The organism is Chitinophaga sp. YR573, from assembly GCF_900110995.1.
Lineage (GTDB): Bacteria > Bacteroidota > Bacteroidia > Chitinophagales > Chitinophagaceae > Chitinophaga.
Genome location: NZ_FOJF01000001.1, coordinates 4,529,574 through 4,587,244, shown reverse-complemented (window position 1 = coordinate 4,587,244; position 57,671 = coordinate 4,529,574). Strand labels below are relative to the sequence as shown.

Annotated in this window: 51 protein-coding genes (2 of these 51 cut by a window edge); 25 read left to right on the top strand and 26 right to left on the bottom strand. The window is 41.9% G+C overall.

All coding sequences use genetic code 11. From position 1 onward, the window contains the following. The 4 genes from BMW86_RS19165 to BMW86_RS19150 all read left to right on the top strand — a co-directional run. Nucleotides 1–735, top strand: partial view of a chromate resistance protein ChrB domain-containing protein gene (locus BMW86_RS19165; RefSeq protein ID WP_089783319.1) — the 3' portion only. The gene continues 108 nt to the left of window position 1, outside the view; the window shows 735 of its 843 coding nt (coding positions 109–843); its start codon lies off the left edge, out of view; it ends in the stop codon at nt 733–735. Between the two features lie 78 nt (nt 736–813). Continuing rightward, on the top strand, nt 814–1,962 hold the full coding sequence (locus tag BMW86_RS19160; protein ID WP_089783318.1) for a chromate transporter: 1,149 nt from the start codon (nt 814–816) through the stop codon (nt 1,960–1,962). Between the two features lie 8 nt (nt 1,963–1,970). Beyond that, entirely contained in the window at nt 1,971–2,687 is a 717-nt protein-coding gene (locus tag BMW86_RS19155; RefSeq protein WP_089783317.1) for a superoxide dismutase, read from the top strand. A gap of 4 nt (nt 2,688–2,691) precedes the next feature. Next, nucleotides 2,692–3,075: a hypothetical protein gene (locus tag BMW86_RS19150; protein ID WP_089783316.1), complete on the top strand. Its 384-nt coding sequence runs from the start codon at nt 2,692–2,694 to the stop codon at nt 3,073–3,075. Nucleotides 3,076–3,080: 5 nt separating this feature from the next. Here BMW86_RS19150 and BMW86_RS19145 read toward each other — a convergent pair whose 3' ends face one another. From BMW86_RS19145 to BMW86_RS19120, 6 genes are all read right to left on the bottom strand, one after another. Continuing rightward, entirely contained in the window at nt 3,081–3,419 is a 339-nt protein-coding gene (locus BMW86_RS19145; RefSeq protein ID WP_089783315.1) for a DUF6122 family protein, read from the bottom strand. An 87-nt stretch (nt 3,420–3,506) separates the two neighbouring features. After that, nucleotides 3,507–4,667: a TlpA family protein disulfide reductase gene (locus tag BMW86_RS19140; RefSeq protein WP_177189309.1), complete on the bottom strand. Its 1,161-nt coding sequence runs from the start codon at nt 4,665–4,667 to the stop codon at nt 3,507–3,509. Then, nucleotides 4,657–6,090, bottom strand: coding sequence for a RagB/SusD family nutrient uptake outer membrane protein (locus BMW86_RS19135; protein WP_089783313.1), 1,434 nt, complete (start codon nt 6,088–6,090; stop codon nt 4,657–4,659). Before BMW86_RS19135 ends, BMW86_RS19140 begins: the two co-directional genes overlap by 11 nt. 29 nt (nt 6,091–6,119) lie before the next feature. Beyond that, a complete protein-coding gene (locus BMW86_RS19130) occupies nt 6,120–9,614 on the bottom strand; it encodes a TonB-dependent receptor (RefSeq protein WP_089783734.1) in 3,495 nt (1,164 codons plus the stop codon). Between the two features lie 261 nt (nt 9,615–9,875). After that, complete coding sequence (locus BMW86_RS19125; RefSeq protein ID WP_177189308.1) at nt 9,876–11,003, bottom strand: FecR family protein; 1,128 nt, start codon at nt 11,001–11,003, stop codon at nt 9,876–9,878. Between the two features lie 83 nt (nt 11,004–11,086). Continuing rightward, entirely contained in the window at nt 11,087–11,662 is a 576-nt protein-coding gene (locus BMW86_RS19120) for an RNA polymerase sigma-70 factor (protein ID WP_089783311.1), read from the bottom strand. Between the two features lie 293 nt (nt 11,663–11,955). Here BMW86_RS19120 and BMW86_RS19115 point away from each other — a divergent pair, with 293 nt between their 5' ends. From BMW86_RS19115 to BMW86_RS19105, 3 genes are read left to right on the top strand one after another with little or no spacing between them, the layout of a single operon-like run. Next, on the top strand, nt 11,956–12,864 hold the full coding sequence (locus tag BMW86_RS19115; protein ID WP_089783310.1) for an SDR family oxidoreductase: 909 nt from the start codon (nt 11,956–11,958) through the stop codon (nt 12,862–12,864). A gap of 6 nt (nt 12,865–12,870) precedes the next feature. Beyond that, nucleotides 12,871–13,608 carry an SDR family oxidoreductase gene (locus tag BMW86_RS19110; protein ID WP_089783309.1) on the top strand — a complete coding sequence of 246 codons (738 nt, stop codon included), beginning with the start codon at nt 12,871–12,873 and terminating at the stop codon, nt 13,606–13,608. A 24-nt stretch (nt 13,609–13,632) separates the two neighbouring features. Further along, nucleotides 13,633–14,547, top strand: a complete 915-nt coding sequence (locus tag BMW86_RS19105) for a helix-turn-helix domain-containing protein (RefSeq protein ID WP_089783308.1) — start codon at nt 13,633–13,635, stop codon at nt 14,545–14,547. A 50-nt stretch (nt 14,548–14,597) separates the two neighbouring features. On the opposite strand, the gene BMW86_RS19100 is transcribed toward BMW86_RS19105, so the two are convergent. Then, nucleotides 14,598–15,122, bottom strand: a complete 525-nt coding sequence (locus BMW86_RS19100) for a GNAT family N-acetyltransferase (RefSeq protein ID WP_089783307.1) — start codon at nt 15,120–15,122, stop codon at nt 14,598–14,600. Nucleotides 15,123–15,281: 159 nt separating this feature from the next. On the opposite strand from BMW86_RS19100, the gene BMW86_RS19095 reads away from it, so the two are divergent. From BMW86_RS19095 to BMW86_RS19065, 7 genes are all read left to right on the top strand, one after another. Beyond that, nucleotides 15,282–15,872, top strand: coding sequence for a TetR/AcrR family transcriptional regulator (locus tag BMW86_RS19095; protein WP_089783306.1), 591 nt, complete (start codon nt 15,282–15,284; stop codon nt 15,870–15,872). Between the two features lie 76 nt (nt 15,873–15,948). Continuing rightward, nucleotides 15,949–16,413 carry a hypothetical protein gene (locus BMW86_RS19090; RefSeq protein WP_089783305.1) on the top strand — a complete coding sequence of 155 codons (465 nt, stop codon included), beginning with the start codon at nt 15,949–15,951 and terminating at the stop codon, nt 16,411–16,413. 26 nt (nt 16,414–16,439) lie between these two features. Beyond that, nucleotides 16,440–16,961: a DUF420 domain-containing protein gene (locus tag BMW86_RS19085; RefSeq protein ID WP_089783304.1), complete on the top strand. Its 522-nt coding sequence runs from the start codon at nt 16,440–16,442 to the stop codon at nt 16,959–16,961. A 34-nt stretch (nt 16,962–16,995) separates the two neighbouring features. Further along, entirely contained in the window at nt 16,996–17,895 is a 900-nt protein-coding gene (locus BMW86_RS19080; RefSeq protein ID WP_089783303.1) for an AraC family transcriptional regulator, read from the top strand. Between the two features lie 83 nt (nt 17,896–17,978). Then, complete coding sequence (locus BMW86_RS19075) at nt 17,979–18,815, top strand: oxidoreductase (protein WP_089783302.1); 837 nt, start codon at nt 17,979–17,981, stop codon at nt 18,813–18,815. 21 nt (nt 18,816–18,836) lie between these two features. Continuing rightward, complete coding sequence (locus BMW86_RS19070) at nt 18,837–19,703, top strand: NmrA family NAD(P)-binding protein (RefSeq protein ID WP_089783301.1); 867 nt, start codon at nt 18,837–18,839, stop codon at nt 19,701–19,703. A 38-nt stretch (nt 19,704–19,741) separates the two neighbouring features. Beyond that, nucleotides 19,742–20,287, top strand: a complete 546-nt coding sequence (locus BMW86_RS19065) for a DUF1569 domain-containing protein (protein ID WP_089783300.1) — start codon at nt 19,742–19,744, stop codon at nt 20,285–20,287. Between the two features lie 10 nt (nt 20,288–20,297). Here BMW86_RS19065 and BMW86_RS19060 read toward each other — a convergent pair whose 3' ends face one another. After that, nucleotides 20,298–23,513: an AsmA family protein gene (locus BMW86_RS19060; RefSeq protein WP_089783299.1), complete on the bottom strand. Its 3,216-nt coding sequence runs from the start codon at nt 23,511–23,513 to the stop codon at nt 20,298–20,300. Nucleotides 23,514–23,646: 133 nt separating this feature from the next. On the opposite strand from BMW86_RS19060, the gene BMW86_RS19055 reads away from it, so the two are divergent. The 4 genes from BMW86_RS19055 to BMW86_RS19040 all read left to right on the top strand — a co-directional run bounded on the left by BMW86_RS19055 (nt 23,647) and on the right by BMW86_RS19040 (nt 27,959). Then, nucleotides 23,647–24,501: a helix-turn-helix domain-containing protein gene (locus BMW86_RS19055; protein WP_089783298.1), complete on the top strand. Its 855-nt coding sequence runs from the start codon at nt 23,647–23,649 to the stop codon at nt 24,499–24,501. A 12-nt stretch (nt 24,502–24,513) separates the two neighbouring features. Continuing rightward, nucleotides 24,514–24,921, top strand: coding sequence for a DUF983 domain-containing protein (locus BMW86_RS19050; protein ID WP_089783297.1), 408 nt, complete (start codon nt 24,514–24,516; stop codon nt 24,919–24,921). 408 nt (nt 24,922–25,329) lie between these two features. Next, entirely contained in the window at nt 25,330–27,339 is a 2,010-nt protein-coding gene (locus BMW86_RS19045; RefSeq protein WP_089783296.1) for a tetratricopeptide repeat-containing sensor histidine kinase, read from the top strand. Continuing rightward, nucleotides 27,336–27,959, top strand: a complete 624-nt coding sequence (locus tag BMW86_RS19040; protein WP_089783733.1) for a response regulator transcription factor — start codon at nt 27,336–27,338, stop codon at nt 27,957–27,959. Before BMW86_RS19045 ends, BMW86_RS19040 begins: the two co-directional genes overlap by 4 nt. Here the strand turns inward: BMW86_RS19040 and BMW86_RS19035 are convergent. After that, complete coding sequence (locus BMW86_RS19035) at nt 27,954–28,640, bottom strand: Crp/Fnr family transcriptional regulator (RefSeq protein ID WP_089783295.1); 687 nt, start codon at nt 28,638–28,640, stop codon at nt 27,954–27,956. The two genes, BMW86_RS19040 and BMW86_RS19035, sit on opposite strands and share 6 nt — an antisense overlap. Then, entirely contained in the window at nt 28,627–29,385 is a 759-nt protein-coding gene (gene cobA, locus BMW86_RS19030) for a uroporphyrinogen-III C-methyltransferase (RefSeq protein ID WP_089783294.1), read from the bottom strand. Before cobA ends, BMW86_RS19035 begins: the two co-directional genes overlap by 14 nt. Nucleotides 29,386–29,522: 137 nt before the next feature. Here cobA and nirB point away from each other — a divergent pair, with 137 nt between their 5' ends. The 7 genes from nirB (at nt 29,523) to BMW86_RS18995 (ending at nt 41,851) form a co-directional block, all read left to right on the top strand. Beyond that, nucleotides 29,523–32,021, top strand: coding sequence for a nitrite reductase large subunit NirB (nirB, locus tag BMW86_RS19025; protein WP_089783293.1), 2,499 nt, complete (start codon nt 29,523–29,525; stop codon nt 32,019–32,021). 20 nt (nt 32,022–32,041) lie between these two features. Further along, nucleotides 32,042–32,377 (top strand): nitrite reductase small subunit NirD, encoded by a 336-nt coding sequence (nirD, locus tag BMW86_RS19020; protein ID WP_255372951.1) that lies wholly within the window; start codon nt 32,042–32,044, stop codon nt 32,375–32,377. Nucleotides 32,378–32,477: 100 nt separating this feature from the next. Beyond that, nucleotides 32,478–33,836, top strand: a complete 1,359-nt coding sequence (locus tag BMW86_RS19015) for an alginate export family protein (RefSeq protein WP_255372950.1) — start codon at nt 32,478–32,480, stop codon at nt 33,834–33,836. A 20-nt stretch (nt 33,837–33,856) separates the two neighbouring features. Beyond that, nucleotides 33,857–35,161: an MFS transporter gene (locus BMW86_RS19010; RefSeq protein WP_089783291.1), complete on the top strand. Its 1,305-nt coding sequence runs from the start codon at nt 33,857–33,859 to the stop codon at nt 35,159–35,161. 9 nt (nt 35,162–35,170) lie between these two features. Beyond that, nucleotides 35,171–38,695, top strand: a complete 3,525-nt coding sequence (locus BMW86_RS19005) for a nitrate reductase (protein ID WP_089783290.1) — start codon at nt 35,171–35,173, stop codon at nt 38,693–38,695. 1 nt (nt 38,696) lies between these two features. Beyond that, a complete protein-coding gene (locus tag BMW86_RS19000; protein ID WP_089783289.1) occupies nt 38,697–40,145 on the top strand; it encodes a rubredoxin in 1,449 nt (482 codons plus the stop codon). A gap of 173 nt (nt 40,146–40,318) precedes the next feature. Further along, the gene (locus tag BMW86_RS18995; RefSeq protein WP_255372949.1) at nt 40,319–41,851 is read left to right on the top strand and encodes a malate:quinone oxidoreductase; all 1,533 of its coding nucleotides are present in this window, start codon (nt 40,319–40,321) and stop codon (nt 41,849–41,851) included. A gap of 58 nt (nt 41,852–41,909) precedes the next feature. Here BMW86_RS18995 and BMW86_RS18990 read toward each other — a convergent pair whose 3' ends face one another. The 16 genes from BMW86_RS18990 to BMW86_RS18915 all read right to left on the bottom strand — a co-directional run. Beyond that, complete coding sequence (locus BMW86_RS18990; protein ID WP_089783287.1) at nt 41,910–42,959, bottom strand: acyltransferase family protein; 1,050 nt, start codon at nt 42,957–42,959, stop codon at nt 41,910–41,912. Nucleotides 42,960–43,053: 94 nt separating this feature from the next. Further along, the gene (locus BMW86_RS18985) at nt 43,054–43,764 is read right to left on the bottom strand and encodes a hypothetical protein (RefSeq protein ID WP_143056621.1); all 711 of its coding nucleotides are present in this window, start codon (nt 43,762–43,764) and stop codon (nt 43,054–43,056) included. 135 nt (nt 43,765–43,899) lie between these two features. Next, on the bottom strand, nt 43,900–45,285 hold the full coding sequence (locus BMW86_RS18980) for an undecaprenyl-phosphate glucose phosphotransferase (protein WP_089783285.1): 1,386 nt from the start codon (nt 45,283–45,285) through the stop codon (nt 43,900–43,902). Nucleotides 45,286–45,295: 10 nt separating this feature from the next. Next, nucleotides 45,296–46,594: a WcaI family glycosyltransferase gene (locus BMW86_RS18975; protein WP_255372948.1), complete on the bottom strand. Its 1,299-nt coding sequence runs from the start codon at nt 46,592–46,594 to the stop codon at nt 45,296–45,298. Next, on the bottom strand, nt 46,545–47,117 hold the full coding sequence (locus BMW86_RS18970; protein WP_218149164.1) for a WcaF family extracellular polysaccharide biosynthesis acetyltransferase: 573 nt from the start codon (nt 47,115–47,117) through the stop codon (nt 46,545–46,547). Before BMW86_RS18970 ends, BMW86_RS18975 begins: the two co-directional genes overlap by 50 nt. Next, nucleotides 47,090–47,515, bottom strand: coding sequence for a VanZ family protein (locus tag BMW86_RS18965; RefSeq protein WP_089783283.1), 426 nt, complete (start codon nt 47,513–47,515; stop codon nt 47,090–47,092). The genes BMW86_RS18970 and BMW86_RS18965 overlap by 28 nt, the downstream gene beginning before the upstream one ends. Further along, the gene (locus BMW86_RS18960; protein ID WP_089783282.1) at nt 47,512–48,420 is read right to left on the bottom strand and encodes a glycosyltransferase family 2 protein; all 909 of its coding nucleotides are present in this window, start codon (nt 48,418–48,420) and stop codon (nt 47,512–47,514) included. The genes BMW86_RS18965 and BMW86_RS18960 overlap by 4 nt, the downstream gene beginning before the upstream one ends. Nucleotides 48,421–48,424: 4 nt before the next feature. After that, nucleotides 48,425–49,561, bottom strand: a complete 1,137-nt coding sequence (locus BMW86_RS18955) for an XrtY-associated glycosyltransferase XYAG1 (RefSeq protein ID WP_089783281.1) — start codon at nt 49,559–49,561, stop codon at nt 48,425–48,427. A gap of 2 nt (nt 49,562–49,563) precedes the next feature. Beyond that, entirely contained in the window at nt 49,564–50,640 is a 1,077-nt protein-coding gene (locus tag BMW86_RS18950; RefSeq protein ID WP_089783280.1) for an acyltransferase family protein, read from the bottom strand. After that, nucleotides 50,637–51,722, bottom strand: coding sequence for a glycosyltransferase (locus BMW86_RS18945; RefSeq protein ID WP_089783279.1), 1,086 nt, complete (start codon nt 51,720–51,722; stop codon nt 50,637–50,639). The genes BMW86_RS18950 and BMW86_RS18945 overlap by 4 nt, the downstream gene beginning before the upstream one ends. A gap of 9 nt (nt 51,723–51,731) precedes the next feature. Further along, nucleotides 51,732–52,715, bottom strand: a complete 984-nt coding sequence (locus BMW86_RS18940) for an acyltransferase (protein ID WP_089783278.1) — start codon at nt 52,713–52,715, stop codon at nt 51,732–51,734. Then, nucleotides 52,684–54,063: a hypothetical protein gene (locus BMW86_RS18935; RefSeq protein ID WP_089783277.1), complete on the bottom strand. Its 1,380-nt coding sequence runs from the start codon at nt 54,061–54,063 to the stop codon at nt 52,684–52,686. The genes BMW86_RS18940 and BMW86_RS18935 overlap by 32 nt, the downstream gene beginning before the upstream one ends. Continuing rightward, on the bottom strand, nt 54,056–55,195 hold the full coding sequence (locus tag BMW86_RS18930) for a glycosyltransferase (RefSeq protein WP_089783276.1): 1,140 nt from the start codon (nt 55,193–55,195) through the stop codon (nt 54,056–54,058). Before BMW86_RS18930 ends, BMW86_RS18935 begins: the two co-directional genes overlap by 8 nt. Further along, nucleotides 55,155–56,423 carry a hypothetical protein gene (locus tag BMW86_RS18925; protein WP_089783275.1) on the bottom strand — a complete coding sequence of 423 codons (1,269 nt, stop codon included), beginning with the start codon at nt 56,421–56,423 and terminating at the stop codon, nt 55,155–55,157. Before BMW86_RS18925 ends, BMW86_RS18930 begins: the two co-directional genes overlap by 41 nt. Continuing rightward, nucleotides 56,410–57,654: a glycosyltransferase gene (locus BMW86_RS18920; RefSeq protein ID WP_089783274.1), complete on the bottom strand. Its 1,245-nt coding sequence runs from the start codon at nt 57,652–57,654 to the stop codon at nt 56,410–56,412. Before BMW86_RS18920 ends, BMW86_RS18925 begins: the two co-directional genes overlap by 14 nt. A 5-nt stretch (nt 57,655–57,659) precedes the next feature. Then, nucleotides 57,660–57,671, bottom strand: partial view of an oligosaccharide flippase family protein gene (locus BMW86_RS18915; RefSeq protein ID WP_089783273.1) — the end only. The gene runs 1,479 nt beyond the window's last position; only the last 12 of its 1,491 coding nucleotides appear in the window; its start codon lies beyond the right edge, outside the window — the gene reads right to left on this strand; the stop codon is at nt 57,660–57,662.

Genomic DNA, 57,671 nt, shown 5'->3' with positions numbered 1-57,671 from the left:
GAGGTAATACAAAAGGCGGCTGAGTTAAACGCCACGCCATTTGATATAACAGGTGTTGAGTATACTCACTATGATGACCAATGTACTTTCGATTATTTTATTAAAAAACATAAAATTGAAGATCCGGCTATTCATATAATGGCACCAATAATACGGGGCGCTGATACTGACCGCCATGATCTGGCTGTACAGGCATCGGGATTATGGGCTATTTCCGCAGGACTCGCACATAATGAACCAGACGATCAGTTACTACTGGAAAAAGCGATGCTGTTGTATGATGGCCTTTATAGCTGGGCTAAATATCTTCAACACATAAAACATACTCAGCAGCCATTTGAGAACCAGTTACTCGATATCTTTAAAGCGTTCCTGCAAATGGGACAAGATGCCAAAAAAGTGCCCGAATGGGCCAAAGAACTGAAAGAGATCATACAAGACCAGATAGATACAAATCTAAACTTAAGCCTGAAAGGCATTTCAGAAACACTACAGGTACATCCTGCTTACCTCTCCCGTGAGTTCTCCAAATACTTTGATGATCTCTCATTTGGGGATTATATCCGGAAGTTACGGATTGATAAGGCTGTTCAGCTTTTAGATACTACTACACATTCCCTGACGGAGATTGCTTACCTGACCGGGTTCTCCGATCAGAGCCACTTTACGAGAATTTTTAAGAAGTATACCGGTAAAAGCCCTTCTGCTTATAAAAAAACTTTACCCAAAAAGTAAAATTTAGACTAAAGGTTAGTTTTCATTCTATTTATTGAAGACCACTAAGTGGAAATTGCGGCTAAATTCAGCTGCATAATGAAGGACTATAGCTTAAAAGATCTCATCATCTACTTCCTGAAACTGGGTACCTGGGGATTTGGCGGACCGGTTGCACTGGTGGGTTATATGCACCGGGACCTGGTAGAAACAAGGAAATGGATCAGTGAAGAAGATTATAAGGAAGGACTTGCTCTTGCCCAGCTTGCTCCAGGTCCGCTGGCTGCCCAATTGGGGATTTATATGGGCTATGTACATTATAAACTCATAGGTGCCACTCTGGTGGGATTGGCTTTTGTATTACCGTCTTTCCTGATGGTAGTTGGACTTGGTTTCGTTTATACTCACTGGCAGGGTATTCCCTGGATGCAGACTATATTTTACGGAGTAGGCGCTGCCGTCATTGGCATCATCGCTATGAGCGCCAATAAGCTCACCCGGAAAAGTATAGGCAATAACAGATTGCTATGGGCTATATACCTGGTGGCTGCTGCTTATACAATATGGCAGGAAGATGAAAATATATTTCTCTTTTTAGGTGCCGGCGTCTTATACTGGTTGATAAAATCTCCTCCTCAAAATATCAGCAAACCTGCTATTACCAAAACTATTGGGTTACCTCTTTTGTTGAATATATCATTAGACACTTCCGGGAAAACCCTCTGGCAGATCCTGTTGTATTTCACCAAGGCTGGTGCATTTGTGTTTGGCAGTGGACTGGCCATTGTACCTTTTTTATACGGTGGTGTAGTGAAAGAATATGGCTGGCTGAATGAACAACAGTTTATGGATGCTGTGGCTGTCGCCATGATTACTCCCGGTCCTGTAGTAATAACAGTAGGCTTTATCGGTTACCTGGTAGCTGGATTTCCTGGTGCCTGTGTAGCAGCATTTGCGACTTTCTTTCCCTGTTATCTTTTTACAGTTTTACCTGCTCCTTACTTCAGAAAGTATGGGAAACATTCGGGAATTAAAGCCTTTGTAGATGGCGTTACTGCAGCGGCAGTAGGTGCCATTGCAGGTGCTGTTATTGTTTTAGGCAAACGTTCACTGACGGACGCTTATGCTATTGGTATAGCCCTGATTACCGTAGCCGTTTTATGGCGGTATAAAAAAGTACCTGAACCTGTAATAATACTGGTAGCTGCGGGTATTGGCTTTTTAATAAAAAATATTTACCACCAATAAATACAGATATGAACAGAAAACAATTCCTTAAAGGAGGCTTGCTGATTAGCGGAGCCAGTTTACTTCGGCCTGATGCTATTCTTGCTAATGATATGGAGAAGACTGCACCAGACAAATTGATCGATACCAACGGGCAATTTATCCTGAACACGTTACCCTATAACGAAACATTCCTTGAACCCTATATGGACGCAGAAACCCTGCATCTCCACCACGAATTTCATCATGGAGGAGCAGTAAAGGGGGCCAATAAAGATATTCAAATGATCAATAAAGCGATTGCCGACAATAATTTAGAAACCGTCGATTTCTGGACAAAAAAGCTGTCATATCATTTCAGTAGTCATTTGTTACATACCATTTTCTGGACAAACCTTACCAATAAGAAAACCGAACCTAAAGGAGTATTGCTTCAGAAGATAGAAAAGAACTTTGGCAGCTATGAAAAGCTGAAAGGTTATATCGCTGCCAGTTCTAAAAACATTGACGGTAACGGATGGGGAGTACTGGCTTATCAGCCATATGCTGATTCTCTGACTGTGATGCAATGTGAGAACCATGAGAAATTACAGCAATGGGGTGCGATACCTATTCTGGTGATTGATGTATGGGAACATGCTTACTACCTGAAATACAAAAATAAGAGACAGGATTTTGTAGATACCCTGTTTAATATCATTAACTGGGACAATGTGGCGGATCGCCTGAACATTGCCATGAAATAAATATATGAAGATCTCTATTTGCCTGTTTACATGTCTTTTTTATGCATTTTCTTTATTTGCTCAAAGCAGTAAACCTGATACCGTAGTTGTCAAAAAGAAAGAACGATTTAAGGTTGGCTTAGAAGGAATTGCTGCAGTTTCATTTGGAAATGATGTGGTAGCAATTAATGTTGGTGGTCCGGGCCTGAAACTAAAACTTAGCCCTAAATGGGGCATTGGTGTAGGAGCGTTCCCATCTCTGTATATTTCACATGGTAAAGTGGAGCCTAAATTAGGATTGGCTCCACGCGTCGATTACGGAAATTTCATTCTTATTGTTCCGGGCTATTATGTCTCTAAAACTGAAAAATGGGTATGGACAGTGGATGCTGGTTATAAATTTCATTAAGATAATTATGTCATAGCAGACCATTGACAATCCTGCCAATCCGTAAACATATGAAAGATCAATCCAATTGCAATTATCCTTGTTTTACGAAACAGAAGCATTACAAAATAAGCAGCAATTGCATAATAAGAGTGGAGTGGATGATAGCCAATGCTGCATCTCCCCGGATCAAAAATTGGGGTAGCTAATAAATGGTCAACATCTACCAGCATAGTAGCAATCATTATAAGCCATGCCTGTTTCCATTGATTTTTAAAAAACAGGAATGCTATCAGGCCTGGTGCTAAAAAATGCAGGCTGTAGTGGACCACCGCCTGCATGATAGGAAAGAAATCAGGATTCATAATGCTATAGTATAATCTCAATCAGAGAATATTGAACCAGGACAAATGCCCTGGTTCAATAAAGATATAGGGATAATTAATTCTTTTTTATTTTTGAATCTCCTTTTTATAGGCAGTTAGTGATGTTTCAAACTCAGTAACGGTATAATCAAGTATAGAACCTATAAACTTGCCTTCCTTCAGGGCATCCTTAGCGCCCTGCAACGCCTTTTCTTCCTCAATGATTGCTGTTTTCAGATCTCCTGCTTTCCCATAAGCTTTCGCTATGAAATGATGCACAAGAGGGGTAACAACCCCTTCCTCATTTAGCACATCTTTACCAAGTTCGGCAGCATATAAATAAACTTTAGGGGATAGGCTGTCAGCTCCCAAAATAACACCGGCTATACTACCTCCCACACCTTTGTTTTCTTTAACCCAGTTTACAGCAAAATCCAGGGCCTCACTTTCTTTTTTCTGACCAATCAATATTTGAAACCTCAATACTTTCAATTGCAGACTCACATACGGGTCCGTAGCGTCAGCAGTATCGATCATAGCGGTTGCCTTATCATATTCTTTGGCTTGAAAAGCTTTTTGAATGGGCTCTAATGCTTTGAATTTAGCCATTAAAGCCTCATTTTTAACTGTCATGCCTTCGAATTTTTGTTTGTAGGCTTCCATGTCATATTTCCCATCAAGCACAGCTTCCATAATCGAGTCTAAAGCCATCGGATGACCAATCCAGATGATCTTACCATCCTTCAACAGAAAAGTTGCAGGAATTCCATTTTGTCCTGCCGCAATCATCCACTTCTTAGCCATATGTTGCTCATTGTTATCGGCTGCCACGTTATAGGCCATTTTATCTCCGACACTATTCACGAATTTAATAACAGATGGCAGTGATGATTCGTAAGGTTTGTCCCCGGTTTTTTCCCAGATGTTAATACCGGTAAATGTCGCCTTGTCTTTATATTTTTTAGCCAATTCAGATAAATGTGGCATAGCAGCCTTACATGGACCGCACCAGGTAGCCCAGAATTCAAATACATACAGGTAGTCTTTTTTGTATGCTTTTACCGGCGTTCCCTTTATCCATTTAGCATATTTTAATTCAGGAGCGGCATCTCCTATTTTGAGTGTGACTTTATCCTGAGCGAAGGTCATAGCAGCCAGAATCATGCAACCTGCCAACAGAATTGTACTTCTAAAATATTTTTGAATTTTCATTTTTATGAATGTTATAAGGTGAGGATTATTGTCCATAGCCAGTATTTTGAATACCAAATAATGGATTGACATCCAGTTCTGATCTTGGCACAGGAAAATAGAACTGTATATTTGAGAGTATGGTTGGTTTAAGTTGTTTAACTGTAGCGAATGGCAGTCGCATCAATGTAAGCCATTCTATCCCATCTTCTGCTGTAAGATTACGTTCTACCTCGTAGTAATTCTGAAGTAGCAATTCATCAACAGTATTGGCATTATCCACAGCAGAGAAGTCGGTTACACCGGCCTTTCCCATTACTGTTTTGATTAATGATTTTGCCGCATTAAGATCACCATCATTAGTACGGATTATAGCTTCTGCCATCATCAGGTAAACCTCAGACAAACGAAGGGCATAAGAGGTTTCGGTCAGCTGCGAGGTGTTGGCCCCTAAACCAATATATTTCAGGAAATAATAAGTATCAGGTGAGTAAGCCTGATAAGGAGTTGCAGGCCCAATCATCCAGCTGCCTCTGGGATCATTTTGCAGCAGGTCCTTAAACTGTTGGGTTGCCACAAATAATGATGACTGGCCAGGATAATATGCCCGGCTTTGAATATAATAGAAGATTTCCTGACTGGGTTGAGGTTTCACACCAAGGATAACTTCTTTACTGTTTAGTCCATTTACATAAAAGAGATCTTTCAGGTTATTTTCCAATTCAAAGGGGCCGCTTTGAATCAGGGCATTTCCTAAACTGTCAACCTCTGCATAATCAGATTGCTGACCACGGCACATTAATACACGCATTTTTAGCGCCATAGCAGCCCATTTAGTAGCATAGTAGTTTGGATTGCCGACAGGTGCATTAGCAACGGAAAAATCAAGATCTCCCAGAATAAAAGCAAAAGATTCAGCCACTGTACTACGAGCCTTGGGCACCTGGCTTAACGTAATAAATTTATCCCTGATAAGAACCCCATTCCTGCTGCTCTGATTAAACCATTCTGCAAAATAAGTGAGCAGTCTGAAGTGTCCATATGCTCTTAAAAAACGGCTTTCTGCTATGATCTCAGTTTTCCTGTTATTTGCAAATGAGGCATCAGGTACTGAGTTGATACCATCGATCACACCATTTGCAGCATTGATTAGCTGATACGATTCATTCCAGATAGAACCAGCAGAGGAAGAGTTTACATTGTCATTTTTTTCATCGCTGTTGGCTCCAAATCCATATCCGATCATCCCTGCATGCATTGCTGGTAATGCCTGATGAGTTGCCCAGTTGGTAACATTGTCACTGGTTACATTTGCAAACCGGTAATACACACCGTTGAGTGCAACTTGTGCCGATTTCTGATCCGTTATAGCGGTGCCGTCCACCCTTGCATTTGCAGGCGGTTCGCTAAGCTGTTTGTCGCATGACATTAATATCAGGCAAAATGCGCCGGGCATTAAATATTTTGAAAATTGATTCATTTGTCTAATTTTTAATATTACAGTGAACGCTAAAATCCAATTCTGACACCGCAGATGAACTGACGCATTGAAGGGTAATTAGCAGCATCTGTATATCCACTTATTAAACTATAAGGATCATTACTGACCTCCGGATCCGGACCGGGATAACCTGTGATCGTGAAAATATTGGTACCCGAAACATACACCATTGCGGAACCCAGCGCAAGTCGCTTCATTAATTTTTCAGAAAGCTGATAAGTAAGACTAATTGATTTTAGTTTGATATAGGAGGCATCATGCACTGCAAGATCAGAACTTCCGGTTCCATATGTATTGCTCTCCGATAGCACCAGGCTGGGCCTGTCTGCATCCGGAGTTTGCTCAGTATAATGTGGCTGCAGTATCCGGGTATTGCGGTTACCTCTGTCACTAAGGCCGAGTGAGCTTACATCAGGTAAATACAGGAGATCTCCACCAACCGAATAGCTAAACAGCGTAATCAAACTAAATTGTTTATATCTGAAGTTATTGGTGATACCACCATAAAATTTAGGTTCTGCATTGCCAATTACGTCCCGTTTAAAGGCTCCTTTGTAAATGCCGCTTTCAATTAGTTTATATCTTGGATAACCGACAGCGAGGTTTTGCAAAATACCATACTGTGCATATAAACTCGCTTGCCTGTATGCATCCAGCTCTTGTTTATTCTTTATTACTCCATCATATTGGAAACCGTAAATCAATCCAACCGGACTGCCCTCACGTAGAACCGTATTTCCGATATTCAGCTGGGAGTTGATATAGGGATCATCAGCCCCTTGTCCAATACTATTCGGATTCTGCAGATCCTTGTTTATTTTGGTAACCCTGGATCTGTTGCGGGAAACGTTAAGAGCTAAGTTCCAGTCAAAATCTTTTTTACGGAATATATCTGCTCTCAGATCAATCTCCCACCCCTGGTTTCTAATGTCTGCAACATTAACCAATGCAGAAGTGAAACCCGAACTGGTAGCAACAGTATAAGCCATCAGCAGATCGGAAGTATTTTTATTATAGTAACCAACCGATCCTTTAAATCTGGATTTAAAAAGAGCAAAGTCAATGCCTGCATCTTTTTGCAAAGTTGTTTCCCATTTGATCTTATCATTTCCCAACTGAGTAGGAATAAGAGCATTCGTTGATGCATATGCCGCCGGAGTAAAAAGCGTGTAAAACAGGTTGTTACCCAGGTTCTGCGTACCTGTGTAACCCGCACTGGCACGAAACTTTAGTTCATTGAGCCATTTTACCGGTTTAAGGAATGATTCCTCGCTCGCTCTCCAGGCCAATCCCGCAGAAGGGAAATAACTTTTACGGTTGCTTTTAGGGAATTTTGAAGATTCATCTGATCTGGCGGTAAGGGTAAAAAGGTATCTTTCTTTCAATGCGTAGTTTGCCCGCAGGTAAAAACTGAGTAATGCACTTTGTGTTTCACTGGATTGCGGAGGAAGAGCCAGCGCTGCAGAAGACAATCCATTCAGAAATTTATCGTCCGGGAATCCCTGTCCTGAAGCAGAAAAGGTTTCCGATTTCGTTTTCTGCCACGACGTTCCTGCCAATAAATTCAAGCGGTTCTGGTCATTAAACTGCTTGTCCCAGGTGAGTGTATTTTCGTAAAAGACATCTGTCTGTTGGGTCTGTGCTTCACTACCTATACCGCCGTTGGAACTTTCTGCTCCGAGTCCTGAAGCGTCTGTAACGGCGACTGTAGAGGGAACATAATTCAACTGATGGTAAGTTGAATAATTTACCGAGGCAGTACTTCTGAATTTAAGAGATTTGAAGATATCATATTCCAGAGAAAGTGAGCCTAATACAAGGGCATTCCTTGAGCCGTTCTTCCCCTGTAAAAGTGCCAGAGGATTTTGTATACCTGAATTTATTCCAATGTCAAAAGTTGCAGCATCAAAAGTTGCAGGTGTTCCATCCAAATTGTATGGGTTTAAAGTTGGTGGGGCATAAAGGGCAGAGCCATAAATTCCGTTGGTCAGGTTATTTCTTGTAAAAGAGTAATCCATGTTCGTGATCAAACGTAGTCTGGACGTAATTTCATTATCCAGATTAATCTTTCCCGAGATCCTCTTAAAATCAGTACCAAGCAGTGTGCCCTTTTGGCTATTATAGGCAATGGAAGTATAATATCGTGAACCGGTTCCACCACCACGCACACTAATGTCAGCATTTTGGGTGATCCCTGTGCGTGTTACCTCATTCAGCCAATTCGTATTCGCTGTTCCCAGGAAATTGGGATCATTAATGATGGAGGTGGCAACTCCATCAGCCGGTCGGCCCTGGGAAGCTCTAAGTGCATTAAGGTTTTTAGCCCCTTCCAGCATTACACCTTTATACTGATCTGCATTCAGTAGCTTTTCTGTAATTGCCGAACTAAATCCGGTATAATAATTAGCTTCCAGTACAGGTTTCTGATTGAGTTTCCCCTTTCGGGTCGTAATAATTACGACTCCATTGGCCGCTCTGGATCCGTATATTGCTGTTGCCGAAGCATCTTTCAATATATCAATGCTCTCAATATCATTGATGTTTAAACCAGCTAAGGTGTTTAGTCCACGTGAGTAAGAGGAACCTACTGCACTGCTGGCATAGTTTCTATCATTTCCCAGCCCCTCAACTGGATTACGCACATCTGCACTGCTCTGAACATATTTATTCTGGATAGTTACCTGAACACCATCTATAATGTAAAGTGGATCATTCCCTCCAATCAGCGAGCTACCTCCGCGAATACGGATTTTGGCCATCCCACCGGGAGAGCCATCTGCCTGTATCACCTGAACACCTGCAGCCTTTCCCGACAGCGCCTGATCGATACTGACAAATGGAGTATTTCTTACTTCATTTACGTTTACGGAAGCAACAGAACCGGTAAGATCCTTTCTTTTTGTATAGCCATATCCAACTGCAACAACCTCACTCAGGCTACTTACTGCGGGTTTTAACGTCACCACAAGATCATTCCCTTTTGCCTCAGATGCTTTTAACTGTTGAAGATCATAGCCTACAAATGCAAAGAGTATGATATCATCCTCTGCCACGTTAGACAACGAAAATCTTCCATTCTTGTCGGTTATTGTTCCTCTATCTGTACTTTTCAGCCTGATGGTTACTCCCGGCATTGGACTGCCCGTTTCATTGACCACACGCCCTCCGATATCATTTGCCGGAAATTGAATGTTGTCAGGAATTGAGGAAGCTTTTGCTTTAATGATTACTGTTTTACCGTTAATCGAATACACCAATGGCTGGTCTTTAAAAATAGCATCCAGCGCATCCTCCAGTTGTACCTGTTTTACATTGATGTTTACAGGCTTTGACTTTTTCACAAGCACATCTGTGTATACAAAATCAAATCCGCTTTGAATACGTAATTCTTTCAGCACTGTCTCCAGACTGGCATTTGACCTGGATAAGGTGATTTTTTGCGCGAAGCCGGCAGCGCTTACCTGCATCAGAGCCGCCAGTAACAGGACTGTGCTTAATCGCATAATCAGCAAGATTTTATGGCATACCCTATCCGGTACACCTTGTTCACCAGTGTAATTTTTGTACATTCGTTTTGATTGGTTTGTCAGTTGCCTTTGCTTCGAAACTGTCGGCAATTGAGATTTACGTTGATTTAACTCTCGGGCCAATCACAGTCCCGGAAGTGTTGTTGCACTTTCGGGTTCTTTTTTGTGATTCCCGGTTGATTTTGGTTGTGTTTACGCTATTTCATGTTACATACATTTGGTTGATTGATCTGTTCATTATTGCGAGACATAAATTTTTCTGCCATCCATCTTAAAATGAATCCGGCCGGTTGATTCCAGGATATCCAGCACCTGAGAAACATTCTCAAATCTTGATACTGAGCCATGAAACACGTCTTCCGGCATTTCTCCCCGGTAAACTACCTGTACATTGTACCAGCGTTCAACCATTTTCATTATCGCTTCAATTTTCTCATTCTCAAAAACAAACTTTCCATCTTTCCAGGCTACCGCCAGTTCAGCATCAACACTGTGTACCTGAATGTTATTCCCTGATTTCACAGCTTCAAAGCCAGGCGAAAGCATCTTTTGCAATTCGTGAACTGAAACCTTTACACTCCCTTCTACTAAAGTGGTTTTCACAACATCTTCATCTTTATAGGCCCTAATGTTAAAATGGGTTCCCATTACTTCAACCTGCTGATCAGAACTTTCAATGATAAAGGGATGGGCCTGATCTTTTGCTACTTCGAAGTAACCTTCCCCTTCGAGTTTAACGCTGCGCTTACCATCCTCATAAAGATTTGCAGCATATGTTATGCTGGATGCAGCGTTCAGCCATACTTTCGAACCATCTGGCAAACGTACCTGGTAGCTTTCCCCATTGTTGGTTGACAACGTATTTATCTGGCCTGAGATACCTCTATTTTCCCTGAACTCGTACACCAACAGGCCACCTGCAGATTTGGAGATTACCACTCCAGCCTCTTCAGCCAGCTTACCATTTACGGTATCTGTTAGTATAATCTTTTTACCATTTGCCAAAGTGAGGGTAGCTCCGGACCTGCCTGGGACAACAGGACTATTATCGGAGAGCAGATATGGCTGTGCATTTCGATCACTATAAAAGAACCAGATGCCAACAGAGAGTATAATAATGGCAGCTACAGCAGCTGCAACGCTGATACGTTTCCATAGCGGAAGTTTAATCAGCTTATGGCCTGCTGTTTGTTCAGTCACGGCCATCCACATTTTTTGATTGACATCTGCGAGACCGTCTTCTGTAAACCGGTGATCTTCAACTTTCCATTGTAAATACCAGTTTTCCAGCAACGTGAGCTCTTCAGGAGTGCAAGAGCCGGTTTTGTATTTATTCAGTAAATCCTGCAGATCTATATTTTCCATTATCATTAGTATGGAGCATATTGGCCCCAACAATGATATAGACAGCCCACCTTATGCCTGGGGGGTAAATAAATAAAAATATTTTAGCGTGTTAGTAAGAAAATCAGGAAGGTTACTAATCCTAACCGCACTCTGAGTATTTTAAGCGCGTTTTTTACATGACTCCTAACCGCTTGTTCTGATATACCCAGTTGGTCGGCAATTTCCTTGTGACTGAGGTTGTGAAGTCTGCTTAGTTGGAATACCTGTCGCATTCTTGGAGGGAGTAATTCAATTTCTTTCGCAATGATATCTGCCAGCTGACGTTCTCTGAGTCGGTGGTCAGTGAGGCAATCTGTCATCACTACAGACTGTGGCAGTGTGGAAAGGTATCTGGATTCAACGGCTTTGTGGGCAATAATATTGAGCACCCCATTTCTCACCGATGTATATAAATAATTAGAAAGATTAGTAAAATTTGTTGATTCCCGCCTGTTCCAAAGGTTAACGAATAAATCCTGCACGATATCCATTGATTCCGCATTAGATTTCAATCTAATAAAAGCGTGAACATACAATACATTTGAAAAACGAGCATAAATTTCGGTAAATGCATCTCTGTCACCAGCCTTTAGCAAGTTGGCCAGCTCTGAATCAGTATAATTACCGTATTGCGCCATAGTAATGTCCCTACCCCGCAAATTTACAAAAAATAACAAAATGTTTCATGTAAAATGAGATACAGGTAGTGCCTCAGTTTGATTGCATAATCTTCGTGTAAGATGTTATTGATCATAAATACACCTTATCTGACGTGAATATTAGGTGAAGTTAAATTGAAATACAAATCCTCAACCCATATTCCAAAGCTAAATCAGAGAACTAATATTCTCATTTAGGTTACGAAATTCCTCAATTAGGTTAGATCTGCTTTTTGACAATAGCCCACCTTTGCTACAACAAAAGCAGAAATATGAACATCATAATTACAGGCTCTATAGGAAACATAGGAAAACCATTAACACAAGAGCTGGTTCAAAAAGGACATTCAGTAACCGTCATCAGTAGCAAAGCTGAAAGACAAACAGCCATTGAAGCACTAGGTGCAAAAGCAGCAATTGGCACCATGCAGGACACTGATTTTTTATCGGAAACATTCAAAGGGGCCGATATTGTTTACCTGATGGAGGCCTGGGAAGGTATTGGTAGCATCTTTGATAAAGATGTGGATTTTGTTGCAGGCTTTAACAGGATCGGCAACAATTACAAAAAAGCGGTGGAGCAATCCGGGGTCAAACGCATCGTGCATTTAAGCAGTATAGGTGCCCATACAAACATAGGAAATGGCAGTCTCTTTCTTCATAATGCCGTAGAGAATATCCTGAAACAACTACCCAATGATGTTTCCATAAAATTCATGAGACCAGTTGGTTTTTACACCAATATTTTCAGATATATGCAAACCATAAAAACGGAAGGAGCTATCATCCAGAATTATGGGGGTGATCAAAAAGAACCCTGGGTTTCACCGCTGGATATTGCAGCTACCATAGCTGAAGAAATGGAAAAACCTTTTGATGGCAGAGCAGTACACTACATAGCAAGCGATGAGGTTTCACCAAATGAAGTGGCAAAAATCATAGGCGAAGCAATCGGAAAACCGGATTTGAAATGGCTGGTAATTCCTGGAGAACAAATTCTGAAAGGCATGTTAACAGCCGGAGTGAACGAGTGGATTGCAAATGGTTTTGTTGAAATGCAAGCCTCACAAGGGAGTGGTAGTTTATACGAAGATTATTACCGCAACAAGCCAACCCTGGGCAAAGTGAAAATGGTAGATTTTGCCAAAGAATTTGCGCTGGTTTATAATAAATCAAATTAACCATCCATGAAAAAAGTATTAATTACAGGAGCCAATAAAAGTGTTGGTTTGGAAACAGCCCGCCAACTGCTGCTAAACGGGTACTACGTTTATCTTGGCAGCCGTAATATAGAAAATGGTTTGGCTGCTGTGGAAAGACTTAAAGCCGAAGGATTAAATAATGTCGAAGCTGTACAATTAGATGTTACCGATTCCGAATCAGTGAAAGCGGCTCGTGCCGAAATAGGCAGAAAAACCGAAGTACTGGATGTGCTGATCAATAACGCCGGCATCAATGGAGGTTGGCCGCAAGGAGCATTTGATGCAAGTATCGATCAATTTCAAAAGGTGTTCGACACCAATTTGTATGGTGTGGTAAGAGTTACGCAGGCATTTATTGATTTGTTACAAAAATCTTCACAACCACGTATAGTAAATGTGTCTTCCAGCGGATGTTCGCTTACCCTACACAGTGATCCCACATGGAAATATTATACGCATAAAGCAGCTGTTTATCCGGCATCAAAAGCGGCGCTTAATATGTATACTATAGATTTGGCTTATGAATTGAGAGACACAGCATTTAAAGTTAATGCCGTTTGCCCTGGCTTTGTCGCAACCGATTTTAACAATCACCGCGGAACCGGCACTGTTCAGGAAGGTGGTGCCCGTATTGCTAAATATGCAATGATTGGTGATGATGGTCCCACAGGAAAATTTATCAGTGAGGAACATAATCCGGAAACTGGAGAAACCCCCTGGTAATAAATATTTTGTATATTAGCATACATGAAAAAAGAGGAAAATATACTGTATAAGTTTGAATTTTTATCAGACTTTCACCGGGTGTTCGAGCTGCCAAAGCCCTTGCACCCGTTGATAAGTTTTATAGATATTAAAAACATGAAAATCCCGCCGAAAGAATTCCCCGGTTCAATGGTTCTGGATTTTTATAAAATCGCGTATAAGACAAATCTTTGTGGCAAAGCAAAATATGGACAAAATTATTATGACTTTGGTGAAGGCGGCTTAGTATTTACATCACCTAATCAAATGTTTGAAACGCCCGATGGCAATGCCAATTCAGGCTATTTATTGCTCATCCATCCCGATTTCTTCCTGTCTTACTCTTTAGCGAAGAAAATCAGGCAATATGGTTTCTTTTCTTATGCGGCCAATGAAGCATTGCATTTATCAGATAAGGAAAGGACGACCATTATGTCCATTTTTGGAATAATTGATGATGAATTAAATAGTAGAATAGATGATTTTAGTCAGGATGTAATTATTTCGCAGGTTGAATTATTATTGAATTATAGCAATCGTTTTTACAAACGTCAGTTCATTACACGAAAAGCAGCCAATAGCGACTTGCTACAAAAGCTGGAAGAAATCCTGGATGATTATTTCAATAACGAAAAGTCATTAAGGCAAGGGATTCCGACTGTTCAATATCTTTCGGAACACTTAAATATATCAGCAAGTTATTTAAGTGATATGTTGCGTTCCTTCACAGGACAAAACGCACAGCAACATATACATAATAAACTCGTAGAAAAAGCGAAAGAAAAATTATCTATATCTGATTTATCAGTTTCCGAAATCGCATATCAATTAGGTTTTGAGTATCCACAGTCTTTTAGTCGTTTGTTTAAAACAAAGACGAACCTTTCTCCATTAGAATTCAGACAATCTTTTAAATAGTCAACCACGGAGAATAATACACTTGCGTAAAAACCGTTTTAGCGAGGCTGTCAAAGTTTCAATCTAAACCCATAGACAAGAAGGTCTCCTTGCATAAAATCCAAATCTTCAGACCTTTTAAATCCAAAATTCTCATACATCTTCCAGGCTGTTTTCATAGCCATTGTCGTATGAATGATCACTTGACTTGACTTTTTGTTTTGGGCTTTTTGAATGCATTCTGCTGTCAAACGTTTGCCAATTCCTTTTCCTCTAATTGAAGTATCAACAGCCAACAATCTAAATCCCGAAGCATTTAATTCTTTTGTTGCCGTTCCCCCGGAACCATAATATTGCATATCGCCAAAATAAACAACACCCCCTGCTATTTTGTTATCGGATGAAACTGCTACTAATAATTCAGTGTCGGGATTATTTGTGAGGTCTCCAATATTAACAAGCATTTTATAATAATTTGGTTGCTCGTCTTCTTTGGGAAATCCTTCAAGCTGCGAATAAACCTGCACCATTAATTTTCCAATTTCTTTAAACTCAGTTGGATGCGCATTCCTGATTTTGTATTCATCGTTTATCATATTTCTATATAATTTGAATTTGTTCTTAAATCCCCTTTTTTTTGACTATTCTTCAGTAAAGTTAAAAAAAACATACTGATTAGTATTTTTATCTTTACTCCCTGGGGTACATTCATTAATTTTTACTTCCTTTGCAAAAATACTAAACAGTATCTTTTTATGAAAAAGGCAGAGGCGACACGGTTGAACATTCTACAAAAAGCATTTGAACTGATTTACGGCAGTGGTTATAAAACTACAAGTATTGATCACATTATCGCCACGACACAAGTAACAAAAGGTGCATTCTATTACCATTTCAAGACGAAAGACGAAATGGGGCTTGCCATTATCAACGAAGTGCTGAAACCGACGCTATTAAACAGTTTACTCGAACCATTACAAAAAGAACAAAATCCATTAGAAGCTATTTACAACCTGATAGACAATCTTCTGATGAAGAATAAGGTTTTAAAAGTAGAATATGGTTGCCCAGTTGCCAATTTTACACAAGAAATGGCCCCATGGAATGCTGATTTTAGCGAAGCATTGGATGAGCTCACTAAACAATGGAAGAAAATAATGACTACTACTATTGAAAAAGGAAAAGAAGGCGGATTTGTCCGTAAAGACGTGAACGCAAAACAAGTAACACTATTTGTAATTTCAGGCTATTGGGGTATACGGAATTTGGGGAAAATTGAAAACAGCAAAACGATTTATCTATCTTATTTAAAGGAACTAAAAAGCTATCTGAATACACTGAAATAATTTTTTTATTAAAAAACATACTAATTAGTATGTTTTTATTTTATCTTTGTCATAGAGACAAATAATCATAATATAAATGTATTCAACAATATTAGCACTACATTCTTTAGTTCGCTGGTTTGTATTGATAAGTTTGCTTTTTGCTCTTTTCCGTGCTTACAACGGTTGGTTTTCAAAAAAGAGTTTTTCCAGCTTTGATAATTCTGTAAGACATTGGACAGCCACTATTGCACATATTCAGCTCGTTTTCGGACTTTTCCTTTATTTTATCAGCCCTGTTATTGACTATTTCCTGCATAACTACAAAGAGGCGGTTCATCAAAGAGAAATCCGTTTTTTCGGGATGGAACACAGTCTGATGATGATAACAGCAATTATTATTATCACAATCGGTTCGGCAAAAACAAAACGCAGGCAAACAGACAATGAAAAATTTAAGACAATGGCTATCTGGTTCACCATTGGGCTTTTAATTATACTGACATCTGTCCCCTGGGCATTTTGGTCATTGGTGAGCCGACCTTATTTCAGACCGTTTTAGAAACACATTTTAAAATAAAAACAACAATGGGCAGGAATTATAAACCATTAGTATGGACTTTAACTTTAGGTATAAACGGACTTATTATATTCGCTTTTTTCCTTCCAAATAAGGAGAATTTTAAGGGATACGACTTTTCATTTCTGACATTATTGAACGCGATATTTAACGGGGCTACGTTCATTTTTCTTTTATTAGCACTTTATGCCATTAAGCAAAAAAACATAAAAAGGCATCGCAATTTCATTTTCTCGGCCTTTTTATGCACTTCCATGTTTTTATTGTCATATTTGCTTTATCATTTTACAACTCCATCAACAAAATATGGGGGAGATGGGATTTTAAAATACATTTATTACTTTATATTGATTACGCATATTATACTTGCTATAATTACAGTTCCTTTGGCGTTGATATCGATTGGACGAGGTTTAAATATGGAGGTCGCTTTACATAAAAAAATCACACGATGGGCCATGCCTATCTGGTTGTATGTAAGTATAACAGGCGTAATTGTTTATCTATTAATATCGCCCTACTATAAATAGTGAATTTGGTACATTATTAAATACACTGAACGTAATGGCAAACATTTCTCAACTTCAGGACTTCCCCTTCCGCACCCCGGTTACGAGGGACTATTTCCAAAACTGGAACATACGTGTAGTTGACAATAAAGAGCTTGCTTGTGAAAATTACATATCTCCCAATAGAAGAGACTTTTATAAAATCTTATTTATTAAAGAAGGGAGGGGGCTATTCTCATTGGGTGTAAAAAACTATAATATTGAGAATTCAACTATTCTTTTTCTGCATCCAAATGAGATTATTTCATGGCGTAGCCTGTCCCCCAGCCTGGTAGGACATTATTGTCTGTTTAAGAAAAGATATGTTGAGGCATATCCTTCGCTGAAATTTGCGATGGATAAACATCAGCTGTTTTCAGACACAACCAGAAGTGTTATCCGTCTGAAACTGTCTACGGTTGCCATTATTGATAACCTGTTTGAACAAATGCATAAGCAGCACACTTTAGGAGGAGAGCTGGCTGAGGAAGCATTGCAGGCCTATCTGCAATTGATTATTGTTGAAAGTGTTAAATCCGCAGACTTCCCAAAGCCCAATAGTGTGTCTGATGAATACCGGCATATTCATCATTTCTTTCAGTTGCTGGAAGCCGAAGCCTCCCACATCAATCAGGAAAGCCCAATACGTATCAAGACAGCAAAAGAATTTGCTGATCATCTCTATCTGCACCCAAACTACTTAAATGCCTTGTTGAAGAAGCATACTGGTCAGAATATAAGCACACATATCAAGAACCGTTTGCTTGAAGAAAGCAAAGCTCTGCTGTTGCAAACAGACTGGACTTTAAATGAGATAGGAACTTCCATCGGATTTGCAGAGCAACCGAACTTTACACAATTCTTCAAGAAGAATCTTGGTATTACACCAAGTGAATTCAGGAAAAAATCAATATAGTTGAAATTCATAAAAACAGCTTTGATTACGCTAAGGTGGGATTCTGCGTATTGAATGACCTTTGATATCAAATTCAAAGGATTATGAAAACTAAAGTATGGTTCATAACCGGAGCTTCAAGAGGCTTCGGATTGGAAATCGCTAAAGCCGCTCTGGCTAATGGCGATAAAGTGGTTGCCACAGTACGCAGCCAGCCTGAAAAACTATCAGGCGAAATAAGCAATGATAATCTTCACGTTGTTACCCTGGATGTAACTAACGAAGAGGAAGCTAAACATGCTGTAAAACAAGCTATAGACCATTTTGGCCGCATAGATGTATTAGTCAACAATGCCGGCTTTGGCCTTTTAGGCGCCGTGGAAGAAGCCAGCGATAGCGAAGTAAGGCATTCGTTTGATACCAATGTATTCGGTTTGCTGAATGTTACCCGCGCAGTCCTCCCCTATTTCCGCTCACAACGTTCTGGTCATTTGATCAATCTATCCTCGGTTGTTGGACTAACCTCTACTGCCGGTTGGGGGCTTTATGCGTCAACCAAATTTGCTGTTGAAGGCATTAACGAGGCGCTTGCTGCTGAGTTAAAACCTCTCGGTATTCATGTCACAGCCGTTGAGCCTGGGTTCTTCCGAACTAATTTCCTGGATGGTTCCTCATTAACTGCCGCTAAAACGGTTATTGAAGATTATTCCGGAACCTCCGGACAAATGCGCGCATTCGCTTCACAGATCAATTATAAACAACCTGGTGATCCGGTTAAGTTAGCTGCAGCAATCATGAAATTAGCTGCATCATCCAATCCACCGGTCCACCTGCCACTTGGCAATGATACCCTTCTTTACTTCAATCAGAAGATGGATATGTTGAATAAAGAGATGCAGGAATGGCATGGTGTGATCACCAGCACAGATTATGAATTATAGATAAGAGAAAATATTTTAAATATGAAAGTTTTAGTTACCGGTGCAACCGGCAAAAGTGGCAGCGTTGCCATCAATGAAATGATAAAAATGGGAGTTTCAATCAGAGCACTTGTACATAGTGCGGACGAACGTTCAGATAAGCTCGCAGCCCAGGGTATCGAGGTAATGGTCGGAGACCTGCTCAATTTTGATGACATCTCTGCAGCAATGAAAGACATTCACAGCGCTTATTTTTGTTTTCCGATATTAACGCCAGGTGTTTTGCAGGCCACTGCTTATTTTGCTCAGGCAGCAAAGGATGCAGGTGTGAAAGCTATTGTCAATATGTCGCAGGTATCAGCCCGGCGGGATGCTAAAAGTAATGCAGCCCAGGACCACTGGGTGGGGGAACGTATATTGGATATGACAGGAATCCCGACTACACATTTGAGACCCACCTTTTTTGATGAATGGTTCCTGTACATCCGGGAGGACGTTCAGAAAAAAGATACCATTGTGCTGCCTTTCGGCAATGGACGCTGGGCACCAATAGATTCAGCCGATCTTGGCCGTGTCGTTGCAAGAATACTTACTAATCCCAAAGAATATGAAGGCAAAACGTTCAAACTTTATGGCCCTGAGGAATATAACGTGCCTGAGATGAGTGAGATCCTTTCAGAAGTATTGAGCAGAAAAATCAAGTATGACCCAGTTAGTATTGAGCACTTCACTGAATCAGATGCAGAAAAAGGAGCCCATTCGCATTTTATCCAGCATGTTACCCACGTTGCACAAGACTGCATCGATGGTTTATTCGCTGGAACTAACGATTCAGTAGAGACGATTACCGGTAGAAAACCTACTACGCTTGCTGAGTTTTTTGCCAAAAATAAAGCGTTGTTCCAATAACAAAAAGTCCCTGATCACAATCGAAATCAAGATTAAACATGAAGCGTGGCATTCTGAATAAAGAACTATGGTTTTCCTTTATAGCAATCGCAAAATATGTGCCCCAGGCTTTTTTTGCTCCGAAGGTAAACGGGATGGATTTCTACACACCAGAAAAGCAGCAGGAATTCAAAAAAAGAATACAAAGTATAAAGCCGGATTCGATAAGGGCATGGGGGACAATGAATGTGGCCCAAATGCTCCATCATCTGGCTTTATCCCTGGGCGGGGTATTAGGCTTCTTTACATTGCCTGATGAAAGTTACTGGTTAAGCAGAACCCTGTTTAAGTGGATCCTTGTAGACTTTTTTAATGCCCAACCCAAAGGACTTCGCCTGCCATTGGATTTTGTTATTCCTCATAACCAGATGTTCGATTTTGAGACAGAGAAATCCTTGCTCTTTGGAATACTGGAAAAAGCGTGGCAAACGAAAAACGATGAAGACTGGGGACTACATCCCATGTTTGGAAAGCTCACCCGCAAACAATGGGGTAAGTTGGCTCAGATACATCTGGATTACCATTTAAAACAATTCAATGCGTAATTAACCGACACTACGCTTTCTTCGCCTTTCCCAGTCCCACTTTAAACTTATCCGGTGTACCGGATACTTTAATATTCATGAAGCGTATCTTCTTATCCTTATCCCTGTATTCAATCGCATCTACCTGATCAGGATCTATCTCTTCCTGCTTCCGGCCAAAGAGAGATTTAAATCCTACCTGCGTGACCATCTTAAGTGGGATACGCAGGTAATATTCCATCTTCATATCCATGTACTGCTTCCCGGAAACTTCCATGAATCCAAGAGAAGAGTTGATATTCATAGAGGGGATTTCCAGCACACCGTTTTTAAAGGTCAGTTTATTCCGCAGGGTATCAAAGCGTACATTACGCAGGTTCTTGTCTTTGAAATAACCTGCCATTGCCTGCATAGGACCGAAGTCTATCAGGCTGCCATTATAAATCTGCACATCCAGTTGTGCCTGTGAATCATTGATGATAGGTGTAAGGTCCGGATGTACCAGCAAACGACTCTTAATCTCTCCGTTCAATCGCCCCTTTATGTTTTTGTTAATCGTATAGTCCTGCCCGAAATTATCCAGCTTGATCATCATCTTCTCTATATCCACATCAACAAAACGGATACGGCTTCTGAAATAAATCTTCTTGGGATCACTGCCATTGAAATGACCTCTCATACCTACCCATCCTCCCGCTACATTCATACCCAGCGTATCTATATAAAAATGCTGACCGGGTAGCATACGCACATTTGTAATGATGTTCTTCAGCCATAGACGATGATACTTTACCTTACCGATATTCACAGAACCCGTGAAAGTAGCAAAAGGAATAGAGAACACATTAAAAGCACTGGCATGAGCAGCATTCACGGTAACAGTCCTGGTAGCTACCGGCGTAACCGGTGCATCAGGCGTATTCGTGAACTTATAATTCGTCATTTCATCTACATCCAGGAATTTCGAAGTAAACTGCAGGAAATTCGCTTTCTTCCTTAAGGTAGTATCCTTGCCTGTAAACCAGCGCATACTCAGATCAAAATCACTACGTCCTATTTTACCCGTCAGCGTATCTATCGCAATAAACTTGTTAGCACCATATTTTATCGTCCCCTTAACACTGTCTACTTTAAAAGGATGTACTTTCAGCTGACCCGAAACATTCGCAATATGCAGTTTGGCAAATTTGAATATAGAGTCGTACTTCATATCAGCCTTCGCACGTAACCATAAACCACTGCCCACTTCATGCTGATAATCTGCCGGTACATATTTTCCTGATCCCGGACCTAACAAATCATTCATGGCAAGATGATCTGATTTCAGATCAAATGCTACCTGCGTTTTCCCTCTCATCACCTTATCAAACCATACCTTGTAATTAATCACACGACCACTGAAACGAAGGTCACTGCTATCTATCTTTCCACCAAAATTCTTCAGTAATAAAGCAGTATCGTTAATAGTCAGATCTGCGCCGAAATCATGGACTGCATGCGGATAATTCTTAAATCCGGCATACAGCTTTTCCATATGGAATTTACCTTTCGGTAAGGGGGAAGGATGTGTTAACTGTTGTACAGATGTTTCCAGCGATAACCCTATATTAAACCCGTTGATCTCTTCTTTTACCTTCTTCGACATAGCACTATCAAATGCCAGCAATTCCTTTAAAACCATCCTTCGACTATGTGCATTCAGTGTGATCAGTACAGGCTTTTTTTTCTGATGGAAAAGAGCGGGTAAATCACTCAGGGAACCATTCATGTAGAAGTCGGAGTTACCAAAACGGCAGGCCAGTGAATCTAATTTCACACTCCCGTTTTTCATATTGGCGTGTAAATCAAGATTACGTACTATATGCGGATAACCAGGTATTTTAAAAGTAAGGTTCTGTACTGTCAGCTCACTCTGCACACCATCTTTCAGTTTGGACATGGATGCTTCCGGCAGGCTCAGATCCACCATCTCCTTAAAATCCATTTTCAGAATGATATGTCCTGTTATACGTTCCAGGTCTTTAATGCCCAGGAAAGCGCCTATAAATTCCAGTTCCAGTTCGGAATCTATCTGCATGATGATCTTGGGATCTGTAAAATCACGCATGACAAAGTTGCCTTTGAAGATACCCTTATCAGGACGTGCGGTCATATTCAGTAAATGCAGTTCGGATGTTTTCAGGGAATGTTCAGTACCATTGGTATAATATCCTTTAAATCCTAACTGATCCAGTTTTTTATCAGCAGCTTTATTTAAAAACCAGGCATCTTCACAACCAAAAGAAACATCGATTTTGGGTTGTTGCCCATCTGCCAGTTTCCCTATGATAGTCCCATTAAAATAGATCCGTCCATCATAACTGAAATGCTTTAATTCATCTGCTACATTTTTAGGCGCAAAAGCAAACAGCAGGTTCAGATCCGGTCTGTCTCCTGTTACTTTTATATTCACCATCTTACCATGCTGCAAATCGACGGTACCCTGTACTTTCAATGTAGCAGCTTCCAGCTTTACTTCACTGGATGAAATGTTCAGAAACTGTTCTTTACTATTGTAAGCGACTTTAATATTTGCTTCCATGCACTTGTGACGGAATAACACGGTATCCCCCGGACTGGTCACATCCACTTCAAACCCACCCTCAAGAGAGCCGTTTATAAGGGTATCATTGGCACTGAAAGCTGTTTTGATTTTATCTATATGCGTAGACAGTCGTTGCCCGTTAGTCTGATCATAATAAGAAACATCTATATTCTTTAATACGATCTTCTTAATGTCCAGATCGAGGCTACCGGAAGAAGTTTCTGTAGTAGTAATCGTATCCTGTTGAAGTCTGTTGGCCTCCACCAGGTTTAACTTGCCATCCGGCTCTCTAACCATATCCAGGTGACCATTCTTTAAGAAAAGCACCTTTACATTATACTTCTCCCGCAGAATATCCGGCAAACTGAAACCTGCATACAGGCGTTCCAGTTGATATAAAGGCTTTCCTTTTTGCTGTTTATTGGCATAAAAACGCACATTGCGTAACCCTATGGAGATATAGGGGAAATTCTGAAAAAGAGAGATCTCACTGTCCGCCACCACCAGTTCTCCCGGTAACTGTTTGTTTAATTCCCTCACAGCAATAGCAGTAAGTCGTGCCTGCTGCGTGTATAATACCCCTATGGCACCAGCTGCCACTAATAAAACCACCAATCCCAGTATCAACAATATCCGGAATATCCTTTTTCTTGTCTTCTTCATAGATATCTACAAAAATAGAAATTATCTTCTATATGTTATAATCAGTAAAAAACACCATAATAACTACGATTACCACCATACCCATACCCTGCTTTGCAGTAATTTTGTACAATCAACAACAAAAAGGAAAACAATGGCCCGCGCAACGATACCGGTTTATGATATATGTACCATCGATAAAAACGGTCATGAGCGGGATTTGATGATAGAACGTTTTGGAGGATACCTGGATAAACATTACCAGGCCCTTCACAATGCTCACCGGCATTCCTTTTACCACCTGGTGCTTTTCACCAAAGGTAGCGGAACACATACCATCGATTTTGTAAAATTTGATGTAGCTCCCTACCAGGCTTATTTCATGGCACCCGGACAAGTTCATAGCTGGGATTTTAAAGGAGAGACAGATGGTTATATCATCCATTTCTCTGCAGATTTCTTCCGGCCATTTCTCCTGAACCCATCCTACCTGGAGCAATTCAGCTTCTTTAACGGTATCAGCAGTCAGTGCGTATGTCAGCTTACACCGGAAATAATACCGGTGTTTGAAGCCTTACTGACCACTGTAAATAAAGATCTCATTCGTGTAAGGCTGCTGGAAATGTTTATGATGGTAGAGAATAATGGTAACCGGAATAATTATGATAATCTGCCAAACCATACCTCTACCCTGCTGAAAAGTTTTCAACAACTGATCAATCAGTATTACCGCAGCATGCGTTTACCGAAAGAATATGCAGAACTGTTGTATATCACCCCCAATCATTTAAACGCATTATGCCGGGAATTATTGGGAAAAACAGCCGGAGATGTGATTCGTGAAAGAGTATTGCTGGAAGCAAAACGTCTGCTCACCAATGCAGGCATGAATATTCTTGAAATAGCCTATGAACTTAATTTCAAAGATAACTCCTACTTCACAAGATTCTTTAAAAACTACGAAGGGATCACTCCTGAAGAGTTTAGAAAAAAATTCATTAACCAATAAAAAAGATATTTTATGTGTGCCGAAAAAACAGGAAAAAGACACAACGTTTTGATCAGTGTATTACAGAATAAATGCCCGGCATGTCGTGAAGGAAAAATCTTCAAAGGCAACAATGCATATAACCTGAAACACTTTATGGAGATGAACGAAAAGTGCCCGGTATGCGGAGAAAACTTTGAAAGAGAGATCGGCTTTTACTATGGTACCGGTTATGTCAGTTATGCATTAACGATCGCTTTCAGTGTAGCCACTTTTATCGCCTGGTGGGTAATCATCGGATTTTCATTATATGATAACCGTATGTTCTGGTGGCTGGGTATTAATGCTGTACTACTGTTGCTGCTGCAACCACCTATTATGCGCGTGTCCAGGACTATATGGCTGGCGTTCTTTGTCCGATATAGACCAGCTCACCAATAAATTACAAAATATCAGCCGGAAAGCTTTTTTCCGGCTTTTTTATGGGACTACTAAATGACATTGAATTTTTAATTCTATTTTAATATATTGATAATCAGTAGTAAAAAAGCATCGAAATATTAATAGGTAGTGTTAACCTACTGAGATTCTGTGCATTAGGGTATATAACCCGTATATAAGTCGTATATGACCCCTATATAACAGGTATATAAGCCGTACCTATATAGATACGGCTTATATAGGGATTATATACTAGTCTATTCTCAGTTATAAAGAGTTTATAGGAGAGTTTAGGCTCTTTCTGCGTTGCCTTGTTTAAGACACTTCCCTGCAAACACGAAGCTTATTGAATAGTAGCCCGATATCATACATTTGAGTATTTATTTATATATTTCAGGCAGATTATATATGATGCCGACACTGAAAAAAGTATCTAAAGTACTGATATGCACTTTGTTAGTCTGGACGCAAGCACTTGCAGCCACTCCTCCTCATACTATAGATAGCCTGCAAAGAGCCTTGAGGAAGGTCAATTCAGATACTGAAAAGGCAGAATTATTGGTTTTACTGGCTAAAATGTTACCCCCGAAAGACAGCCTGCTGGCAGTCAACTGTTTCCAGCAAGCCCTGGAATTACAGCAAAAACTGGAAAACAAGCTGGCAATGGCCCGTACTTATCAGGCAATGGGGACCTGGTATGGCAAAGAAGATAACCTCACCGAATCACAAAAGAATTTCCTGCTTGCCAGAGAAATCCTGGCAAAAGATACTTCCAGGCAAAGCAGAAAACTGCTGGCCATGACTAAAATAGGCATGGGAACAGTATTAGGGAATAATGGCCGTACAGAACAACAGGTAGAGGAATACCTGCAATCCATCCCCCTGCTGGAAAAGCTGGATGAATCTATCATACTGGGTGATACTTATAACAATCTTGGTAATATCTTCTTTAATAAATCACAGTATAAAACAGCTACTACCTATTACCTTAAAAGCATAGAAACGTATAAAGATGCGCGGGCATACAGTCATCTCATCGCCAGCAGGCAAATGAGTATGGCCAGTTGTATGTATTATATGGACAGCCTGCCACAGATGCAACACTATCTGGCAGATGCAAAGAAAAAACTCGATCAGACAGGAGCAGATTCTATCAGTCTGTGGGCCAATTATTACGAATACCAGGGACAGCTGGATGTGAAAAACCAATTGTATTTTCACGCCACTACCATGTTCAACAGCGGACTTTCTATCGCCCGCCGTTATCACGATATACATGCTACCTGTAACAACCTTTACTCACTCGCAAAACTATACCAACGACTGGGGAAAAACGATCAGGCCATGAGCCTGATGCAGGAATATGCAACACTGGCATTAACACTCAAAGAATATTCACTACGACTCCATGCCTGGGACCTGATGGCAGAAATTGCCTACAAACAACATGACCCGGAAGGAGCCTATACCTATCTCAGGAACTATGTAACACTGGCCGACAGTCTTCAGGAAACAGAAGTAACACAGAAACTGCATGAACTGGAAGCCAGGTATCAATCTTCTGAAAAAGAAAACCGCATCATGCAGTTACAGCATGAAAACGAACGTCAGGAATTTGCGTTGCAAAAGAACCGTTTGTTACTATCGCTGATGGGTGTTATCATGTTATCACTGGTGATAGTCGCTTCTTTAAGTTATCAGTTTTACCGCAACGGACGTAAACTGCTGGAACAACAGCAAAAGCTGCATCTCTTTGAAGTGGAACGCATCAGACAGGAACACCAGATCTCCCTCTTATCCGCGATGCTGGAAGGACAGGAACAGGAACGTACCCGCCTGGCACGTGATCTCCACGATGGACTCGGCGGATTACTCTCCGGTATTAAACTGGAACTCTCTACCATCTCTCCTTCCCAGGAGTCGTCCCGTACGCAAACACAGGTAGAGAATACCATGCAGCGCCTGGATGAAGCGATGGATGAACTGCGTCGCATTGCCCGCAGTATGATGCCTGAAATACTCATCAAGTACGGACTGGGAGAAGCTACTGTAGAATACTGCCGCGGATTGAAAAAGACAGGCGTAAAAAATGTGGTTTGCCAGGTGTTCAACTTCCAGACTACCACCATGGAACATACCAGGCAGGTGGTACTATACCGCATTATGCAGGAGCTGGTGAACAATGCTATTAAACATGCAGATGCAGATCAGATACTTGTACTCTTACAACAAACAGGAAATGATGTGTTCCTAACGGTAGAGGATGATGGAAAAGGATTTGACGTAGCTGCCAGTAACAGTATCAAAGGAGCAGGACGCGCCAACATACAGGCACGTGTGGATTTCCTGGGAGCAAAGATGGATATACAATCAGAAGCAGGAACAGGTACTACTATAATAATTGAATGTACAATATGATAAAGGTAATTGTTGTTGAAGACCACCCTATCATGGTGGAGGGCCTAAAGAATATACTGAGGAATGATGATGGCATCTCTGTAAACGGAGATTTCAGCAATGGAAAAAGTGTGCTGGCCGCATTGGAAAAGGAACAACCGGATGTAATACTGATGGATGTAAACCTGCCGGATGTAAGTGGTATTAATTTGTGCAAGGAGATCAAAAAGAAATATGAAGATATAAAGATCATTGCCCTCAGTATCCATGATGAACATCCCGTTATCCATAGCATGTTACAGAACGGGGCCAGTGGATACGTACTGAAAAACGCACTGGGAACAGAGATCATCCATGCGATCTATGCGATTATGGATGGAGAACAATACCTCTGCAGCAGTACAAAAGAAGCATTGAAAAATGCGGATATGGAAGAACTGAAAGCCATCCCCCGTATTACCAGGAGAGAAAAAGAAATATTACACCTGATAGGAAAAGGATTAACTACTATGCAGATAGCAGAACAGTTATTTATCAGCACACATACAGTAGAAAGCCACCGTAAAAACCTGATGGAAAAGTTTGGTGTGAACAACACTACTTCCGTCGTGAAAATGGCTACTGAATATAAACTGTTATAGTTTTTCCAGCTCCTGTAATTTTTCGGCATTGAGGACCGCAATGCTTTTACCTGATACAGCGATCACATTTTCCTGTATCAGTTCACTCATTATACGGAATGCCGTTTCATAGGTAGTACCTGTAAAAGAAGCAAGGTCCTGCCGGCCCAGTGTCATATCAATAGCCCCATCTTCCGTGTTGCCAAACTTATCGCGTAATGTCAGCAAAGCATGGGCAATACGTCCTTTCACCGGCATATGCACCAGGTTGCGCATATTCTTTTCAGACTCCTGTAACTCACGTGCATAAAACATCATCAGCTCGTGCAGCAGGGTATGATTTACTTTAAGAGAGGCCTGGAAAAATTCAAGGTCGATGAAACAAAGTGTTACTGGTTCCAGCGCAGTAGCAGATACCGGATACACCATTTCAGCCCCTACCCCGCGATGCCCTACTATATCTCCTTTACGGGCAAAGCGTACAATGAGTTCCTTTTCTTCTCCCCAGTGTTTATGCACCTTTACAGTACCTGAGAAGATAAAATAGATCCCGGTTACCGGTTCTCCTTCGCGAAACAATAACTGTCCTTTCTTTAAGGAAAAATTCTTCCTGTGATTATCTACAGCAGGAAGCCATTCTTTGATACATAACCTGCATAACATACAGGTCTGTAAATCACAATCGTGCTTATCTTTCTTCATTCCGTTTTATTAATTCCTGTACCGTACCGGTGAAATCCCGCAATCGTACCACTTCTCCTATTACAATAACAGCGGGGTTCGCCATTCCGGCATATTGCGACTTAAATATAATATCCTTTACCGTTCCGATGACCATCTTTTCCTTTTCAGTAGTACTATCTTGTATGATAGCGACAGGCATTTCACTTTTACCATGCCGGGTAAATATTTCCATGATAGCTTCCAACCGGCTCATAGCCATTAATATAATGACAGTCGCCGTTGACTGAGCAGCCAGTTCAAGATCTGAGGATATACCCCCTGTGAGTGTAGTCCCGGTCGTTACCCAGAAGCTTTCTGTAATACCCCGGCTGGTCAGCGGGATCATCTGACCTGCAGGAGCGGCCAATGCACTGGAAATGCCCGGAATCACCTGTACGGGTATACCCGCAGCCTTTGCAGTAGCAATCTCTTCACCCGCACGGCCAAATACAAAAGGATCTCCACCTTTTAAGCGTACCACATGCCCATGCGACTGTGCATATTCCACGATCAGGTGATTGATCTCCTGCTGGGACAGGGAATGGCAGCCATAACGCTTACCTACAAACTTAAGCACCGCTCCCGGCTTCGCATATTGCAGCAATGCTTCATTTACCAGGGCGTCATATAATATAACGTCTGCTTCCCGGATCGTATTGATCGCTTTCAGGGTGATTAATTCCGGGTCACCTGGACCTGCACCTACGAGAGATAAATAAGCCATATGTATATTATAAATAAATTAATATGAGTAAAATCACAGAAATCACTATAAAAATAGAATACTTATTGTTAATTTCATGATGCAGATCATAAAATCAACCAAATAATAGCTCATTCTTCTAAACATCGCTCATATATATGAAAATTGTAATAATAGGAAACGGCATGGTGAGCTACAAATTTTGTGAGAAAATAATAGCAAAAGCACCTGCCGGCACCTTGGAAATTGTGATTTTTGGCGAAGAGCCCCGCCCAGCCTACGATAGGGTACATCTTAGCGAGTTTTTCTCCGGAAAAACTGCTGATGATCTCCTGATGGCCCCTGCCAGCTGGTACACTGATAATCATATACGTTTGCATCTCGGCGATCCTGTTCAACAAATAGACAGAGTACATAAAACCGTTCACTCCTACAAAGATATCACTGAAACATATGATTACCTCATAATTGCTACAGGCTCTTCCGCTTTTGTACCCCCTATTCCGGGTGTAGACAAAAAAGGTGTCTTTATATACCGCACCATAGAAGACCTGGAACTGATGCGCGATTATGCACCAAAAGCTACCAGAGGCGTGGTAATAGGTGGCGGACTACTGGGCCTGGAAGCAGCTAAAGCTCTCCTGGACCTGGGCCTCTCTGATACCCATGTGATAGAATTTGCCCCCAGGCTCATGCCCCGGCAGATAGATGATAACGGCTCCCGTATGCTCCAGCATAAACTGGAAAGCCTGGGACTCCATATACATACCAACAAAAATACCGCCGCTATATTAGGAGAAGATACCATCTCCGCCCTGCAGTTTGCAGACGACTCTATACTGGAAGCAGACATGCTGGTAATCTCTGCGGGCATTAAACCCCGGGATGAACTGGCCCGCTTATCCGGCCTTGAAACAGGACACCGCGGCGGTATCCTCGTAAACGAACAACTGCAAACTACCGACCCCTCTATTTATGCCATCGGCGAATGCGCCCTCTATAATGGTATGATTTACGGTCTGGTAGCCCCCGGTTATGAAATGGCAGAAGTGGCAGCATCGCATATTCTGGGTGATCAGAAAGCCTTCACCGGCTTCGACATGAGCACCAAATTAAAACTGATAGGGGTAGATGTGGCCAGCTTTGGGGATCCCTTTGCACCAGCAGATACCTGCCGCAGCATTGTATTCGAAGATACCATGAAAGGCACCTATCAGCGCATCAACATCTCCGGTGATGGTAAACTGCTCCTGGGCGGAATACTCATCGGCGATGCGGATGCTTATAATATGCTGCTGCAAACCACTAAAAACAAGATCATCCTCCCTCCTAACCCGGAAGACTTACTACTGGGTGCAAGAGGTGGTAATACAGAAACCGGCGCCGGCGTGATGGGCCTGCCCGATGATGCACTGATATGCAGCTGTGAAAGTGTGAGCAAAGGCGCTATCTGCACTGCTGTGGAAGCAGGTAACGAAACCCTGGGCGATATAAAGAAATGTACCAAAGCAGGCACCTGCTGCGGTGGTTGTGTTCCCATGGTGAAAGACCTGATCAGCGGCACCATGAAAGCACAGGGCAAATACATCCGTAATGTCATCTGCGAACATTTCACCTACTCCCGCCAGGAACTCTTCGACCTGATACATATTAAAGAGATCCGCTCCTTTGATGATGCGCTGGACCATTATGGCCAGGGCGATGGATGTGAAATCTGCAAACCTGTGGTAGCTTCTATCATGGCCAGTCTGTGGAATGATATGATCCTGGAAAAAGGAAATGATACCGTACAGGATTCTAACGACCGCTACCTGGCGAATATCCAGAAAGGTGGTACCTACTCTGTTGTACCCCGCATTCCTGGTGGTGAAATCACACCGGAGAAACTGCTGGTCATTGCACAGGTGGGATTGAAATACAACCTCTATACTAAGATTACCGGTGGCCAGCGCATAGACCTGTTCGGCGCTCACCTCAGTGATCTCCCCGCTATATGGGAAGAACTTATCAATGCAGGCTTTGAAAGCGGCCATGCTTACGGGAAAGCGTTACGTACCGTTAAAAGCTGCGTAGGCTCTACCTGGTGTCGCTTTGGTCTGCACGACAGTGTAAGTTTTGCCATCCGTATAGAAGAAAGGTATCGTGGGCTCCGCGCTCCTCATAAAATAAAATCAGCCGTATCCGGATGTATCCGCGAATGTGCGGAAGCACAATCCAAAGACTTCGGCATCATTGCTACAGAAAAAGGCTGGAACCTGTATGTAGGCGGTAATGGTGGCTCCAAGCCACAACATGCAATATTGCTGGCATCCGACCTGGATAGCGATACCTGCATCAGTTACATCGACCGTTTCCTGATGTTCTACATCAAAACAGCCGATCCCCTGACCCGTACAGCTACCTGGCTGAATAAACTGGATGGTGGCATTACTTACCTGCGCAATGTAATAGTGAATGATAGTCTGGGTATTGCTGAACAATTAGAAGCTGAAATGCAAGCCCTGGTAGATAAATACAAATGCGAGTGGAAAGAAGTGGTAGAGAATCCTGAGCTGCGTAAGCGTTTCAATCACTTTGTAAATGCTCCCGGAGCTAAAGATCCGACCGTGAAATTTAATCCGTTACGTGAACAAAAACAAGCTGCAGAATGGAAATAACAACTTCAAAACCGTCAACTATGAACTGGTTCTATGCCTGCAAAGTTACTGACGTCCCTGCCAACGGAGGTGTATGTGTTAAATACGGAGAAGAACAGATTGCCTTGTTCCGCTTTGCCAGACGGGACTCCTGGTATGCCACACAGAACCTTTGTCCGCACAAGCAACAAATGGCGCTGAGCCGTGGTATGACAGGCACACAGGAAGGCGAACCAAAGATCGCCTGTCCGTTTCATAAGAAAACATTTTCTCTGTCAGATGGACGCTGTTTATCTGATGAAACAGAGTGCGGCATTACTACATATCCGGTAAGAATTGAAGAGGATCATGTATACATAGGTGTACATGCAGGATGATGTATTTTCGAAGCTATTCATTAACTTACAAAAGAACCCCACAGTCCTTAGAACCTAAGGTTCATATTGTTATGTGATCAGCTAATCCAAAATCAACCAAATGATGAAAAAACACATCCTCGGCGGAGCTATTTGCCTTTTCATTGGCATTTTATCCTACAACAACAGTCAGGCACAATTTACACTAGGGGCACAATTAAGAACACGTACGGAGTTACGTGACGGACAAGGATCACCCTTATCGCTGGGAACAAAACCAGCCATTTTTACTTCTCAGAGAAGTCGCTTATCAGCAGGGTTCACCGGTTACCGTTTTAAACTGGCATTAACAGTACAGGACGTACGCGTATGGGGACAGGATGTATCTACCATCAACAGGACCACCACCGCAGACAACAACGGATTTATGTTGCAGGAAGCATGGGCAGAAATCATGTTACTGGATACAACCGTAAAGAACAAAACCCTGAACCTTAAAATAGGCAGACAAGAATTAAATTATGATGATGGCCGCCTGCTGGGCAATCTCAACTGGTTACAACAGGGACGCAGACATGATGCGGCTTTGATCAAGTTCGAAAGCAAGTCCTGGATGCTGCATCTGGGTACGGCCTTTAACCAGAACAAAGAGAACGCTGCCGGTACTGTTTACACCGCTACCCCTCCCGGTAATTACACCGCTAATACCAACGGTGGTACACAGTACAAAAGCCTTGAATACCTGTATTTAGGAAAGAAGCTGGCAAAGGGTAATATATCCTTCCTCTTCCTGGCAGATCAGTTCAATAAGTACCATACAGACACTGTAAGTGGTGTTGCTGTGAAAACATGGGATGAAGGTGTGTACAACCGCGCTACCACCGGACTGTTTTTCAATAACCAGTTCAATAAACTGAGTGTGACCGCTTCTGCTTATTACCAGTTCGGTAGTAATGCCAGCGGACAAACAATCAGCGGAGAATTATTGTCTGCCTCCTTCCAGTATGCGCTCTGTAAATCATTCAGCGCTGGTGCAGGAGCAGATTATACTACCGGTGGTCTTTCTTCTTCCGGCAGGACCAGCAAAGCGTTCGATCCTTTATACGGCTCTCCGCATGCATTCTGGGGATTGATGGATTACTTCTATGCCGCCAATGGTTTTGGTAATAAAGGTCTGCAGGACTACTACATCAAAACCAAACTGAAAGCAGGCCCCCGTTTCCAGATGACACTGGATGGACATGAGTTCTTCTCTTCCAGCTACATTCCCGGAGGTATTACCCGCAGATTTGGTACAGAAGCAGACCTCGTAGGTATCTATGCCTTGTCTAAAGTCATCACTTTCGAAGCAGGCTACAGCCACTTCTGGAACACAGCGTCTTTAACCGCTGCAAGTGTTAAAAATATAACGAACGCGCAAAGCAATAGTAACTGGGCTTATTTAATGATCACATTAAAACCAGAATTACTGTTGAAATAATAACAACCAAAAAATTTATTATGTCAGCAATCAGTAGTAATCAACCACTTTCCAAACTGCCGCTCTTTAGTCTGAACACCGTGCAGATGCGCACGTTCCATACAACATGGTTAATGTTCTTTGTCTGTTTCTTCGGATGGTTTGGCCTCGCACCACTGATGCCGACCATACGCGAAGACCTGGGCCTTACTAAATCGCAGGTAGGTAACATTATCATCGCTTCCGTATCAGGTACAATCTTAGCCCGTCTCATTATTGGCAAATTATGTGATACATGGGGGCCGCGAAAAACGGCTATAAGGCTACTGATTGCTGGCTCTTTACCCGTTTTCCTTGTAGGCTTGTCCAAAGACTACACTTCCTTTTTACTTTTCCGTTTAGCCATCAGTGTAATAGGCGCTTCTTTTGTAATCACACAGTACCATACATCCATGATGTTTGCTGCCAATATCAAAGGAACTGCTAACGCTGTTACCGGTGGATGGGGTAACCTGGGTGGTGGAATAACCAACATGGTAATGCCACTTATCTTCACCGCTATTATAGGTTTTGGTTATACAAAAGCAGAAGCATGGCGTTATGCCATGATCGTTCCGGGAGTAATGATGCTGATTGCAGCATTCCTTTACTACCGTTTTACAAAAGATACACCTGCAGGTAATTTCGACGAAATAGGTTATAACAAAAATAAAACCCGCACCGACTGGTCTATCCTGGCCGACTGGCGCATCTGGGCTTTAACAATGGCCTATGCCATGTGCTTCGGTATGGAGATCACATTTGATAATGTCGCTTCTCTTCACTTCACAGACACTTTCCATCTTTCACAAAGCAGTGCAGGTTTCTGGGCAGGCATCTTCGGATTCATGAACATCTTTGCCCGTGCACTGGGAGGCATTGTTTCTGATAAAGTAGGCGCCCGCTTCGGTATGAAAGGGAAAGGCACTTTATTAGCACTGGTATTATTACTGGAAGGATGCGGACTATTACTATTTGCACAGGCAGGATCATTGGTGTTTGCCATCATCTCCATGCTCAGTTTTGCACTCTTCCTGAAAATGGCTAACGGCGCTACTTATGGTATTGTACCGTTCATCAATGAAAAGAATGTAGGACTGGTTAGCGGCATCGTAGGTGCTGGTGGTAACCTGGGCGGTATGTTATTCGGATTCCTTTTCAAGTCCGAATCTATTTCATACGTGCAGGCATTCACTTATATAGGTTGTATCGTAATCGCGGTATCAGTTATTGTAATGATTACCCGGTTCGTTAAAAAACCTGTAACGGAAAAAGAAATAACGCCACAGATGGCATTCGCAGAATAAACAGAACACATGTCAACTTCATTTAAAACAACTTGCTGCTATTGCGGCGTTGGTTGTGGGATCGTAGTGCATAAAGACCGGCAGGGGAAACTGCATGTGGAAGGAGATAAAGACCATCCTGTGAATAAAGGCATGCTCTGTTCTAAAGGAATGAACCTGCATTATACAGTTATGGATACCAGCGACAGGCTGTTATATCCTGAAATGCGCTATAACCGGTACCTGCCCCGTCAGCGGGTTACCTGGGACCAGGCGCTGGAAAGGACTGCCGCTGTGTTCAAACAGATCATTCAGAAACATGGCCCGGATTCCGTAGCATTCTACGCGTCCGGGCAATGTTTAACAGAAGAATATTATGTAGTTAATAAACTGATCAAAGGTTTTATTGGCAGTAATAATATCGATACCAACTCACGCCTTTGTATGAGTAGTGCGGTAGCTGCCTATAAAATGGCTTTAGGGGAAGATAGTGTACCCGGCAATTACGACGATCTTGAACTGGCAGATTGCATCTTTGTGGCTGGTGCAAATCCGGCCTGGTGCCATCCTATTTTATGGAGACGGGTAGAAGCCGCGAAAGCAGCTAATCCTTCACTAAAAATTATTGTCAGTGATCCCCGTGTTACACAAAGCTGTGCATTAGCCAATCTGCATCTGCAATTACATCCGGGTACTGATATCGTATTACACCATGCTATTGGCAGGATACTGATAGAACAGGGATTCACAGATCATGCATTTATCAGTCAGCATACAGAAGGTTTTGCCCGCTACAAAGAAACGGTCATGCAGCGTAGTCTGGCCAGTGCTGCTGCTATCTGTGGCATTTCCGAAACAGATATCATTGAAGCGGCTACTTACATCGGCAAAGCAAAACGTTTCATGACCCTATGGACAATGGGGCTCAACCAAAGTGTAGTAGGTGTTAATAAAAATCTCAGTCTTATTAACCTGCATCTCATTACCGGCCATATAGGTAAACAGGGATGCGGGCCATTCTCATTAACCGGTCAGCCTAATGCGATGGGCGGACGCGAAGTAGGCGGCTTGTCGAACCTGTTGCCCGCTCATCGCCTTATGAACAATCCGGCACATCGTAAAGAAGTACAGGAGTTCTGGGGTGGTGTACCTCTTTCTGAAAAACCAGGGCTTACTGCTACTGAAATGTTCGAAGCGCTGAACAGTGGTAAACTCAAAGCCATCTGGATTCTTTGTACCAATCCACTGGTAAGCCTTCCTGATGCAAGACTGGCAGAAGCTGCCCTGCAAAAAGCGAAGTTCGTAGTGGTGCAGGAAATCTCTTCCAAACCGGAAACACTGCAATATGCAGATGTGGTTTTCCCCGCTGCTGCCTGGACAGAAAAAGAAGGTACCATGACGAATGCAGAACGTCGTATCAGTTATCTGCAAAAGGTAGCGGATGCTCCGGGAGAAGCATTACCTGATTCGGAGATTATCTGCCGCTTTGCACAGAAGATGGGCTTTCATGGTTTTTCTTATAATAACGCTGCTGAAATTTATGACGAGCATTGCCGTCTTACTGCAGGTACTAATATAGATGTAAGTGGATTGAATTATGATTTACTGAAAGAAAAACGTAGCGTACAATGGCCTTACCCTACAGGGACAACAGACCTTGGTACACCACGCCTCTTTACAGATCATCAGTTTTATACACCATCAGCAAAAGCTGTTATTCATTCTTTTGATGATGATAATAAATCTGCCCCACCGGATAAGGATTATCCTTTAATCCTTACCACAGGCCGTATTCGTGACCAGTGGCACACGATGAGCAAAACAGGTAAAGTAAGTAAACTAAAACAACATATCCCCGCTCCCTTTCTGGAAATACATCCGGATGATGCAAAGGAGCGTGATATCCGTGCAGATGATATCGTAGAGATCTTCAATAGTAATGGTGTTGTACGGGTGAAAGCACAACTAAGTACTTCCATTAAAAAAGGCGTGGTATTCCTTCCTATGCACTGGGGTAAAATACTGAATAACGATTTAAGCAGGGCTAATAATCTTACGCATAACCGCCTGGACCCTATCTCCAAGCAACCCGATTTCAAATATGCAGCGGTGCAGGTGCAATCCTACAAAAAGCCACAGCAACGCATCATTATTATCGGCGCTGGCGCAGGAGCCTGTGGTTTTGTAAAATCATACCGCCCTTTAAATAATACAGACGAAATCATCGTCTTCAGTAAAGAAGATCTTCCTTTCTATAATCGTGTGATGTTACCTGATTATATCAGTGGCACCCAGCAATGGGAACAGTTGGTGAAGATGACAGATAGTGAAGAAACTGATTTCAATATTACTTTACATCGTGGTGTCAGCGTACTGCAGATAGACAGGGAAAATAAAACGGTTACAGACAGCAACGGGCTTGTACATGAGTATGATGTATTGATACTGGCCATGGGAAGCAGGGCTTCTGTTTTAAGAGATACTCCACCCTTAAAAGGGATTTTCACTATGCGTAACCGCAGGGATGCGGATGCATTTATCAAACATATTGATCCTGCTAAAGGTAAAGTGATGATAGCAGGGGGCGGACTGTTAGGGATAGAACTGGCAGCCTCTTTAAGAGAAATGGATATAGACGTCGCTGTTATACAACGTAGTTCTAAACTCATGGACCGGCAGCTGGACAGACTAGGTGGCCAGCTCTTATACGAAGAACTTACAGACAGAGGTATAGAGATTTTGTATAATGATGAGATAGAACGTTTCACTGGTTCTAAACAACTGGATGGGATCCGTCTCAAAAGCGGCAGACAGATAGACTGCCAGGCTGTTGTACTTTCTATAGGAACAACACCAAACATAGAGTTGGCGCAGGCATCAGAACTAACCTGCAAAAGAGGTGTAGTCGTAAATGAATATCTGCAAACCAGTGATCCTGCTGTTTACGCTATCGGCGAAATAGCAGAATTCAATGGTACACTCTATGGCATCACAGCCGCTGCAGAACAACAGGCTGCCGTTGTAGCCCGGCATCTGTCGGGAGACATTACCGGTTATTACCAGGGTACGCTCTTCATGAATATCCTGAAAATGCATGGTACAGATCTATGCTCATTAGGTATGGTAGAAACACCTGATGATCCGGCTTATGAAGAAGTCGTTTTCATTGATAAATCCAAACGCTATTATAAGAAGTGCCTGATACATAATGATAGATTGATAGGCGCTATTCTTATTGGTGATAAATCAGAATTCCTTGAATTCAAAGACCTGATAGCCAATAAGATTGAATTATCTGATAAGAGACTGGAATTATTACGCTCCGGTAAAAAAGGAGAACCGGTGATAGGTAAACTGGTATGTAGTTGTGGTAGTGTGGGAGAAGGAAATATTACAGGAAAGATAAAGGAAGGATGTACCAGTCTTGAAAAGGTATGTCAGGCTACAGGTGCAGGCATGGGCTGTGGCAGTTGCAGACCGGAAGTACAGGCGATATTGGAAAGAACACTGCCTCAGCAGGGAAAAAAGAAAACGGAACAACTGGTAACAGTATAAAATGCTAAAGCAAACACATACAATAAGTATCAATTTTACAGGAGGGATCATCTCTCCCGGAAATCTGCATACCATCCTCGAAATAGCAACAGATGCCAGAGTAAAACAAGTACGCTTTGGTTTGCGCCAGCAACTATTGATAGAAGTCCCGGTAAAACAAATCAAACAATTTGAAAATGCCTGTAAAGAAAAAGATATCAGCTGTGCATCAACACCAAATATCAGCAGCTCTTATCTTACATCAGGGATCTTCGTTACAGATACCTGGTTAACGGAAGGCATCTACAAAGATGTTTTCGAAATGTTCAGCTATACCCCTTCTCTGAAAATAAACATCTGCGACAGTAAACAAACTTTCATGCCTTTCTTCACGGGGCATCTCAACTGGATCTCTGCCAAACAGCAGCATTACTGGCACCTTTACATCCGCTACCCTAAAACAGGAGAACTGTTTTCATGGCCGGAACTCATTTACACAAACAACATAGGAGAAGTCAGCAACTGTATAGAATCTTTTTTATCAGGTAATGAAACTACCATACAAATTGATCATCTCTTTACACAGGTAAAAGAGAAACTGGAATACCTCTGCCGCCCGATAGAACAGGAACTGGAATACCCGCATTTCCATCTCCCCTATTATGAAGGCTTCAACAAACATGATGACAGCTACTGGCTGGGTATCTATCGCCGCGATGAAGAATTCTCTGTTGATTTCCTGAAAGACCTTTGCAATATCTGCCTGGAAACAAAAACCGGACAGCTATATGCTACTTCCTGGAAATCACTGATCATCAAAAATATTAAACACGAACACCGGCGCCTATGGGATTATATCCTCGGCAAACACAATATCAACGTGCGGCATGCTGCCAATGAACTGAACTGGCAGGTAGAAGATAACAGCGAAGACGGACTTGTACTGAAACGTCACATTATCAGGTATTTCGATAGCGCTGATGTACGCACCTACGGATTATGCTTTGGCATACGCCTAAAACCGGGGAACAGCTGCTTTGGCTCCATTATCCTTAACAAACAGGAAAACAGGCAAAAAAGCCGCTTAAAAGGGCTGCAGCGATACGATATCCTGTATACTCCGGATTTCAGTCCAAACTCCGGTAACCTGATTCCCTACAGGACAGATGTAGCCAAAGAATACCTGGGCCCTTATATCTCAGCGCTTTGTAAACTTTTTTACGAAAGCAGCCATGATCCTTTGCAAAAGACAATACAGCCTTTGGTGGTTGCCATACCCGAAAAGCCTGTACACCAATGTCCTCACTGCTTTACTGTCTACGACGAAATCACAGGAGATCCTGCCCAGCAAATCCCGGCCGGTACGCTCTTCTCAGACCTGCCTCCTTATTACTGCTGTTCAGTATGCGAAGCTCCCCTGCAGGATTTTAATATCACGATGGTTGAACATAATTTTAATATACCATCTTAACCCGTTCATTTACTATCACCCCAATTTTCAACCCCGTATCTTAACATTCTCTTTGCACTTGCTGCATACCCACTACTACAGTAGCTTATAAGGCTACACCCGCCCTTATAATCAGTAAAACGATTAAAACAAAGTGCTAAAACGTTATACAACTAAGAGATTATGTATTATTTTTGCGGTGCAAATCGTGTAAAAAAAATAATATGTCTCCTAAATCGGCGCCTGACATCGTTTTAATCGGTGCAGGCATAATGAGTGCAACGCTGGGTGTTCTGTTGAAAGAATTGCAGCCGGAACTGACCATTGAAATCTTTGAACGTCTGGATGTAATCGCCGGAGAAAGTTCAGATGCATGGAACAATGCTGGTACTGGTCATTCGGCTTTCTGCGAACTAAACTACACACCTGAAAAGGCCGATGGTTCTATCGAAACAAATAAGGCCCTGAAAATTGCCGAATCTTTCGAAGTGTCCAAGGAGTTCTGGTCATTTTTAGTACAGGAAGGCTGTATTAAATCTCCCGGAAACTTTATACAAAGCGTTCCTCACATGAGCTTTGTATGGGGTGCAGAAAACGTGGAATACCTGAAAAAGCGTCAGCAGGCGCTGGAAAGCAATCATTTATTTAAGGGGATGCAGTACTCAGAAGATCCTGCTGTACTGTCCGAATGGATGCCCCTCGTAATGGATGGTCGTGACCCTGCTGAGAAAGTAGCCGCTACACGTATGGAGTTGGGTACTGATATCAACTTCGGCGCATTAACACGTTCCCTCATCGACTACCTCACCGAACAGGATGGCGTAAAGCTCAACCTGAACCATGAAGTACGCGATCTGGAACAGGATGAAGATGGGAGATGGCGCCTGACCGTGAAGAACATGGAAACAGGCAAGAAGAGAAAGCTCTTTACAAAATTTGTATTCATAGGTGCCGGTGGTGGTTCACTCCCATTACTGGAAAAATCAGATATACCTGAAGGAAAAGGCTTCGGCGGATTCCCTGTAAGCGGCCAGTGGCTGGTATGCAAAAATCCTGAGGTAGTGGAAAGACATGCTGCCAAAGTATATGGCAAAGCCTCTGTAGGAGCACCTCCAATGTCCGTACCTCACCTGGACACCCGCATGATCGATGGTAAGAAAGCCTTACTGTTCGGACCATACGCAGGTTTCTCCACCAAGTTCCTGAAAAAAGGTTCCTGGCTGGATTTACCTAAATCAATTAAGTTCAATAACATCCGCCCTATGCTGGCGGCTGGTCTCGATAACCTTCCACTGACCAAATACCTGATAGATCAGGTACGTCAGTCGCCGGAAGAAAGACTGGAAGCCTTACAGGCTTTCCTGCCTAAAGCAAAAATGGAAGACTGGGAACTGGAATTCGCAGGGCAGCGTGTACAGGTAATCAAGAAAGACCCTGAACATGGTGGTGTGCTGGAATTCGGTACAGAAGTAGTAAGTGCTGCAGATGGCTCTATCGCAGCATTGCTGGGGGCTTCTCCCGGTGCATCTACAGCAGTATCTATCATGCTGGAACTCCTGAACCGTTGCTTTAAAGAAGAACTGGCTACTGCTGCATGGAAAGAGAAGCTGTTACAGATGATCCCTTCCTATGGCCAGAAACTGTCAGATAAACCAGCTCTCTGCGATCAGGTAAGGGAATGGTCCAACACAGTATTAGAACTGAAAACACAGGGCGTAACTGCTTAAAATAAAAGCACCCGCTTAAAATATAAAGGCCCGGCTTCTCACGAAGCCGGGCCTTTTTCTAATTAAGATCTGATATCTTCTGCACCCATTTTATCCGGTACAAATATTCTAATATAGGATCACAGATATACTGCCTGATCTTCTCTATACTAATCCCCACAATAAATACCACTATCGCCAATCCAAATATAGACAGCAACAATGTAGTATCATTTGGCATTACCGTACGTAAATAAACGACGACATTATCCCTCAGATATAAACAGACATTCCTTTGTTCATGAAACAGATAAGTACCAAATACTAACCCTGCCACACTATTTATTAGTCCACTCTTAAAACTAAGATTCTTGAAAGTAAAAAAGAGAAACACCGCAGATAAAATCAATACCGGGTTATTATAATTATATATCGTCCAGGTAATCTTTGGCTTCCCGATATAATATGTTCCATATGCCAGCGCAAAGATCACCAGAGAACATACAATATACCCTACCCAGGCATAATCTATCTTCTTTACATAATTCCGGCAATAATGAGCAACAATGTAAATGAAGATAAAGTTGTAGATACCAAAGCCTCTGTCCGAAATAAAATTCCCCGTCACAAACTTAATATGTGCCAGTATCAGCAACACTACTATCATGCAGATAAGCTGTTTTTTATTCAGCCCTGCCAGCCCCTTATTTAACATCGGCGCTAATGCATACAATGTTAAGTAGATAGGTACAAACCACCATCCCTTATATAGAAAATACAATGTCATTGCCATCGTCTTCCAGTCAAATGTAGCAAGCCCAAGCCAAACAAATACTAAATACAACACAATAGAATAGAAGGTACACTGAATCAAAAAAGAGATCAGCACTTTCATTTTAAACCTGATCTCAAAATATCCTGAAATAAATACATAGGTATTCACTGCAACAATCAAAAAGCTATTTAACAAAATCTGAAAAGTAGTAGATTCCATAGGAGTATACGTTCCCGATCCCAGCTCTCTCAATTTTAATCCCCTTGTTACAAGATGATGTACAATGATCATAAACATCAATACAATCCTTAGTAACTCAATGTTCGAATCCCTTTGAACCTTTTCAAGCTTCATATTGTTGTCCTTTTGTTGTAATCAGATAAAAAAATAGGGGATATAGATATATCCCCTTTGTTTTAACCTTATCTTATTGTTTCTAAGAGAAATTTTACCGCACACCTGCGGGCTTATATGGTATCCTTACCATTACTACTACATTCTTTTCCGGTGCTGCACTGATTTCAAAATTGCCATCATGCAAAGCAGCCATATAAGACATCAGGTAGCAAATGGGTTGGTTTAATAATTCACTATCCGTAACGCGGTGTTCATTCGCTGACGATTTAAAAGGAGAAGAGAAAATATAATTGGCGAAAAAATGCCCTCTGATCTCAAAATATCCTTCTTCAAAAGTAAACACCAGTCTGGGTAACTGATAGGTAGATGAATGTCTGTTCATCCAGAAAAATAAATTCAGTATCAACTGTTTGATCACAAATTCATCTATAAACGCATCTGTTGCACCTTTGCCGGCGTGTAACTCTACTGCCGGCGACAACAGTTTTGTATACGGTTCCTCCCGGATGAATTGTGTAAGGAAGAAATGAACGTTGGTCATTTTCCTTTTCAATGCAAACGATTTGCTTAGTATCTGCTGAATGATACGCACATTCTGCAACTGGAAATCAAGTTCTATTACCTGCGATTTAATAGCTTCTGCCTGCCGGGTGATTTTTCCGGCCACAGCTTTCCCGTCGTATAATGCTATCAGCTCTACACTTGAAAGAATGCTTGATATAATAGATTTCAGTTCATGAAAAATATCATCTGCTAACCTGTCGTTATCAAGAAAATTTAATGCAGTTACAGAAGTTTTCATTTTCATCGCTGGTTTACAGGTCCCCGTCCCTATTTAAGATAGATAATCCCGGCATAACCGCTGCCGGAGCGCAAATGTAACATTTACCCTTCTTTTATTCTTATCAACTTCATTACTTATACTAGTAGAATATCATCAAAAAGCGTTCTTATCACCTCTTATAGTGTTAAATACCGTTAAGAAGATGATACGCAGATCCAATAATATGGACCAGTTCTCCATGTACCAGATATCATGCTCTATGCGTTTACGCAGATGCATTTCTTCTGTAATCTCTCCGCGATATCCATTTACCTGTGCCCATCCGGTAATACCTGGTTTCAGAAAATGACGGATCATATATTTCTGCATGATGGCAGAATACTCTTCTGTATGTTTCAGCATGTGCGGACGTGGCCCTACAATAGACATATCACCGAAGAATACATTCAGGAACTGGGGCATCTCATCCAGATTCGTCTTACGCATAATACGTCCTATCCTGGTGAAACGGCGGTCATTACGACTTGCCTGTTTACTGTTCGCATCATTGTTCACATACATGCTCCTGAATTTCAGACAGCGGAAGTTGTTGTTGTTCCTGCCGGTACGGTTCTGCACAAAAAACACAGGGCCCCGGGATTCTAGTTTCACCAGCAATGCCAGCAAAGGTATCAGCCAGCTCAGAATAAACACCATCACGAACGCACTGAACAAAATATCAAACATGCGTTTCCTGATCCTGTTCGCAATATCATCCAATGGTTCTGAACGTAAAGAGATGATAGGGATGTTGTCCAGGTAGTCTACATAAATCTGCCTGTTCACGAACATCCTGAAATCAGGTACAAAACGGAAACGGATAAAATGCTTCTCTGCCTCATGCGCCAGCGTATACAGGTAAGGAAACTGCTCCGGGGAGAGCGTTGAATAAATCTCCCTGATGTTATTCGTCTGCGCATACGTCACACATTCCTGCAAATTTCCGATAACCGGGTAGTAAGACAACTCATGTACATTGCTGTATTCCTCAAAATAACCCTCAAAACGGAGATTACTCTTCCTTCCCAGCAAATTATCCACCAACTGCTTAGACAGGTCATTATAGCCCACGATTACCACCTTCTTTTCGATTTCCTTACGACGCAGGATATAATTGGTGAGCATATAAAAGAAGAGCCGGTCTATCAGTACTACTATTATAAACAACACACAATAGGTAGCTATGAATAACCTGTTATAGGCTTCCTTGCTCAGGAAAACAAAAAGGAGCATTAATAACAGATAGTATAAAATTCCCTGTATCGTCTTGCGCGTTATTCTTTCGTAAGACAATTGCTGGCTCATGAAATAGATACCGGTAGTATATAACGCAATTGCCCATGAGATATTGGATGCCAGTAAGAACATATCTCTGTCCATATGCACAGGTACGCTATACTGCTGTAACCAGTAATGAGTAAAAAAGAAAAATCCATTCAGGCTGATAAAATCAAACATCAGTATCTGGATGCTGCATATTTTTAGATATCTGTTCAGCATATATAAAATGTTAACGAACTATTACTGCTTCTTCAAACCGCGACATTATTTTTCCTACAGACAGGTAGGTTTCTGCATACGCCCTTCCATTGCTGGCCATCTCCCGCACATTGCCATTCATCGACCGGATAATGCCCTCATTCAGTGCATCCTGGTCTTCGGCATCCACCACTATCCCCATGTTATGCGTGCTCACCAGCTTATGTAAACTGGTACCGCTGTTGGCGGTAACGAGTGCCAGTCCGCCGACGGCCAGGATGGTGGTCAGCTTGGAAGGCATTACCAGGTCACTGGCATTCCCTTTCTGTATCACCAGGTGTACATCAGCCATATTCAGGAAGTGATTGAACCGTTCAAAAGGCTGCAATGGGAAAAAGATAACGTTCTGCAACCCCATCTCTTCGGCAAGCCTCATCAGTGTCTCCTTGTAAGGCCCGGAACCACAGATCAGGAACTTTAGCCCATCCTGATCCTTCAGTCTGTTAGCCGCATACAGGATAGCTTCCAGTCCCTGCTTTTCCCCAATAGCACCCGAGTACAATACAATCTTATCTGATGCGGCAAAACCATACTCTGTTTTCAGTAACATTCTTTCTTCCAGCGGATGGAACAAGGTGACATCTACCCAGTTAGGAAAGAAGAAGATATCCTTGCCGGCCTTCTGCTGAATCTTATTCATCATCCCGTCGGAAATACTACTTACCATATCGGCACGCTTTAAAATATAGCGTTCCAGTCCGAACAACATTTTAATCAGTCTGGGAGATTTGATCATATTCAGATCTCTTGCAGCTTCTATCTGCATATCCTGCACATGGTACAGCACCTTTGCTCCCCGTAATTTCTTATACAACACTGCCAGTAATCCTAAATGGAAAGGAGGCACGACACTGATCACCACATCAAATTTCTTACGGGGTAACAACTGAAGTAACTTAAAGAACGCAGATACTGCAAACGAAAAGTCAAGCAGCATCCTTGTTTTACCGGAAGGTTTTGCCGGTACATACTGCGGACAGCGATACACCGTAATCTTCCCCTGCCAGCCATCTTCCTGCATCACTTCTTTCTTATACCAGTTCTTATGTTTCTCGTAAGGCGGCTGCACTTTCCATTGCGGATAATAAGGGTAACTGGTGATAACAGAACAATCGTATCCACCTGCTGCCAGCCATTTGATCATCTCCCCGTTGTATTTACCAATACCGGTTTGCTCTGGTGAAAAATTGCCTCCTATCAGTAATAATCTTTTAGCCATATTATTCTGTAATCTCTCTTTTACGTACATGAATGGCAGGATTGCCTGCATATATACTCCATGCTTCCAGGTCTTTTGCAGCTACCGACTTTACCGTTAATACAGCATGCGATCCACAAACAATACCAGGGCATACTACCGATTGTGCACCTATCCACACTCCATCTTCAATCTTTATTCCACCCAACCGGTAAGGGAAATCACTCCTCTTGTAATCATGATTACCTGTCAGTAACATAGCCCCCTGAGAGATACACACGTTATCCCCCAGCTCCACCATATCCAGGTTATCTATCCATACAGACTCCCCTATCCAGCAATGATCTCCAATGCTTAAACGCCAGGGATATTTAATTCTGACTTTAGTCTTGATGATAAGCCCCTTACCTACAGATGCCCCGAAGGCACGCAGTAACTTACTCTTAAAGCCATAAGGCCAGGGAAACACACTATCGAAAATGTAATAATTCACGAGGAACCAAACCCCTATCTTCCACTTAGGACCAGCGGTATAGTTGCCTACACTGAATTTGGAGAGATCTGTATTCATTGTCTGTTTAAATATCTTTTGCATAAATAAAATCCAATTGCAGCGCCGGCAGTATTCAATATCACATCATCCGCATCTGCTACACCCAATCCTGTATAATACTGTATTACTTCTATTGCTACACTCAATGCACAAGCCAGTAACACCACCCATATAAACCGGGATAACTTAAAGACCATGATAGCAATGAAAGAGAAAGGAATGAACAACACGATATTTCCGAACAGGTTGGTTAAAAAGTGAAACCAGTGTAACCACCAGCTACTACCTCTCGGGTACATGATATCTTTCAGCGAATCAACAATAGGATGAATTCTTAACCGGCTGTTCAGCGGGATAGGTTCTCTTATTCTCTCAGGATTCAGTAATACCAGAAATAATAACCCAATAAAATACCCTGCCGTAAATATTACTTTCCTCACTGCAACACTATATTGTAATCATTCTTCAACAGCGCAATCATGTTCTCTTTCCGCGTATCCCCTTTCAGCTTCAATTCAAATTCTTTCAGGTTTACATCTACCAGTAAGCGATACCAGTATCCCTGCATGAAATGGAAAATGAATCCATAGTAACCATCCATAAAACCAACACGCAGAATATAGCGGTACATAAAATAAAAGGATGCTCTCATTCCGGGTGATAAAGCAGCATATACTTTCTCTTTCAGAAAACGTTTTGTTTTTGCCTGTGTACCTTCACCTTCCAGCAGGCGTTTATCAGCATGCAGCAAACCGTATTTGATATTCAGCAGGTCTACCATTTCCCGGATGGCATAGTTGTTATGCTTGTTCACCCACCAGTGAATCTCATTCAGGTTATAGTCCACGATATGCTCTTTAAACAATACCGTTTTACCTTCTGAGAGTACAATGTGTTCATCCATCCAGCGCTGCTCTATACTACCTATTTTATTACGCCAGATGCGCAGCAGTGTATGCGGATAAAAGCCCCCGTAACGAATCCATTTGCCTTTAAAAAGCACCTTACGGCGGATATAAATACCGCTTACCTCTTCCGGCATCTGTGTAATACGGGCATTGATCTCCTGGATCAATGCAGGCTCCAGGTATTCATCCGCATCCATACGCATCACCCAGGCAGCGTTACTGCCACAGTTATCCAGTCCCCATTGAAACTGTTGTGCATAATTCACCCACACATGTTGTAATACTTTAGCGCCAAATCCTTGTGCAATTGCTACGGTGCCATCCGTAGAAAATGCATCGATAATATAAATTTCATCCGTTATCTGTCGCATGCTTTTCAGGCAACGACCGATATGTTTCGCTTCGTTATAAGTAAGAATGATTACCGCTATGCTCATCTGTTTATATCGTGTTTGTGCTTTCGTATAGTTTTACATAATCTCCTGCCAGTTTCGCTTCATTAAAATCATGATCAATGATTCTCCTGGCGCGGGAAGTAATTTCATTACGTTCCTTTTTGTTGTTGTATGCTTCCGTCAGTTTCTGCCTGATCTCCGTCACACTCTCTATACCGGTAATCCAGCCAAAACCATTCTCCTCCACATAATTGCATAACCCTACATTGTTACTGATCAGTACCGGTGTACCTACATATAAAGACTCTATCACCACTATCGCAAAATTCTCATTGAGAGAAGTCAGTGCAAACAGATCAGATCCTGCCAGGAAAGGGAACTTCTGTTCAGTGTTCATCCATCCTACCCATTCCACATGTTCGTTCATTCCCAGATCGTTCACCATCTTCTTCAATTGCAGTACATACTCCTCATTGCCTGATCCGGCAATCTGTAAGCGATAAGGAAAACTTACACCTGACAGTGCATTGATCAGAATATCCAGCCCTTTTTTAGGATCTATACGGGAAAGAAAACTGATTGTAAACACCGGGCGCTCGTCTCTTTTATATTCACCAGAAGGAAGATCTACCAGGTTAAAAATATTCGCTCCTTTCCAGCTTTTATTAATCTGTAAACATTCATTCCATTCTATTTGTGAGGATACATGCAGATATGTCTTCTTCAGCAATTGTTTACCAATTACGGCATGTATTAACTTTTTCTTTGCCTGGTTATTCGCTGTTAATACGTAATCGCAGAACATACCATGCGGGGACAATACCGGCTTTATACCTCTTAACATGAATATCAATGCAGTACCAAGCACAGCGAAGTTCCACCACGAATGAATATGCACTACGTCATACTGTTTGGCAGTAGACCAGGTATAAGCATATAGTGACGGAGAAATATGTGTATGATCACCTGTAATACGTTTGAAATACCTGACAGTCACACCATCCATCATCACAGGTTCTTTCAAAGGCACGTCCAGTTCTTTATTACCATTGGCAGTAGTCGTATATACAGTTACTTCATGTCCCAGCTGTACCAGTCTTTCTGCCAGTCGCGCAATCACCACAATGGGGCCACCATAGATATATGCGGGCTTGTAAGATGGCGCTATAAATAAAATTTTCATTCCTATGCTTTTATATTAACCAATTCCCTTTCAGTAACCCGGGCCGGTGTCTTTTTCCGTTTCAATAATAAAGGCAGTACGATCTTCTTTTGGAAATGTATCTCCAGCAGGTAAGCCATGATGAGTGTCAGCACTATAAATACACACCAGGCTATTATTCCGTCATGCAGTATAAACTTCACTGCTCTCAACAACGGCACATGCACAATATATATTCCATAAGAAATGGGGGCCAGTACTGCCAGTGGTTGCATCCATGTAAAGTGTTTCATCGATAACCACTTTTGTGCCATCATCCATACAATGGCAAATACAATCGCTGCACTAAAATGTCTGATCTCTATAAAAGGATGTAAACCAATACTGTTGCTACTGTTTTTTATTTGTTCATAACTTCCGCCCGCATATCCGCCTATTGCTATCAGCAACACTAACATTCCCCACAAAAAGGGGCGTGTACGTTCTGTAAGCGTAGACTCCGCAATGGCAGCGCCTAACCACCAGATAGGCAGGTACAACAAAGTGAGGTATGCCTTACCCGGATAAAAAGAAAACAGTATCGCGGATGTGAATGAAACCAATACTACTATCAACAGATTCCTGTTAAACTTCGCAGATCCCACTATCGCATAAAAAACATAAAACCATGCTTCATATCCCAGGCTCCACAAAGGATCATTATCTCCGAAAGTAGGATAACCAATTCCCGGCTTCTGTAGCTGAGAATCCTGCAAACCCGCTATATTATAAAAGAAGGTAGCCATATCCATATGTTCCTGACGCGCCCCCGTAGCAAGGTTTAATACAATGCTCAATATCATCACGAGAATAAATATGGGATAGATCCTCACAAAACGTTTCCATAAGAAATCGGCTCTGTCGAATACTGGCTTTACGCTATAATTGTAATGGATCACAAACCCGCTCAGCAGGAAAAACAATATCACCGCTTCCTGACCAAAAAGCAGGAAGGGCTGTATAGCATGCGGCAGCATCTGACGGGAATGATGTAATACTACATAGATAGCAGCTAATCCCCGGCATACTTCCAATGGCCATAATTTGTTTTCTTGTTTCATGCAGGACTGGTTTTAAAGGCTGCGATAGCAGTGAGGGCATTATTTGTCATACTGTCCATCGTCAGTTCCGATTTCACATATTCGCGTGCATTATTTCCCATCCGCACAATCTCTTCATCTGTAATACGCGCCAGTTGATCCAGGCAACTTTCCATATTTTCAAAAATCATCCCGTTATAATCGTGCTGTATATAACTATATTCCACACATTGCATTACAGACACGGAACGATTGAATGTAAACACAGGTTTACCATAAGACATTGCTTCCACAATAGACAATCCCACCCATCCCGGTTGAAAATAAATATCCGCCATGCTGAATAATTCATCCTTGATCTTCCTGTCGTACAATGCACCGAAATCATGCACATTCGAATACCCTGAAAAATCAGGCTTCAGCTTTCCGTCTCCGATAATTACAAATGCAAATGCAAGCGGGGAAGTATTCTCTATCAGGTTTACCAGTAAATCCACACGTCTGCCAGGCTCATTAAATCTTGCGCAGTAAATAAGCACCCGTTGTTGTGAGATCTTATACTTCTCTCTTAATGTTTCTTTATCTGCCCCCTGCACCCGTAATATGTCTTCCACACCGGAGATCGTATTGTTCAATGCATGCCCGTTTATACGTGGTGTGAATCCTTTCCATACGGATAATTCCTTTTTCGTATAAAACCAAACACCATCAGACAACGCAATCATCCATCTTAATAAAATATGCGGATGTTTTTCTTCATGCACATATCTCTTTACAGAGATACCATGCCCCCATAGTATTATCTTTTGTTTCAGGAATGGCTTTAACAAGAGGATCAGCCAGGTAGTAAGATGTCCGAAGTTCAGCATCAGTACCAGCACCTCATATTTTTTATTCAACAGCGGAAAAGGATTGTACAATACAAAAGGGCCTTTCATAAAAGAACCTAAAGCAATCACATTCGCCTCTCCTTCCTTGAAATCATTGTCCTTCAGTACTTCCTGTTTTTCGTAACAGAAAAGATCTGTTGGCATTTTCTCCCTGAATGAATTGAAGAACTCTTCCCGGTAATGTGGTATGAATGGCTGTAATATTGCGATCATAATAAAATATTAGTTGCCCATTAAATACTTTCTCAGCACATCACTCTTCGATAAAATTTCAGACACAATAAAGCTGAGTATATAAGTAATGATAATGGAGCCAAGCGTCATAACCAGTCCTTTTACAGGATGATGTGTTATCTGCATGGCTGTTTTAATACCCTCCAGAAAAACTCCGTGAATCAGGTAAATGCCCATAGAGTTTTTTGATAACTGTTTCATAAAAGGATATGTAAAATCCGCCTGAAACAGCAGGAAAGGGAACAGAACAGCCACAAATAACAATCCTGTAAGAACATTCGGCAACAGGTACTGTGCAAAGAAAGTAATCACACAAAGCACCGGTATAATGATCTTCGCAGCTAGTCCATAACTGTTGGCTATTTTGTCATAGTTGATATAGTATAACATTCCTATCCCGGAAGAAATCAGCGAAGGCAGGAAGTATAACATGATATGCCGTGTAAACCAGGGAGCTGTTCTGATATCTTCCGGTGTATACCATAAGACAACTGCTACCACAACAAGCATGACGCTGAGAAAGATGTTGGCAAATTCTCTATGTCTGGCAGCTATTTTCAAAAATCCGAAGAACAGCAACATCAGGTAAAACAAGTTTGGCAGGTACCATAACTGGTAAGAACTTCCCTTAAAAACAAACATCTGTATCCAGTCAAATTCCAGCGGTTCATGTACAAACTTTGCTTTGAATACCCGGATACCTAAATAAATGAATGTCCATAGAAAGAAGGGAATCATCAGCCGCTTAAAGCGGGTACCAGCCATCTCTCCGAAATTTGTTTGTCCTTTGCTGATTACCTGGGTTGAAAACAGGAATAACGAAATAGCGATAAATACAGGAACGGCATAACTATTCAACGGGTTCAGTTCACGTGTCCAGTAACTACCTGCGCATCCATGAATCCATACAACACTGAATGCAGCAATGGGTCTGATAAAATCAAAGCCCGGAATATACTTTTTGACGTTCATGTGAAGCTTTATTTGATACAATATCGGTTACGTCAAAACCATAGATCTTCCTGCTACCTTCATGAATGGAATCAAAAGCCACCATTGTCCCATCCTTTTTCCATCTTGGGTGCAGATCACAATGCAATCCGCTGCGCGTAAATGCCATCTGCTCAGGAGAAAATGCTTTCAGTACTGCCTTATCCACTCCTTCCAGGAAAGGCATAGATTTATTAATATCCGGTTGCTGATCCAGCATCTTATAAGTACCAAGGTCTACCCGTGTTTGTGTACTGTACTGGAACAGGAATAAAGTGCGGATACCATTTGCATCCGGATAGGTATCACAAATCATCCAGTCGCGGTTAGCCGGACAAAACATCGGATGCCCGTCCTCTTCTATCACTCCCTTTGCCAATAAAGTAAACTGCGGGTTATCTGTATCTTTAAACAGCAGCCAGTTGAAAGCGGAGTTTGTTTTCACACCTTCCTTAGGCTTGTATAATAATTTCTTTATGATCTTCTTTCCCTTTGATACCAGGCTTGTTGGCATCATCTTATACAAAAACGACTGGCGTAATCTTTCTACTCCACTACCCGTTCTCCCCCATATAGCGACATGCTCATCATCCTGCCAGTCGAAATGACTTAAAAATCCTGATGCTAAACATCTGAGACCTGATCCATCAGTGTTCACTGTCATCAGGCGGGTAGTCTCTCCACCGTCTTTCAGTTTATAACGATGCAGGAAAGCCAGTTTCGTCTGTGAAGGATTCAGCAACAGGTGTGTGAAGTAATGACAACGACCCAGATTAGGATTCATCTGGAACTTTGCCACCTCATGTACCGATAAAATCATCTTATGCTCACGGGTAGTAATGTGATGTCTGATGATACCTGATTTTGAAGGCGCTTCATCATTTGCATAAGCATCCGGTAAACCGGTATAACCATACCCACCTACACGGAATAAACGTGCATAATCAAGGCCGAAAGCCCAGCCATCATCTGTAATTACATGTGCCGGATAATCCAGTATATCGGTACACTCTTCGGTAACGCTATCGTATACCTTGGAGCGCCATTCATTATTTATTTTATCGTTGACGATGAACAGGTCTGTATTGCCAATCCATTGCTGCCTGGCACCTTGCGGATAGTTATAGGCATATGTTTTTCCCAGCTTGTGGAAAATACCGGCATTGTCAATGAAACCTATATCGCAGGTCACATTAGGGTCCGGTGGAGTGTACATATCATCTATCCTTAATGCCAGTAATTTATCACCGGCATTATTCCATGCTACCAGATCGTGAAAACCGAAGAAATAGTTTCCTTCTCCTTTTGAAAGTAAAGTTGCTTTATGCATAGACCTGTTCTTTTTGTAGTATCCAGTTACTAAAATCTTCTGAACGTTTCTGCCAGCTATGTTCTGTCACATCCAGTGATACACTTTTCAGTTCTCCCTCTGCCAGCGTAGTAATCAGACTGGCCAGTGTAGCCGGCTCATTGTTATCAAAGTAATATCCATCATCTCCGAAAATCTCTTTCGGCTCTCCTATCTTACAGGTAAATACAGGCTTATGAAAGGGGATATACATGTATATTTTGCTGGGACAACGGGCCCAATCCTGCACTGTATCATTCAATGGCGAGATAAATGCATCTGCCAGTTCGAAATAGGAACTCAGCATCGTTTCGGGAGCATAACCCAGGAACTCTACATATTGCTCTAAATTCTTCTCTTTCACATAGGTCTTTGCTTCTTCCAGATGTCTGCCTCGTCCCAGCAACAGCAGTTTGATATCCGGGGTTTTCTTCGCCGCCATCTCTACGGCCTCCAACATGGTGAATAATCCATAGTTGCGGGTCATGGTTCCCATATATATCAGCACCGTGTTATTCTTATACTTTGCAGACAGCTCATCCAGGTATAATTTCGGCGCATCAATCACTTCTGTACTATATGCATAAGGAGAGTATAGTATTGGCATATTGCGTTTAAACAATTGCTTTGCCTTACGCGCATAAAAATCTTCGAGGTATTTACTGGCGCAGATCAGCTTATCTGCATATTTCACTGATAATCCTTCTATAAAATGTGCCAGGATTTTCTTCAGCCCTTTATTATCCGGTATACCGGATTGCAGTTCGGAATGTTCAATGATCATTTCAGGCTTAAACTGTAAAGCACTTTTCCTGATCCAGTTACGGAATCCGAATGCACAGAAATAAATATAATTTGGTTTGATCGTGTTCAGGATTTTTGTCTTCTGCGCTACTTCATCTTTTGCTCCCGCAGGCTGGTAATAATGCACCGCAATATCGCTGCCACATTCTATACTCGCCCGCTGACGGTTCTCTGCACAATCCATCGCAATAACAGATACTTCCCATCCCATTGCGGCTAATGGATTAGCCATTCCCAATGCCCTCTTCATGGTAGCAATACTTGTGATATCACCCGTTGTCAGGAAGCAGATCGTCTTCTTCTTCATCATTTTTTAAAGAGTAATAAATGGTTATAATAAATGCTATAAAGACCGGTATGATATTCCTGATCTGTGGTAATGGAGAAAAAGGAAATGTCCAGATCAATTGTACCGTATACAATACGATCAAAGGATAATAAGGTGTTTCCATTGCCCTTGGGTCTTTTATCAGGTAGAAAGCTCTTTTTAATACCAGGTTAAAGATGTACAGCATTGCCAGGAAACCTACAATTCCCGCATATAACCAGGCCCCTAATAATACGGAGTGACTGGGGATTACACCGGAGTTGTTCAGTGTATTCTCTCTGAATTTACCCGCATCCATGTCTTTGAACATCATCATGCGATAGTGATTATCCTTATCTTCTGCCCAGGAACCATGCCCCAGAATAGGTGCATCTTTGATCGCTTCTATCGCTACAAAGAACTCTCCCCTTCCCTGTGAAATAAGACTGAATGGATTATAGGGATTACCCGTTTCTTCCAGCTGTGTACCCGCATGTGTCCCTCCAAACTCACCGGATAATACTGCATTCACATAGATCATGAATAAGATCTGGAAAGAGATACCCACAAGCAATGTCAATCCTATTTTACGGGCCAGTGTCATGTTCATCAACTGTTTCCTGAACAGTATGATCAATCCGGCAAACAGGTAAAACAATCCGTTGGAACGATAATCCAGACCCACACACATTAAGCCGTATAATATAAACACGGCCACCGTCATCTTATCTTTCCGTTTGCTGTATAAGTAGTAAGTCAGGAGTAAAATGATGTTATTGGTAATAGGCGCTATCCTGAACTTAAATGCGGAATAACTTTCTGCAAGATCTGCGGTATCCTGTTCCAGGTTTGATTGTCCAAAGAGAATAAGCCTGACCACCTCCGCTATCATGAATGCAACAATTACCTTGGGCGTTTCATCAAACATTCTGAACATGAAGGTGAACATCACAATAGCAACTGTCAACGCTGCCCATCCACGTAACATGTTATTTGTATCTGTATGATTGACCACATCACTCAGCATCTGCACACCAAGGAACAGTGCCATAGCAACATGGATCTTTTTCATATCCGGTACCCGGTTATACAGCGAGCCTATCTTCTTAAAAGAAAAAGAGTAAAAGACGGCATACACTTCACTCAGGATCAGCGTCCCTACAAAAGACAGCTTGGCGCTACTCAGTAAAGAGAAGACTACCATCTTTGCGTTGCTCTTATTCACTTTCATCTATAATGCTTTTGTAGAGTTCTTTTACCTCTTTGGCATAGTTGCTCCAGGTATGGGATTTCCTGATAGTAGCAGCTGCATTCTTACCCATGCTGCTGCGTAACTCTTCATCTTTACTGAGGACGATAATCGCATTCGCCAGGTCTGCTGCATCATCATCTTTTATGAGGTAACCATTTTCGCGATGTTGTACAGGTGCCCCGCTATTCACCGTAGTGATAACCGGTAAGCCTGCCGCCATGGCTTCCTTTACAGACTGTGCAGCGCCTTCCACAAAAGTGGGGAAGATATAAACATCGCTGGCAGCCAGGAATTGCTTCATCTGGTCCTGTGGCATATGCCCGTGTAACTTAATATCAGGATGATTCCTGAACCAGTCGGGAATAGCTACTTCTGCAGATACATTCCCTATAATATCCAGTGAAAATGCTACATTCTGCAGCATTAATATTTCTATTGCTTTGATGATGATATGTGCACCTTTTCTAAAACCAAAGTTGCCTGTAAAAAGCAAGCGCATTTTATCAGACTGGTAAGATTTCTTCAGATCATAAAAGCTGGCATCAATCCCTAAATGAATAACACTGATCTTCTCAGCAGGATATCCCTGTTCCAGGAAAGTATCTTTTACATAATCTGAATTTACCAGCAATACATCTGCCTCTTCACAATCCTTCAGTACATTATTCCAGAACCCGTCAGAGATATTAATGTACTTCGAGTTCGTACTCTCACTTTCCAGTTTACCTAGTTGTCTTTTAATCTCTTTAGGATGGGCAATGCTATGATCTACCACTACCTTCATGCCTTGCTGTCTTGCTTTTTTGATAGCACCGGAACGACCACCACCACTACGTACATGAAAGATTTCGCTGTTATTAATGTATTTCTTCGACTCTGTTCCAAATGCCTTCCATCCCATAATAGCTGCTGTATCACGAGACAACAGTTTTCTGCTGGTGAGCATGAAAAGGAACTGTATATAAAACTCAGAGAAACTGCATGTTCTGATATCTGTGCGGGGCAATCCTTCAGGAGAACGCTTACGCAAACCATAAGCGAGATTGGTCCTGCCTATCAGGCGCCCCATATTATTAATGAGCTTATCGGAAAAAAATTTACCAGGTACCCAGCCTGTAATCACCTTCACATCCACTCCCTGATCTTTAATCGCGATAGCGGATTGAATGAGATGTAACCTGCCCTGACCGGTAGAAATAATACTCTTCATAAATTTTAGTTTCTCGA

Excerpts from the sequence above, each read along its gene's own strand:
- BMW86_RS19120 (WP_089783311.1), bottom strand. The coding sequence starts at position 11,662 with ATGGCGCAATACGGTAATTATACTGATTCAGAGCTGGCCAACTTGCTA.
- BMW86_RS18975 (WP_255372948.1), bottom strand. The coding sequence starts at position 46,594 with ATGCAGGCAATCCTGCCATTCATGTACGTAAAAGAGAGATTACAGAAT.
- BMW86_RS18985 (WP_143056621.1), bottom strand. The coding sequence starts at position 43,764 with ATGAAAACTTCTGTAACTGCATTAAATTTTCTTGATAACGACAGGTTA.
- BMW86_RS18990 (WP_089783287.1), bottom strand. The coding sequence starts at position 42,959 with ATGAAGCTTGAAAAGGTTCAAAGGGATTCGAACATTGAGTTACTAAGG.
- BMW86_RS19140 (WP_177189309.1), bottom strand. The coding sequence starts at position 4,667 with ATGGACAATAATCCTCACCTTATAACATTCATAAAAATGAAAATTCAA.
- BMW86_RS18950 (WP_089783280.1), bottom strand. The coding sequence starts at position 50,640 with ATGAAACAAGAAAACAAATTATGGCCATTGGAAGTATGCCGGGGATTA.
- BMW86_RS19100 (WP_089783307.1), bottom strand. The coding sequence starts at position 15,122 with ATGATAAACGATGAATACAAAATCAGGAATGCGCATCCAACTGAGTTT.
- BMW86_RS19135 (WP_089783313.1), bottom strand. The coding sequence starts at position 6,090 with ATGAATCAATTTTCAAAATATTTAATGCCCGGCGCATTTTGCCTGATA.
- BMW86_RS19080 (WP_089783303.1), top strand. The coding sequence starts at position 16,996 with ATGGCAAACATTTCTCAACTTCAGGACTTCCCCTTCCGCACCCCGGTT.
- BMW86_RS19130 (WP_089783734.1), bottom strand. The coding sequence starts at position 9,614 with ATGCGATTAAGCACAGTCCTGTTACTGGCGGCTCTGATGCAGGTAAGC.
- BMW86_RS19075 (WP_089783302.1), top strand. The coding sequence starts at position 17,979 with ATGAAAACTAAAGTATGGTTCATAACCGGAGCTTCAAGAGGCTTCGGA.
- BMW86_RS19160 (WP_089783318.1), top strand. The coding sequence starts at position 814 with ATGAAGGACTATAGCTTAAAAGATCTCATCATCTACTTCCTGAAACTG.
- BMW86_RS19085 (WP_089783304.1), top strand. The coding sequence starts at position 16,440 with ATGGGCAGGAATTATAAACCATTAGTATGGACTTTAACTTTAGGTATA.
- BMW86_RS19095 (WP_089783306.1), top strand. The coding sequence starts at position 15,282 with ATGAAAAAGGCAGAGGCGACACGGTTGAACATTCTACAAAAAGCATTT.
- BMW86_RS18935 (WP_089783277.1), bottom strand. The coding sequence starts at position 54,063 with ATGCATAAAGCAACTTTACTTTCAAAAGGAGAAGGAAACTATTTCTTC.
- BMW86_RS19060 (WP_089783299.1), bottom strand. The coding sequence starts at position 23,513 with ATGAAGAAGACAAGAAAAAGGATATTCCGGATATTGTTGATACTGGGA.
- BMW86_RS19055 (WP_089783298.1), top strand. The coding sequence starts at position 23,647 with ATGGCCCGCGCAACGATACCGGTTTATGATATATGTACCATCGATAAA.
- BMW86_RS19125 (WP_177189308.1), bottom strand. The coding sequence starts at position 11,003 with ATGGAAAATATAGATCTGCAGGATTTACTGAATAAATACAAAACCGGC.
- BMW86_RS19000 (WP_089783289.1), top strand. The coding sequence starts at position 38,697 with ATGCTAAAGCAAACACATACAATAAGTATCAATTTTACAGGAGGGATC.
- BMW86_RS18920 (WP_089783274.1), bottom strand. The coding sequence starts at position 57,654 with ATGAAGAGTATTATTTCTACCGGTCAGGGCAGGTTACATCTCATTCAA.
- BMW86_RS19035 (WP_089783295.1), bottom strand. The coding sequence starts at position 28,640 with ATGAAGAAAGATAAGCACGATTGTGATTTACAGACCTGTATGTTATGC.
- BMW86_RS19115 (WP_089783310.1), top strand. The coding sequence starts at position 11,956 with ATGAACATCATAATTACAGGCTCTATAGGAAACATAGGAAAACCATTA.
- BMW86_RS19005 (WP_089783290.1), top strand. The coding sequence starts at position 35,171 with ATGTCAACTTCATTTAAAACAACTTGCTGCTATTGCGGCGTTGGTTGT.
- BMW86_RS19015 (WP_255372950.1), top strand. The coding sequence starts at position 32,478 with ATGATGAAAAAACACATCCTCGGCGGAGCTATTTGCCTTTTCATTGGC.
- BMW86_RS18960 (WP_089783282.1), bottom strand. The coding sequence starts at position 48,420 with ATGAGCATAGCGGTAATCATTCTTACTTATAACGAAGCGAAACATATC.
- BMW86_RS19155 (WP_089783317.1), top strand. The coding sequence starts at position 1,971 with ATGAACAGAAAACAATTCCTTAAAGGAGGCTTGCTGATTAGCGGAGCC.
- BMW86_RS18980 (WP_089783285.1), bottom strand. The coding sequence starts at position 45,285 with ATGCTGAACAGATATCTAAAAATATGCAGCATCCAGATACTGATGTTT.
- BMW86_RS19010 (WP_089783291.1), top strand. The coding sequence starts at position 33,857 with ATGTCAGCAATCAGTAGTAATCAACCACTTTCCAAACTGCCGCTCTTT.
- BMW86_RS19065 (WP_089783300.1), top strand. The coding sequence starts at position 19,742 with ATGAAGCGTGGCATTCTGAATAAAGAACTATGGTTTTCCTTTATAGCA.
- BMW86_RS19090 (WP_089783305.1), top strand. The coding sequence starts at position 15,949 with ATGTATTCAACAATATTAGCACTACATTCTTTAGTTCGCTGGTTTGTA.
- BMW86_RS19145 (WP_089783315.1), bottom strand. The coding sequence starts at position 3,419 with ATGAATCCTGATTTCTTTCCTATCATGCAGGCGGTGGTCCACTACAGC.
- BMW86_RS18930 (WP_089783276.1), bottom strand. The coding sequence starts at position 55,195 with ATGATGAAGAAGAAGACGATCTGCTTCCTGACAACGGGTGATATCACA.
- nirD (WP_255372951.1), top strand. The coding sequence starts at position 32,042 with ATGAACTGGTTCTATGCCTGCAAAGTTACTGACGTCCCTGCCAACGGA.
- BMW86_RS19105 (WP_089783308.1), top strand. The coding sequence starts at position 13,633 with ATGAAAAAAGAGGAAAATATACTGTATAAGTTTGAATTTTTATCAGAC.
- nirB (WP_089783293.1), top strand. The coding sequence starts at position 29,523 with ATGAAAATTGTAATAATAGGAAACGGCATGGTGAGCTACAAATTTTGT.
- BMW86_RS19045 (WP_089783296.1), top strand. The coding sequence starts at position 25,330 with ATGATGCCGACACTGAAAAAAGTATCTAAAGTACTGATATGCACTTTG.
- cobA (WP_089783294.1), bottom strand. The coding sequence starts at position 29,385 with ATGGCTTATTTATCTCTCGTAGGTGCAGGTCCAGGTGACCCGGAATTA.
- BMW86_RS18940 (WP_089783278.1), bottom strand. The coding sequence starts at position 52,715 with ATGAACGTCAAAAAGTATATTCCGGGCTTTGATTTTATCAGACCCATT.
- BMW86_RS18955 (WP_089783281.1), bottom strand. The coding sequence starts at position 49,561 with ATGAAAATTTTATTTATAGCGCCATCTTACAAGCCCGCATATATCTAT.
- BMW86_RS19040 (WP_089783733.1), top strand. The coding sequence starts at position 27,336 with ATGATAAAGGTAATTGTTGTTGAAGACCACCCTATCATGGTGGAGGGC.
- BMW86_RS19110 (WP_089783309.1), top strand. The coding sequence starts at position 12,871 with ATGAAAAAAGTATTAATTACAGGAGCCAATAAAAGTGTTGGTTTGGAA.
- BMW86_RS18925 (WP_089783275.1), bottom strand. The coding sequence starts at position 56,423 with ATGAAAGTGAATAAGAGCAACGCAAAGATGGTAGTCTTCTCTTTACTG.
- BMW86_RS19150 (WP_089783316.1), top strand. The coding sequence starts at position 2,692 with ATGAAGATCTCTATTTGCCTGTTTACATGTCTTTTTTATGCATTTTCT.
- BMW86_RS19070 (WP_089783301.1), top strand. The coding sequence starts at position 18,837 with ATGAAAGTTTTAGTTACCGGTGCAACCGGCAAAAGTGGCAGCGTTGCC.
- BMW86_RS19050 (WP_089783297.1), top strand. The coding sequence starts at position 24,514 with ATGTGTGCCGAAAAAACAGGAAAAAGACACAACGTTTTGATCAGTGTA.
- BMW86_RS18945 (WP_089783279.1), bottom strand. The coding sequence starts at position 51,722 with ATGATCGCAATATTACAGCCATTCATACCACATTACCGGGAAGAGTTC.
- BMW86_RS18970 (WP_218149164.1), bottom strand. The coding sequence starts at position 47,117 with ATGCAAAAGATATTTAAACAGACAATGAATACAGATCTCTCCAAATTC.